This is a genomic window from Pseudomonas sp. NBRC 111130 (assembly GCF_001320485.1).
Taxonomy (GTDB): Bacteria; Pseudomonadota; Gammaproteobacteria; order Pseudomonadales; family Pseudomonadaceae; genus Aquipseudomonas; species Aquipseudomonas vlassakiae.
The window spans coordinates 1-56,487 of the sequence record NZ_BCBG01000006.1 but is presented as its reverse complement, the minus strand read 5'-3'; the positions used below and the strand labels follow the sequence as shown (position 1 = coordinate 56,487).

The following is a 56,487-nucleotide window of genomic DNA, read 5'->3' as shown; positions in this document are numbered from 1 at the left end:
GAAGCCATGCAGCAGGCCCTCGAAGTGCATCCCGAGATCCAGGCCGGGGTGAATGCGCGCGTGGCCGCCGACTACCAGTTGCGCGCCGCCAAGGGCGGCTATTTGCCGCAGGTCAACGTCACCGCCGGTTACGGCCGTGAAGGCAGTGACAGCCCGAGCACCGGTAACCGCTGGGAAACTTTGAACCGCGGCGAATCGGCCATCCGCCTGCGGCAGATGGTGTTCGACGGCTTCGCCACCTCCAGCGAAGTTGGCCGCCAGCAGGCTACCGTCAACGCCCGTGCCTACGCGCTGATGGACACCTCCGAACGCACTGGCCTGGACGTGGCCAAGGTCTACCTGGATGTGCTGTCGCGCCGCGAGATGGTGCGCCTGGCCCAGGAGAACCTGCAGAACCATGAACGCATCCTCGACCAGATCAAGCTGCGCACCAGCCGTGGCGTTGGCCGTCTGGCCGACCTCGACCAGGCTGAAGCGCGCCTGGCCCAGGCCCAGAACAACCTGATCACCGAGCAGACCAACCTGGCCGACGCCAACACCAACTTCCTCAGCGTGGTGGGGCAGATGCCGGATGAGCTGAGCGCCCCGGCGCCATTCATCGACCTGCTGCCAGCCAGCCTGGAAGAGGCCCGCGCGCAGATGGTAGAAAGCAGCCCGGTGCTGCGCTCGGCCGAGTCAGACATCGCCGCGGCGGAAAAACAGTACGACGCCGCCAAGTCCAGCTTCTACCCGCGCTTCGATGCCGAACTCGGTCGCACCGCCGACAACAACATCGACGGTGTCGCCGGTCACAACAACGATTGGGAAGCCATGGTGCGAATGAACTTCAACCTGTACGCTGGCGGCAGCAACAAGGCCGAGCTGGAAGCCAAGTCGCACCTGGCCGGCCAGGCCCTGGACATTCGCAACAATGCCCTGCGCCAGCTGAACGAAGAACTGGGCCTGGCCTGGAACGCGCAGGAAAACGCCAACGCCCAGGTGCCGATCGCCCAGCAGTACGTCGACCACAGCAAGCGCGTGCGCAGCGCCTACCAGCAGCAGTTCAGCCTCGGTGAGCGGACCTTGCTCGACCTGCTCGACAGCGAGAACGAAACCTTCACCGCCCAGCGCCGCTTGGTAGAAGTGAAGAATATTCAGTTGTTTACTCAGTACCGAATCAAGGCGACCATTGGCCAGCTGCTCAAGAGCCAGGGCGTTGTCGCGCCGATGGCCACCGTTGTGCAGAACGATTTGAAACCCAGGGTGAACCTGCCAGGCTTGAACTGAGGCGCACCCATCCACCTACCCGCCAGGTTGAAGAGAGCACCGCGTGGAATCCGAAGTCAGTCGAGTCCAACTCAACCACGATCCACGCAGTCAGCATGACGATCCGCTCCTGGATAGCCTGCTGACGCTGTGCGTCCTGCATCAAAAGCCTGCCAGCCGGGCGATGCTCACCACCGGGCTGCCATTGCCGTCCCAGCGCCTGAACGCCGAGTTGCTGCCCCGCGCCGCCGCCCGCGCCGGCCTGCAGGGGCGCCTGTTGCAGCGCAAGCTGGAGCAGATCCCGAGCATCGCCATGCCGGCCATGCTGCTGCTCAAGGACGGCCGCGCCGCGGTGTTGCTGGGCTGGGAGAATGATGACACTGCGCGCCTGCTGCTCAGCGAGAGCGATGGCGGCGAGGTGCTGGTCAGCCGCGAAGCCCTGATCGGGGATTACAGCGGCAAGGTGTTCTTCGCCCAGCCGCAGCACAAGTACGACGTCAACCACGGCAACCTGATTCCGCGCGCCAAGTCCTGGTTCCGCGACACCTTGCTGCGCAGCAAGTGGCTGTACATCGACGCCATCGCCGCCAGCCTGGTGATCAACCTTATCGCCCTGGCTGCGCCGCTGTTCGTGATGAACGTCTACGACCGCGTGGTGCCCAACCAGGCCACCTCGACCCTCTGGGTGCTGGCCGTCGGTATCACCGGCGCGTATGTGTTCGACCTGATTCTCAAAGGGCTGCGCGGCCTGTGCCTGGACCTGGCCGGCAAGAAGACCGACCTGATCATTTCGGCCACCCTGTTCGAACGCATCGTCGGCATGTCGATGAAGTACCGCCCGGCGCGGGTCGGCAGCTTTGCCCAGAACATCCACGAGTTCCAGGGGCTGCGCGACTTCCTCGCCTCGCTGACCCTGACCAGCCTGATCGACCTGCCGTTCACCCTGATCATCCTGCTGGTGATCGCCATCATCGGCGGGCACCTGGTGTGGATCCCGATCCTCGCCTTCCCGTTGGCCCTGGGCATCGGCTACGCCCTGCAGCGGCCGCTGATGGCAACCATGGAGCGAACCATGGCACTGGCCTCCGAGCGCCAGTCGAGCCTGATCGAGACTCTGGCCGGCCTGGACGCGGTGAAGGTCAACAATGCCGAAAGCGAACGCCAGTACATGTGGGAACAGACCCTCGGCACCCTCAGCCGCCTTGAGCTGCGGGTGAAGGTGCTGTCGAGCCTGGCGATGAACATCACCCTGCTGATCCAGCAACTGGCTGGCGTGGCGATGATCTGCGTTGGCGTGTACCTGATCATCGACGGCAACCTGAGCATGGGCGGCCTGGTGGCTTGCTACATGCTCAGTGGCCGTGCCCTGGGCCCGTTGAGTTCGCTCAACGGCCTGCTGGCCCGCTACCAGCAGGCCAAGGTGACCATGGTCTCGACCAACCAGATGATGGAACTGCCGCAAGAGCGCAACTTCGAGGAACGCCCGCTGAGCCGTAAGGTGCTGCAGGGTGGCATCGAGTTCCGCGGCGTCGACTTCACCTACCCGAACCAGCAGAACCAGGCGCTAAAGGGCATCAACCTGCTAATCCGCCCCGGCGAGAAAGTCGGCATCATCGGCCGCAGCGGCTCGGGCAAGAGTTCGCTGGCCAAGCTGATCGTCGGCCTGTACGAAACCGACAATGGCTCGCTGCTGGTAGACGGCGTGGACATTCGGCAGATCGACGTCAGCGAGCTGCGCCACAACGTCGGCTACGTGCCGCAGGATATCCAGCTGCTGGCCGGTACCTTGCGCGACAATCTGGTCAGCGGTGCCCGCTACATCGAGGACGAGCTGATCCTGCAAGCCGCCGAGCTGGCTGGCGTGCATGAGTTCGCCCGGCTGCACCCGGACGGTTACGAGTTGCAGGTTGGCGAGCGCGGGCAAAACCTCTCCGGCGGCCAGCGGCAGAACGTCGCCCTGGGCCGTGCGCTGTTGCTCAACCCGCAGATCCTGCTGCTCGACGAGCCAACTGCGGCCATGGACAACACCGGCGAAGAGCGCCTCAAGCAGCGCCTGCAGGCGGTGATCGAGAACAAGACTGTGCTGCTGGTGACCCACCGGGCCTCGCTGCTGACCCTGGTCGACCGGCTGATCGTCATCGACCGTGGGCAGATTGTCGCCGATGGCCCGAAAGCTTCGGTCATGGATGCGCTGAAGAAGGGGCAGATCAATGTTGCATAAGCTCGATTTCGGCGTGTTCAAGGCCGGCCTGCGCCGTTATTTCAAAGGCTCCGACTCGCTGCACGGGCAGCCGCTGCCCGAGGTCAACAAAGCGCTCATCGAAGACGCCCCGCGCGTCGTGCGCCTGACCATCTGGGGCGTGATCGCGTTTTTCCTGTTCCTGATCGTCTGGGCCAGCTTCGCGCCCATCGACGAAGTCACCCGTGGCGAGGGCAAGGCCATTCCCTCGTCCAAGGTGCAGAAGGTGCAGAACCTCGAAGGCGGCATCGTCGCCGAGATCTTCGCCAAGGAAGGGCAGGTGGTCGAGGTCGGCCAGCCGCTGCTGCGCCTGGACGAGACCCGTTTTGCCTCCAATGTCGGTGAAACCGAAGCCGACCGCCTGGCCATGGCCCTGCGTGTCGAGCGTCTGAGTGCCGAGGTTGAGGACCGCCCGCTGAAAATAGACGAAGAACTGCGCAAGGCCGCGCCCAGCCAGGCGGCGGACGAGCAGTCGCTGTACCAGAGCCGCCGCCAGCAGTTGCAGGACGAACTCGCTGGCCTGCAACAGCAGCTGGTGCAGAAGCAACAGGAGCTGCGGGAGTTCACTTCCAAGCGCGCCCAGTACGCCAACAGTTTGCAGTTGCTGCGCCAGGAGATCGGCATGTCCGAGCCGCTGGTGGCCCAGGGCGCGGTCTCCCAGGTAGAGGTGCTGCGCCTGCGCCGCTCCGAGGTGGAAACTCGTGGCCAGATGGAGTCCACGGCGCTGGCTATCCCGCGTGCGGAAGCGGCCATCAAGGAAGTCGAGAGCAAGATCGAAGAGACCCGCGGCAAGTTCCGCAGCGAGGCCCTGACCAAGCTTAACGAGGCGCGCACCGAGCTGAACAAGGCCACCGCTACCAGCAAGGCACTGGACGACCGCGTCAACCGTACCCTGGTCACTTCGCCGGTGCGCGGCATCGTCAAGCAGCTGTTGGTCAACACCATTGGTGGCGTGATCCAGCCGGGCAGCGACATCATCGAGATCGTGCCGTTGGACGATACGCTGGTGATCGAGGCCAAGATCCTGCCCAAGGACATCGCCTTCCTTCACCCGGGGCAGGAAGCGACCATCAAATTCAGCGCCTATGACTACACCATCTACGGTGGGTTGAAGGCCAAGCTTGAACAGATCGGCGCCGACACCATCACCGACGAAGACAAGAAGACCACCTACTACCTGATCAGGCTGCGCACCGACAAGAGCCACCTGGGCACCGACCAGAAGCCGCTGCTGATCATCCCCGGGATGGTCGCCACGGTAGACATCATGACCGGCAAGAAGACCATCATGAGCTACCTGCTCAAGCCGATCATGAAGGCCCGCGACGAGGCTCTGCGCGAGCGGTAAGCCCGACGCAGGCGCGCGCCCCTGTAGGAGCGGCCTTGTGTCGCGAAAGGGCCGCAACGTGGCCCCAGGGGTATCAGCACAGAGGCAGAGATTGCTGGGGCCGCGTTGCGGCCCTTTCGCGACACAAGGCCGCTCCTACAAGGGCAGTGCATGGTTCGAGCACCAAAATCAGGCACCACAACCCTTCATATCTTTATTCTTTAAAGATATTTAAATTATTTTTCTTATGCATTTATAGTCACTGCCACTGCGTACCCGTCGACCAATCGATGCGCCGCACGACTTGAACCCACACGGGTAATCCCCGTGCGTTTCTGATCGTTGCGCGCCATTGAAGTCGCGCACTGCGTGGGAGTGACACATGCCAGCCGCCTCGAACGCCTTGTCGACCATCGACAGCGCCCAGCCGCAAACCTTCGAAATCCGCCCGTTCTCCGGTGCCGTCGGCGCCGAGCTCATTGGCCTGGACCTGGCCAGGCCGGTCAGCGCCGAGGATTTCGCCCGTATTCATCGCGCCCACCTCGACCACCATGTGCTGGTGTTCCGTGACCAGCGCATCAGCCCGGAACAACAGATCGCCTTCAGCCGCCGCTTTGGCGAGTTGCAGATCCATGTGCTCAAGCAGTTTCTGCTTGCCGGCCACCCGGAAATCCTGATCGTCTCCAACATCATCGAGAATGGCGAGAATATCGGCCTTGGCGATGCCGGCAAGTTCTGGCACTCGGACCTGTCGTACAAGGAGCTGCCGAGCCTCGGCTCCATGCTGCATGCCCAGGAGCTTCCCAGCGAAGGCGGCGACACCCTGTTCGCCGACATGCATAAAGCCTGGGATGCGGTACCCGAAGCCCTGCGCAAAGTGGTCGAGGGCCGCAGTGCCGCTCACTCCTACACCGCCCGTTACGCCGAAACCAAATTCGAAGGCAACTGGCGCCCGACCTTGACCGCCGAGCAGCTCGCGCAGGTGAAGGAAGTCATCCACCCGGTGGTGCGTACCCACCCGGAAAACGGCCGCAAGGCGCTGTTCGTCAGCGAAGGCTTCACTACCCGCATCGTCGGCCTGCCGGATGACGAAAGCCGCGACGTGCTGCAACAGCTGTACGCGCTGAGCGTGCTCGAACAGAACATCTACCGCCACCAGTGGCAACCCCATGACCTGGTGTTCTGGGACAACCGTTCACTGATTCACCTGGCCACCGGTTGCCCGGCGCACCTGCGCCGCAAACTGTTCCGCACCACCATCCAGGGCGATGCCCCGTTCTGACGACTGAGGAATTCATCATGCGCAAATCCATCAGCCGCCTGGCGGCAAGCATCGGCCTGGGCGCCAGCCTGGTCGTCGGCAGCCTGGCGGCCCCCGCCGTGGCACATGCCGAAGGCAAGATCCGCATCGCCGAGCAGTTCGGCATCGTCTACCTGCTGCTCAACGTGGTGCGTGACCAGCACCTGATCGAGAAGCACGGCAAGCAGCAGGGCATCGACATCGAGGTCGACTGGGCCCAGCTGTCTGGCGGCTCGGCGATCAATGACGCGCTGCTGTCCGGTTCGGTGGACATCGCCGGGGCCGGGGTTGGCCCGCTGCTGACCGTGTGGGACCGTACCAAGGACCGGCAGAACGTCAAGGCCGTAGCCTCATTGGGCAACTTCCCGTACTACCTGGTCAGCAGCAACCCGAACGTGAAGACCATCGCCGACCTTTCTGACAAGGACCGCATTGCGGTGCCTGCGGTAGGTGTTTCGGTGCAGTCTCGCTTCCTGCAATACGCCGCCGCCCAGCAGTGGGGCGACAAGGAATACAACCGCCTCGACAAGTACACCCTGGCCGTGCCGCACCCGGATGCCACCGCCGCGCTGCTGGCCGGCGGTACCGAACTGAACGGGCACTTCTCCAACCCGCCGTTCCAGGACCAGGCGCTGGCCAACAAGAACGTGCATGTGGTGCTCAACAGCTATGACCTGCTCGGCCCCAACTCGCCGACCCTGCTGTTCGCCACCGAGAAATTCCGCAACGACAACCCCAAGACCTACAAGGCCTTTGTCGACGCACTGGCCGAGGCGGCGGACTTCGCCCAGAACGACAAGGCCGCCGCAGCGGATACCTACATCCGCGTGACCAAGGCCAAGATCGACCGCGACGCGCTGATCAAGCTGATCGACAACCCGCAGTACGAATTCACCGTCACGCCGAAGAACACCTACAAGCTGGCCGAGTTCCTGTATCGGGTTGGCGCCATCAAGCACAAGCCGGCATCGTGGAAGGACTACTTCTTCCAGGATGAACGCCCGCTGCAGGGGAGCTGACCGACCATGACCGCCCCTTTGCCAGGCCACACGGCCAGCAACCTGAGCCGTATCGCTACACCGCCGTTGCTCAAGGTGGACAGCCTGAGCCTCGAATACCGCACCGCGCAACGCGTGGTGCGGGCCACCCACCAGGTCAGCTTCGAAGTCGATCGCGCTGACCGCTTTGTCCTGCTGGGCCCATCAGGCTGCGGCAAGTCGACCTTGCTCAAGGCCGTGGCCGGTTTCATCGCCCCCCAGGAAGGGCAGATCCTGCTGCAGGGCCAGCCGGTCAACGGCCCCGGCCCTGACCGCATCGTGGTGTTCCAGGAGTTCGACCAGCTACCGCCCTGGAAGACGGTGAAAGAGAACGTCATGTTCCCACTGCTGGTGTCCGGCCAGCTCAAGCGCGCCGAGGCCGAGGAGCGGGCCTTGCATTACCTGGACAAGGTCGGCCTGGCCGCCTTTGCCGATGTCTACCCACACATGCTGTCGGGCGGGATGAAGGCACGCGTGGCGATCGCCCGGGCGCTGGCGACCCAGCCGAAGATCCTGCTGATGGACGAGCCGTTCGCCGCGCTCGATGCGCTGACCCGGCGCAAGATGCAGGAAGAACTGCTGCTGTTGTGGGAGGAAGTGCGCTTCACCTTGCTGTTCGTCACCCATTCCATCGAGGAGGCGCTGGTGGTCGGCAACCGTATCCTGTTGTTGTCGCCCCACCCAGGCCGGGTACGTGCCGAGGTGCACAGCCACCAGTACGACCTCGGCAGCCTCGGCGCTGCCGACTTCCAGGCCAGTGCGCGGCGCATCCATCGCTTGCTGTTCGACGAGGCCGAAGCCCCTGAGCCGGCCGATGACCTGGGCTTCAACGACATTCGCATCGCCTACTGAGGAGCTTCAGCCATGACCCCTACACCTGTACGCCAGGAATACGAGGTGCAGCTGGAGCCCTTGCTCAGTGTGCCTGTGGAACGCAATCTACCCTTGGCCCAACGCCTGTGGCAGCACGGCTGGCTGCGCAAGGCGGTGATCCTGGTGGTGATCGCCGCCTTGTGGGAAGCGATCGCCCGCTACCAGGGCAACGACCTGCTGCTGCCGACCGTCCTGCAGACGGCTGCGGCACTGTGGGACGGACTGCTCAGTGGTGAACTGCCGGCCAAGGTCGGCGTGTCGCTGGTGATCCTGCTCAAGGGTTACCTGCTGGGCATCGTGCTGGCCTTCGGCCTGACCAGCCTGGCAGTGTCGACCCAGCTCGGTCGCGACCTGCTGGGGACGCTGACCTCGATGTTCAACCCGTTGCCGGCGATTGCCCTGCTGCCGTTGGCGCTGTTGTGGTTCGGGCTGGGTGACAACAGCCTGATTTTCGTGTTGGTGCATTCGGTGCTGTGGGCGCTGGCGCTGAATACCTATGCGGGCTTTCTCGGGGTATCGGAAACCTTGCGCATGGCCGGGCGCAATTACGGCCTGAAAGGGCTGCGGCTGGTCCTGTACATCCTGGTGCCGGCAGCGTTGCCGTCGATCCTCTCGGGGCTGAAGATCGGCTGGGCGTTCGCCTAGCGCACCCTGATTGCCGCCGAACTGGTGTTCGGTGCCAGCAGCGGCAAGGGCGGGCTGGGCTGGTACATCTTCCAGAACCGCAACGAGCTGTATACCGACAAGGTGTTTGCCGGGTTGGCGGTGGTGATCCTGATCGGCTTGCTGGTCGAGGGGCTGGTGTTCAATACCCTGGAGCGGTTGACTGTTCGGCGGTGGGGCATGCAGCGGTAGTTTTCCTGTGCCGGCCTCTTCGCGGGCACGCCCGCTCCCACAGGTACTTCACAGTGTTCAGGACCTGCGCGATCCCTGTGGGAGCGGGCTTGCCCGCGAAGAGGCCAGCACAGGCGACTAATTCATGTACTGTGCAGCCGCATTGCTCAAGGTCCTGGCGATCTCTTCGCGCAGTGCCTGCGGCTCTTCGACCACCACGCCGTCGCCCTGGCTCAGCACCCACCAGCGCAATGGCCCGCCATCTTCCACCGTGGCCCGCAGCCGATGCCCGTGGTCCAGCGCCGTCAATTGCATGTCCATGCTCAACGGCGCTTCACGCAACTGCTTGGCCAATGGATCGCTGACCCAAGCTTGCATCTCGATTCCTGCACCTTGCCCAGGCTGAAGCGAATCACCACGCAAAAATCCCTGCAAATCGAAATTACCCCGCAGCTCGCCAGCAGAGTTCGCCGACCAGTGCCAGCCAAACGGAATGCTCTTGTCATTGCGGTCCAGCGGAAAGATCAGCGACAGTTCGTTGAGGTCCCGTTCCACCGTACGTTTGCTGACATTGAAGCCCACATCGCGCAGGCGCCATACCAGTTCGGCACTGGTGATACCTGGAGAACGGCTGGGTAACTGGCGCAGCAGCGCCCATTGACGGCTGAGGGTGGCGCGGGTGGTGGCGAACGGCAAAAGGTAACGTCCTTGTCTAGGCTTGCCGCAACAGGATGGCGGCTCGAACGGGTCATGGCAATTAGCCATAACTCGTTCAGATCAAGGAATGCGCAATTGGTTGCCTTGCCTTGAATCGTCCGCGACAGGTTTTGACGTGACGTCGCGCAGAATCACGCCTCATCACAGCCGCGGTCGGGCCTGTGGGTCGTTCAATGAGGATGAACATGTCTGCTGTCAGCAATATCCATTCGCTGCTCGCCCGTCTTCTGCCTGAGCAGGTCATTTGCCCACCGACACCCGCCGGCAGGCGACAGCGGCTGTTTGCCGGGGTAGGGCAGCCCAGCCAGCGTGCGTTGCTGGTCAACCGACTGGACGAAGCGCACGACCTGCAGGCGGTATACCTGGACCTGCGCCAGCAGGCGCTGGCCGGCAATGTCGCAGCACTCAATGACCTGGGCTGGATCTGGCTCAACGGCAAGTACTGGCGCGCCGACACCGCGCTGGCCGGGCACCTGCTGCGCATGGCGGCGCTGCAGGGCAATGCGGCGGCCTGGTTCAACCTCGGGCAGCAGCATTACTTCGGCAAGGGCGTTGCAACTTCCTATGTCCAGGCCGAGGAATGTTATCGCCAAGCGTTTGAGCGCGGCATGCTGCATGCCGCTGCCGCGCTGGGCGACCTGTATGAAGAAGAGGTCTGCGATGCCGCGCTGGGCTGGCAGGTGGACCTGGTCCAGGCCTATCAATGGTTTCAGCGCGGCGCCGAACGCGGCGAGGCGCGCTGCCGATTCGAGGTGGGCTACCGCTTGCTGCATGGTCTGCATGTGGACGCTGACGTCAAGGCCGCGTTGTATTGGCTGGAACTGGCGGCTGCAGCCGGAGTCATGCAGGCTGCCGAAGAGTTGGCGGTACATTTCAGCAGCCGCGATGAAGCGCGCTATCTGGATTGGCGTGATCGCGCGGTGCAGATGGGCAGCACATTGGCACTGACCATGAAGCTGGAAGACCAGGTTCAGCCCTGAATGAACATGAATTCATGAGGTCCTCCGTCGCACACGGTTGACGACAGGGGGAGGCACAGGCGTATATTGATAGTTAGCAAACTATGAATATCCTTGGTTCCCCACATGTCCATTGACTCCTTGCGCCTGCAGGTCAGCAGCGGCATGGTGGTTGCCGCTCGCCATTGGCGGCGCATCTGCCACAACGCGTTGATCGGCTACGGTATCTCCGAGGCCTGCGCCGCACCGTTGCTGATGATCGTGCGCTTGGGCGATGGCGTGCATCAGGTGGCCGTGGCCCAGGCTGCCGGCCTGGAAAGCCCGTCGCTGGTGCGCCTGCTCGACCAACTGTGCAAGGCTGGCCTGGTCTGCCGCAGCGAGGACCCGCTGGACCGCCGCGCCAAGGGCCTGAGCCTGACTGCCGAAGGCCGTCGCCTGGCCGAAGCGATCGAAGCCGAACTGGTGCGCGTGCGCCATGACGTGCTGCAGGGGATCGACGAGGCGGACCTGCTGGCCGCATTGCGCGTGCTGCGTGCCTTCGAGGCTGCTGGCCTGGGCATTGCGGGCGGGGCGGCATGAACGGTTTCTTCAGCTCGGTGCCACCGGCCCGCGACTGGTTCTACGGCGTACGTACCTTCGCCGCGTCGATGATCGCCCTGTACATTGCCCTGCTGCTGCAGTTGCCGCGTCCATATTGGGCGATGGCCACCGTCTACATTGTCTCCAGCCCGTTCGTCGGCCCAACCAGCTCCAAGGCGCTGTATCGTGCCGTGGGGACGCTGCTCGGTGCTGCCGGGGCGATCTTCTTCGTGCCGCCGCTGGTGCAGTCACCGCTGTTGCTGAGCATCGCCATCGCCCTGTGGACCGGCACCCTGCTGTTCCTCTCGCTGAACGTGCGCACGGCCAACAATTACGTGCTGATGCTGGCCGGCTACACCTTGCCGATGATTGCCCTGGCGGTGGTCGACAACCCGCTGGCGGTGTTCGACGTGGCGTCCTCCCGGGCCCAGGAGATCTGCCTGGGGATCGTCTGCGCGGCGGTGGTCGGTGCGATTTTCTGGCCGCGCCGGCTGGCCCCGGTGGTGGTGGGTGCCACCGGCAACTGGTTCACCGAAGCGATCCGCTACAGCGACATTTACCTCGCCCGTGAAGCCAGCGCCGACAAGGTCGCAGGCATGCGTGCAGCGATGGTCACCACGTTCAACTCGCTGGAGCTGATGATCGGCCAGCTCGGCCACGAAGGTGCCGGCCCGCACACCCTGAAGAATGCCCGCGAGCTGCGCGGGCGGATGATCCATCTGCTGCCGGTGATTGATGCCCTTGACGACGCTCTGATCGCCCTCGAAGGCCGCGCCCCGCTCCATTACGCGCAGCTCCAGCCAGTGCTGGATGCCGCCCGCGAATGGCTCAAGGGCACCGCCGACAGCGCGTCTGTCTCGCGCTGGACGGCTTTGCACGAGCAGATCGACCGCTTGCAGCCCGGCGCCGCCGCGCTCGATCAGCGTGCCGAGCTGCTGCTGTCCAACGCACTTTACCGCCTGACGGAATGGGCCGACCTGTGGCAGGACTGTTGCTCCCTGCAGCATGCCCTGCGCAGCGACGACCCCAAACCCTGGCGCGCGGTCTACCGCCACTGGCGGCTGGGCCGCCTGACCGCATTCTTCGACCGCGGCCTGATGCTCTACTCGGTGGTCTCCACGGTGCTGGCGATTGTCGTCGCCTGCGGGCTGTGGATCGGCCTGGGCTGGAACGACGGCGCCAGTGCGGTGATCCTCGCCGCGGTGTCGTGCAGCTTCTTCGCCGCCATGGACGACCCGGCGCCGCAGATCTACCGGTTCTTCTTCTGGACCTTGATGTCGGTGATCTTCTCCAGCTTGTACCTGTTCCTGGTGCTGCCCAACCTGCACGACTTCCCGATGCTGGTGCTGGCCTTCGCGATCCCGTTCATCTGTGTCGGCACCCTCACCGTGCAGCCGCGCTTCTATCTCGGCACCTTGCTGACCATTGTCAACACCTCGACCTTCATCAGCATCCAGGGTGCTTATGACGCCGACTTCCTGACCTTCCTCAACTCCAACCTGGCGGGCCCGGCCGGCCTGCTGTTCGCATTCATCTGGACCCTGGTGATGCGCCCGTTCGGCGTGGAGCTGGCGGCCAAGCGCATGACCCGCTTTGCCTGGCGCGACATCGTCGAAATGACCGAGCCGGCGACCCTGGCCGAGCACCGCCAACTCGGCGTGCAGATGCTCGACCGCTTGATGCAGCACCTGCCCCGCCTGTCGCAGACCGGCCAGGACAGCGGGGTGGCACTGCGCGACCTGCGCGTCGGGCTTAACCTTCTCGACCTGCTGGCCTACCTGCCGCGGGCCGGTCAGCAGGCCCGCGAACGCCTGGGCACGGTGATCGAGGAGGTCGGCGCGCACTACGCCGCCTGCCTGCGGGCCGGTGAACGTCTGCACGCGCCAGCCGCACTGCTGCGCAACATGGAGCGGGCACGCCTGTCGCTGAACCTGGATGAACTGTACGAACGCGGCGATGCCCGCACCCACTTGCTGCATGCCCTGGCAGGCCTGCGCCTGGCGCTGCTGCCGGGTGTCGAGGTGATGCTCGAGCCTGCCGAACAACCGCAACTGCCCCCCGGCCTGGACGGAGCGCCCCTGTGATCGGTGAACTGGATATCAGCGGGGTATTCCTGCCCACGCTGCTGGTGATGATGTTTGGCACCTACCTGCTGTTCCTGGGGGTGCACGCGGTGCTGGTGCGCCTGCATTTCTACCGCCTGGTCTGGCACCGGGCGCTGTTCAACGTTGCCCTGTACGCCGTGCTGCTGGGCGCGGTCGACCACTTTTGCCGAAGCCTGATGCTGCCATGAAAAAACCTTTGCTGACCCTGGGCCGTGTGGTCCTGACCTTGCTGGTAGTGACCTTCGCCGCCGTGCTCGTGTGGCAGATGGTGGTGTACTACATGTTCGCCCCCTGGACCCGCGACGGGCACATCCGCGCCGACGTGATCCAGATCGCCCCGGACGTGTCCGGCCTGATCCAGAAGGTCGAGGTGCGCGACAACCAGACCGTCAAGCGCGGCGACGTGCTGTTCACCATCGACCAGGACCGCTTCACCCTGGCCCTGCGCCAGGCCAAGGCGACGCTCGGCGAGCGCCAGGAAACCCTGGCCCAGGCGTCCCGCGAAGCGCAGCGTAACCGCAAGCTCGGCAACCTGGTGGCGGCCGAGCAGCTGGAAGAGAGCCAGTCCCGCGAGGCCCGCGCCCGCTCGGCGGTCAGCGAGGCCCAGGTGGCGGTCGACACTGCCCAGCTCAACCTGGATCGCTCGGTGGTGCGCAGCCCGGTGGATGGTTATCTCAACGACCGCGCACCGCGTGACCACGAGTTCGTCAGCGCGGGTCGCCCTGTGCTGTCGGTGGTCGACAGCGCCTCGTACCACGTCGATGGCTACTTCGAGGAAACCAAGCTGGGTGGCATCCACATCGGCGACGCAGTGGACATCCGCGTGATGGGCGACAACACCCGTCTGCGCGGCCACGTGCAGAGCTTCGCTGCCGGCATCGAAGACCGTGACCGCAGCAGCGGTGCCAACCTGCTGCCCAACGTCAACCCGGCGTTCAGCTGGGTGCGCCTGGCCCAGCGTATTCCGGTGCGCATCGCCTTCGACGAAGTGCCGGAAGACTTCCGCATGATCGCTGGGCGCACTGCCACGGTGTCGATCCTCGAGGGCCAGCGGCCATGAAACAGCTGATCCTCGCGGGGCTCTGCCTGTCCCTGGGGGCCTGCATGATGGTCGGCCCCGATTACCAAGTACCGAAGGACGCGGCGGTGCAACGCAGCGACCTCAACGGCCCGCTGCGCCAGGATGCCGACAGCGTGGTGTCGGCGCCGGTGCCCGAGGACTGGTGGCAGCTGTATCAGGATCAGCGCCTCAACGAACTGGTGCGCCAGGCGCTGAGCGCCAACACAGAGCTGCGCGTCGCTGCGGCGAACATCGCCAAGGCCCGTGCACAGGTCGAAGTGGCTGAGTCCCAGGGCGGCTTCAACGGCGGCATCAAGGCCGGCGCCCAGCGCCTGCAGGAGTCCGGCCAGGCCTTCCTGCTGCCTGAAAAGGTGCCGGTGGCCAACATCGGCGAGGCGATCATCAGTGCCTCGTACCAGTTCGACCTGTGGGGCACCTTCAAGCGCGGCACCGAGGCCGCCAAGGCCAACGCCGACGCGGTGCAGGCCGCCGCCGACACCGCGCGCATTACCTTGGTGGCCGACGTGGTCAAGGCCTACACCCAGGTGTGCTCGGCCAACGAGGAATACCACATCGCCCGCGAGTCGCTCGACCTGCAGGAGCAGAGCGTGAAGCTCAACCAGCGCCTGCGTGACGCGGGCCGTGGCGACGAAACCCAAGTCACCCGCTCGCAGACCCAGTTCAAATCCTTGCGTGCCGAACTGCCGCGCTTCAAGGCCGAGCGCGAGACTGGCCTGTATACCCTGGCAGCGCTGCTGGCCAAGCCTGTGGATAAATTACCTGCCGGCACCGCTGACTGCGCCGAGCTGCCACAGCTGAACCAGCTGGTGCCGGTTGGCGACGGTGCGGCGCTGCTCAAGCGCCGCCCCGACGTGCGCCAGGCCGAACGCCAGCTGGCGGCGGCCACCGCCGAGATCGGTGTGGCGACCGGTGCGCTGTATCCGGATATCAGCATCGGGGCTCAGGTCGGCACCATCGGTATCCTCGAGGACCTCGGTGATCCGTCGACAAACCGCTGGGGCTTTGGCCCGCAGATCAGCTGGAGCATCCCGACCAACGGCACCCGCGCCCGCATTCGCATGGCCGAAGCCTCGACCCAGGCGGCGCTGGCGCATTTTGATGGGGTGGTGTTGAACGCCATTCGCGAAACCCAGACCCGTTTGGCGCAGTACAGCGCCTTGCTTGACCGGCGTGATGCGCTGGCCGAGGCGGAGAAGTCGGCGAAGGAAGCGGCGGACCAGACGCACCGGTATTACCAGGCAGGGCGTGAGTCGTTCCTGGCGGATTTGCAGGCGACGCGGACTTACACCGACATGCGCTCGCAGCTGGCGGCGGCTAACAGCCAGGTGGCGTTGGGGCAGATTGGCGTGTTCCTGGCGTTGGGTGGGGGGTGGAAGGAAACTGCCAAGCACTGAGATTGCGGTCGTTGTGGGAGCGGTTCTACAGGCTCCCACAAGTATGCCTCGAGCACTTGAGGGGTATCACTTTTTTGGACCTGAATCAAATCCCTCAGTCTTGATCTCCCTCCGAACTATCCTACAGGGCCTGTCGGAAACAGCTGTCTTGGCTGAAAAGTCTTCCCGGAATAATGTCCTCGGGTCTCCTTTCCAAAGGCATTGACCCTTTCGCAATTCATTCCTTCTGTTTACTTCCTGCGCCGCACGCATTGGTCCGGGTGCAGTTCCCTGGCTTGAATTTATATCGATATGGATATATTTTTTGATCTGCAGCTTCCTGCATGTTCAGCCAAGCCTTGTGAGACGGACGGATGGAGCAGTGTGATTCAGTGCCTTGGAAAGGGCGAGTCATGAATTGCACATCAAGCGTCTGGATCGACGGAATAGGGGGATCTGCATGCGGGTCGATGAGAAACCCATCGAGTGGGTGGGCAGCAGTAAAGAGGACGTACGCAGTTTTCCGCTGGTAGCTAGACAGCGAGCTGGGTACCAACTGGATTTGATTCAGGCAGGCGAGGAGCCTGCGGACTGGAAGCCTGTGGAAACGGTAGGACAAGGCGTACGGGAGATTCGCATCAAATGCAAAGACGGCGCTTTTCGCGTTTTTTATGTCATTAGCCGCCCTGAAGCCATCTATGTCCTGCATGCGTTTCGCAAGACTACTGAGAAGACTGAAAGACGCGACATCGACTTGGCAAGAGCCCGGTTCAAGTCGCTGAGTTAAAACGGAGAGATTCAACAATGGCAAACGAGCGATCTACCTCGGTTTGGGACGTGTTGGTTGATTCGCCTGAAGAGGCCGAGAACCTCCGGCTGCGTTCGAAGCTGATGCGCGAATTGACCAAGGCTGTGCGAGCCTGGGATCTTCCGCAGAAAGATGCAGCAAAGCGGTTGCGAGTGACTCAACCGCGCTTGAGCGAGTTGCTCAATGGCAAGATTGATAAATTTTCACTGGATGCCCTGGTAAACCTGCTGGCCAATGCTGATCTGGAAGTAGATTTCACGGTGAAAGGGAAGGCAGCATAGTTCGGGCAAGTGATTCGCTTCGGGTTGGCCTTGCGCTGGCCAGCATTGTTAGCGCTGGCCAGTCTACCTGCGCTGTCAGATATTTCCGAACCTGAAACCAAATGCTTCAATTCGGGTTCCATGTCGAATTATCCTACGGCACCTGTCGGAAGGTGCTGTCTTGGCTGGGAAGTGCTCCCGGACTACTGTCCCTGGGTCGCCTCGCAAGGCGATCGGGCGTGAGACACCCGGTTTACATTCGGTAGCACCGCTTCATGGCGGTCGTGTGCGGACAGGCTTTGGCCTGGCCGGGGTTACCGTATGTCCCGGGTCTCACACCGTGCACGACTGCCACCCAATTCCGTGAGACGAAGAGGAGAGCAGTTCCATCTCTCATACGGAGTTCCGACATGAAAAAGCTCGTACCCGACCCACCTTCATCCTCTATGCCTCAACTCGACATCCCTGGCTTCTCGTTCATCACCCCGCCCAGCACCGAACAATGCGACTCGCTGGTCCATGCTTTGACCCTTACCGTGCAGCAAACCTACAGCGTCCTGCTGGACAGCGAACCAGGCCCACAACGCGATGCCATGGCCATGAACATCCGTCTGCTATGCCGAATGGTTTCTGCCTTGGCCGACCATTCGGACCTCCCCATCTAAAGCAAGGAGCGACAGGATGAGCACTTATCCACAAGATGCAGTAACAGCAGGCATTGAGACCTTCGATCTGTTCAGCCTCAAGCCCAACGTGCCCTTTGACCATGCGTTCTCGCAGCTTTCGGTGTTGCTCGGCTGCATCCGCCACCTGACCACCGAAGCGGAAATGGAGAATGACCGCGTGGCTGGAAGTGCGGCGCGGATTCTCAGCGAGATGGCCAAGGCCCTGATTGATGATATGGAACGCGGGCTGAACAAGGTACATCAATAGGCTTCACAACCTTTTGCATCGCTACAGGGATTGGGCTTGCCCGCGTAGACCGCGTCGACTTCTTCGCGGGTAAACCCGCTCCCACAGGGATCGCGCTTCTTTGAAGAGAATTGAACGCATTGCCCGGCTGTCATCCCTTTCCCCACTTCATCTGATTAGTCTCAAGATATTTCATGAAATCCACCCCCAGCCCTTGAGCGAAGCAAAGTGGAAGTGAACAATGTTCTCTTTCGCATTCCCTCCGAGACTGGCCATGAAAACCCGTTCCCGTCTGCTCGCCTGGTTGCCAGCTGTACTGCTCGGCCCGCTGCTGGCGCTGTGCAGTTCCCTGGCGCAGGCCGAAGCGCCCGCTGAGGCCGCCAAGGCCCTGCATTTACTGGACTACATTGGTGCCGACTATCCGCCAACCGTGGAAAACGGCACGGTCATCGACGACGGCGAATACCGCGAGCAGCAGGAATTCAGCACGGTTCTGGCCGACCTGGTCAAAGGCCTGCCGGCCAACGCCGAACAAGCCGGGCTTCAGCAGGGCGTGCAAGCGCTGCGCCAGGCCATCGACCAGCGCCAGGACGGCGCTGCGGTAGCCAAGCAGGCCCGCCAGTTGGGTGCGCGCCTGGCGGTGGCCTACGAGGTCAGCCAGGCCCCGGTAATCACCCCGGACCCCGCCCGAGGTGCGTCGCTGTATGCACAGAACTGCTCGATCTGCCACGGTGATACCGGCGCCGGTGATGGCCCGGCAGGTGTGGGCCTGGAACCCGCACCGGCCAACCTGCGGGACACCGCACGCCTCGACCAGTTGAGCCTGTTCGACCTTTACAACACCCTGGCGCTGGGGATCGACGGCACAGAAATGCCGTCCTTCGCCGATCAGCTGGATGAGCGCCAGCGCTGGGACGTGGCCGCCTACGTCGCCAGTTTTACGGCCAAGCCGGAAGCCGCCAAGGGCGACAAGACCTGGAACATCGCTGATCTGGCCCGCCAGACCCCGGCCGAAGTCGCCGCCAACGAAGGCGCTGCGTCGGTCGAGGCGTTCCGCGCTCAGCGTGCCCAGCCGCCGCAGGTCAAGCGCGGCCCGTCGCAGTTGCTCGCTTACACTGCCAGCACGCTGGACAAGAGCTTGGCGGCTTACCGTGCAGGCGATCGTGATCAGGCCTACGACCTGTCGGTAGCGGCTTATCTGGAAGGCTTCGAACTGGTTGAAAGCTCGCTGGACAACATCGATACCGTAGCGCGCAAGAGCACTGAAAAGACGCTGATGGCTTACCGTCAGTCGCTGCAGGATGGCCTGTCAGTCGCCCAGGCTGAACAGCGTCTGGCCGAAGCGAAAACCAAGCTCGACCAGGCCGCCAAGCTGCTGGGCAGCGATGGCCTGAGCTGGTCGCTGAGCTACATCTCCGGCCTGCTCATCCTGCTGCGCGAAGGTCTTGAAGCCATTCTGGTTCTGGCGGCGATCCTGGCCTTCCTGCGCAACACCGGCCAGCAATCGGCCATGCGCAGCGTCAACATCGGCTGGGGCCTGGCGCTTGTCGCAGGCTTTGCCACCTGGGCCGTGGCGGCCTATGTGATCGACGTCGGCGGTGCCCAGCGTGAGCTGCTGGAAGGCAGTACGGCCTTGTTTGCCAGCGTGATGGTGCTGTGGTTGGGCGTGTGGATGCACGACCGACGTCATGCGGCTGCCTGGCAGGACTACATCAAGAGCAGCCTGGTCAGTGGCGGCGGGCGCTTCGGCTTTGCCGTGCTGGCGTTCTTCTCGGTGTACCGTGAGCTGTTCGAAGTGATCCTGTTCTACGAAACCCTGTGGCTGCAGGCTGGCCCGGCGGGTCACCAGGCGGTGCTCGCCGGAGGGGCCACTGCGCTGGTGCTGCTGGTGGGCCTGGCTTGGGTGATCCTGCGCGGGTCGGCCAAGCTGCCACTGTCGCTGTTCTTCAGCATCAACGCCGGGCTGCTGTGTGCCCTGTCGGTCGTGTTCGCCGGGCATGGCGTGAAGGCGCTGCAGGAGGCGGGTGTGCTGGGTACGCGGCCGATGGCGTTCTTCGAGTTCGACTGGCTGGGGATTCACCCCGATGTGTATTCGCTGAGTGCGCAGGCGGTGGCGCTGCTGGCGATTCTGGTGTTGTATGGGCGTAGTCGCCTGGCCGACAAGCGCCGGGCTGCCGTTTAAGGTTGATGCTGCTGGCCTCTTCGCGGGCAAGCCCGCTCCCACAGGCCTCGTGCTGCCCCTGTGGGAGCGGGCGTGCCCGCGAAGAGGCCAGTGCAGGAAAATAGAGATTTAGCTCAATGCGCATCTGGATCGACGCCGACGCCTGCCCCAAGGCAGCCAAGGACCTGATCGTCAAATTCGCCCTCAAGCGCCAGCTCGAGGTGGTCATGGTGGCTGGCCAGGCCGTTGCCAAACCGGCGTTCTCGATCGTCCGCCTGATCGTGGTGCCCAGCGGCATGGACGCGGCCGACGATTACCTGGTCGAGCACGCTGTGCCTGGCGAGCTGGTGATCTGCAGCGACGTACCGCTGGCCGACCGCCTGATCAAGAAGGGCGTGGCCGCGCTGGATCCGCGTGGCCGTGAGTTCGACGAACGCAACATGGGTGAGCGCCTGGCGGTGCGCAACCTGTTCACCGAGCTGCGTGAACAGGGCCAGGTCGGAGGCGGGCAGGCGCCCTATGGCGACCGCGAGAAGCAGGCGTTCGCCAATGCTCTGGACCGTATCCTCACCCGCCTGGGCAAGGGCTGATCACTCCCCTTCGTGTGTCAGCTCCAGCACCCGGTCCACCAGTTTGTAGATGCCACTGGCGGCTTCACTGATCGACTTGGCCACCATGTAGGCCGGGGTGGTCACCAGCTTGCGCTGGGTGTCTTCGACGATGTCATGCACATCACACACTTCGTGCTTGCCGCCCATCTTTTCCACCGCCGCCGCGGTACCTGCGTCATTGCCGATGGTGCAGACCACGCCCGGGCCATAGATCTTCGCCGCCAGCGCCGGCGAGATGCAGATCAGGCCGATCGGCTTGCAGGCTTCGGCAAAGGCTTCGGCCAGGCTCAGCACGTCCGGGTTTACCGTGCATTCGGTGCCTTCCACGGCAAAGTTGGACAGGTTCTTCGCCGCGCCGAAACCACCGGGCACGATCAACGCATCGAAATCCTCGGCCTTTGCCTCACGGAGGTCCTTCACTTCGCCACGGGCGATTCGCGCCGACTCGGTCAGCACATTGCGTGACTCGGGCATTTCCTGACCGGTCAGGTGGTCGATCACGTGCATCTGCGCAATGTTCGGCGCAAAGCACTGCACCTGTGCGCCGCGCTGGTCCAGGCGCAGCAGGGTGATCACGCTTTCGTGGATTTCCGCGCCGTCGTACACACCACAGCCGGAAAGAATCACCGCTACTTTCTTGGTCATGCTCATTACTCCATTTTCGAGGCGCTAAATGACTCCATTTTCGAGGCGCTAAATGTCGTCTAGTTTGGCAGATGTGGCCATAGGGATTACGCCGGGCGCATCCTAATCTCTGTGGATAACCCTATCGAGCGTTGCCCATGGACCTGATTCTGCTGGCCGTGCCGTTCTTCTTCGTGCTGATCGCTGTGGAGCTGATTGCCGACCGCGTGCGCGGCCAACGCAACTTCACCCTTGCCGATTCGATCAACAGCCTGAGCACCGGCGCGCTGTCCACCAGCACCGGCCTGTTGACCAAAGGGGTCGGGCTGCTGAGCTATGCGCTGGCCTGGGAGCACCTTGCGCTGCTGCGTCTGCCGTCGAATGCCATGTGGGTCTGGCTGCTTGCTTTCGTGCTGTACGACCTGTGCTACTACTGGCTGCACCGTCTGGGGCACGAGCGCAACGTCCTGTGGGCGGCGCACTCGGTTCATCACCAGAGTGAGGAATACAACCTCACCACCGCCCTGCGCCAGACCAGCAGCGGCTTCATCTTCTCGTGGATCTTCTACTTGCCGCTGGCGCTGATCGGCGTGCCGCCCGTGGTGTTCATCACCGTGGCGTCGCTGAACCTGCTGTATCAGTTCTGGGTACATACCCGGCATATCCCCAAGCTTGGCTGGCTCGAGTGGGTGTTGATCACGCCCTCCAACCATCGCGTCCACCATGCGCAGAATCCTGTTTACTTGGATCGCAACTACGGCGGCGTGTTCATTGTCTGGGACCGTCTGTTCGGCACTTTCAGGGAGGAAGACCCGGCCGAGCCGGTGGTGTTCGGTGTGACCACGCCCTTGGCCAGCTGGAATCCGCTGTGGGCCAACCTGCAGTTCTACGCCCAGCTTTACAGCGATGCCCGCCGCACGCGCAGCTGGAAGGACAAGCTGCGCATCTGGTTCATGCCCACTGGCTGGCGCCCGGCCGATGTCGCGGCAGCTTATCCACAGGCGAAGCAGAACCTGGCGTTGTTCCGCAAATTCGAGATTGCCCTGGGCCGGGCGTGGCAGGTGTACGTGGCGGTGCAGTTCGCGGTCTACATCGCGTTGGGCAGTTATCTGATGGACGTGGCCGAACGTGTGCCAAGCGCCGCGCTGGTGCTGGGTTGGTCGCTGATGGCGTTTGGCTTGTTCGTGCTGGGTGCGGCCCTGGAAAACCGGCCGTGGGCGGTGCGCCTGGAACTGGCGCGCCTGCTGACGCTGGTGCCGGCGCTGTACCTGGCCGGCACGCTCGGCTTAGCGGTGGTCGTGCCCGTGTTCTGGCTGCTTCTCGGTGTTTACCTGCTGTTCAGCGTTGGCGGGCTGTTCTTCTGCCGCCGCGCGGCGTTCGGCACGCAGGGTACGAAAACGCCGGCGCAGCCAGAGCAGGCCACCCAGCAGCAACAGGCCGCCGAGCACCCATAGCTCGTACTTCTTGATGCTGCCCAGCATGCCTTCGAGGATAGCGCCGAAGTGATAGGCCGCCAGGCCCAATACCAGGGCCCAGACGGCGGCGCCGATGCCGTTGAGCAGCAGGTAGCGACGCGGCGAGTAGCCAGACAGGCCGATGGCGATCGGCATCACCGTGCGCAAGCCGTAGACGAAGCGGAAGCTCAGCACCCAGATGTCGGGGTGGCGGCGGATATGCTCCAGCGCGCGGTCACCCATGGCCTGCCAGCGCGGCTTGCGCGCAAGGATCTTGCGCCCGTGGCGTCGGCCCATGAAGTACCACAGCTGGTCGCCAGCGTAGCTGCCACAGAAGGCCACCAGAACCACCAGCTTGATGTCCATGTATTCGCGGAACGCAAGGAATCCCGCAAGTACCAGAATGGTCTCGCCTTCGAAGAAGGTGCCTAGAAAAAGGGCAAAGTAGCCGAAATCCTGCAGGAATTGTTGGAGCATTTTCTGAGGTGCTGGCGAAATGAACGCGCAGCCTACCCCTTCGCGCGCATTCGTGAAAGTGTCCAAATGTGTCTCGACGTGAACAATTCCTACACGGACAATACCGGCAGCCTTAAGTCGCGGCTTGCGCGAAGCGGTAACACAGCCGTCATAATGGGCGCTTATCTTGCCGCTCAATTGATCATAGGGCGTTAACGTCCTCAGGAACGTCAGATGAATAATGAAGTGCTAACCCCTGTCGCGATCAAGGACGCCCAGGCAGTCCCCGAACAGATGGTACAGACCCCGCCAGACCTGCCCGAGGTCGTCGAGCCGGTGGTCGAAGTCGCCGCTCCGGCCCCTGCGCCGACGCCGGCCATTGCCGTCCCGAGCCTGGACGACAGCAGCCTGTACATTCATCGCGAACTTTCCCAGCTGCAATTCAACATCCGTGTGCTGGAGCAGGCGCTGGACGAATCGTACCCGCTGCTCGAGCGCCTCAAATTCCTGCTGATCTTTTCCAGCAACCTCGACGAGTTCTTCGAGATTCGCGTCGCCGGCCTGAAGAAACAGATCAACTTCGCCCGCGAACTGGCCGGCGCCGATGGGCTGCAGCCGCATCAGGCGCTGGCACGCATCAGTGAGCTGGTGCACATCGAGGTGGAGCGCCAGTACGCGATCCTCAACGATGTGCTGCTGCCGGAGCTGGAAAAGCACGCCATCCGCTTCATTCGTCGCCGCTACTGGACACCCAAGCTCAAGTCCTGGGTGCGCCGTTACTTCCGCGACGAGATCGCGCCGATCATCACCCCGATCGGCCTTGACCCGACCCACCCGTTCCCGCTGCTGGTGAACAAGAGCCTGAACTTCATCGTCGAGCTCGAAGGGGTCGACGCCTTCGGCCGCGATTCCGGCCTGGCGATCATCCCGGCGCCACGCCTGCTGCCGCGCGTGATTCGTGTGCCGGAGGAGGTTGGCGGCCCAGGCGATAACTATGTCTTCCTGTCGTCGATGATCCATGCCCACGCCGATGACCTGTTCCAGGGCATGAAGGTGAAGGGTTGCTACCAGTTCCGCCTGACCCGCAACGCCGACCTGGCGCTGGACTCCGAAGAGGTCGACGACCTTGCCCGTGCGCTGCGCGGTGAGCTGTTCTCGCGCCGCTACGGCGATGCCGTGCGACTGGAAGTTGCCGACACTTGCCCTAAACACCTGTCGGACTACCTGCTCAAGCAATTCAGCCTGAGCGAGAGCGAGCTCTACCAGGTCAACGGCCCGGTCAACCTGACCCGCCTGTTCAGCATCACCGGCCTCGACAGCCACCCGGAGCTGCAGTACACGCCATTCACCCCGGCGATCCCCAAGCTGCTGCAGAACGCGGACAACATCTTCAGCGTGATCGGCAAGCAGGACATCCTGCTGATGCACCCGTTCGAGTCCTTCACCCCGGTGATCGACCTGCTGCGCCAGGCCGCCAAGGACCCGCACGTGCTCGCCGTGCGCCAGACCCTGTACCGTTCAGGGGCCAACTCGGAAATCGTCGACGCCTTGGTGGATGCGGCGCGTAACGGCAAGGAGGTCACTGCGGTGATCGAATTGCGCGCGCGCTTCGACGAAGAGTCCAACCTGCAGATGGCCAGCCGCCTGCAGGCTGCCGGTGCGGTGGTGATCTACGGTGTGGTCGGGTTCAAGACCCACGCCAAGATGATGCTGATCCTGCGCCGCGAGCAGGGCGAGATCGTGCGCTATGCGCACCTCGGTACCGGCAACTACCACGCCGGTAACGCCCGCCTGTACACCGACTACAGCCTGCTGACCTCCGACGACGCCCTCACCGAGGACGTCGGCAAGCTGTTCAGCCAGCTGATCGGCATGGGCAAGACCCTGCGCATGAAGAAGCTGCTGCACGCGCCATTCACCCTGAAGAAGGGCATGCTCGACATGATCGCCCGGGAGACTCAGTTCGCCCTGGAAGGCAAGCCCGCGCACATCATCGCCAAGTTCAACTCGCTGACCGACGCCAAGGTCATCAAGGCGCTGTACAAGGCCAGCCAGTCGGGCGTGAAGATCGACCTGGTGGTGCGCGGCATGTGCTGCCTGCGTCCAGGCATTCCGGGGGTTTCGCACAACATTCAGGTGCGCTCGATCATCGGCCGCTTCCTCGAGCACACGCGGGTGTTCTACTTCCTCAATGGCGGCGAAGAGCAGATCTACCTGTCCAGTGCCGACTGGATGGAACGCAACCTCGACAAGCGCGTCGAGACGTGCTTCCCGGTCGAGGGCAAGAAGTTGTTGCTGCGGGTGAAAAAGGAGCTGGAAGGCTACCTGACCGACAACACCCACGCCTGGACCTTGCAGCCTGACGGGCGCTACGTGCGCAGCACCCCGACCGGCAACCAGAACCCACGCAGTGCCCAGGCGACCCTGCTGGAGCGCCTGAGCAACCCGGTCCTCAACGTACGCTGAGGACGAAGCCGACCCGGGCCAGCCACTCCGCCTCATTGGCGAAGTCGGCCTGGGTCAGCTGGTTCTGTTCCAGCCAGCCTTCAGGGAACACCACTTCAAGGCTGTCTTCGCCGGCCTGCAGCTCTACCTTGGGCATCTGCTGGTTGCCACGGATATGGTGGAACAAGATGGCGAAGCGCAGCAGCACGCACAGGCGGATCAGCTGCACGGCTTCGTCGCCGAATTCCGAAAACTTGTCCTTGGGGATGTTGCGCCGATGGCCGCGCACCAGCAGCGCCATCATCTGCTGCTCGTCGCGAGAAAACCCCGCCAGGTCGGAGTGCTCGATCAGGTAGGCGCCATGCTTGTGATAATGGTAATGGGCGATATCCAGGCCGATTTCATGGATTTTCGCCGCCCAGCCCAGCAGGTCGCGCCAGTTGCCTTCTTCAAGCTTCCAGGCCTTGGCCACCTGGTCGAAGGCGTGCAGTGCCTTGCGTTCGACGCGTGCCGCCTGGCCCTGATCGACGTGATAACGCTCCATCAGCGAATTGAGGGTGCGCTCGCGTACATCCTCGTGGTGGTGGCGGCCGAGCAGGTCGAACAGCACGCCTTCACGCAAGGCGCCGTCGCAGTGGTCCATGCGCTGCAGCTCCAGGGCGTCGAAAATGGCTTCGAGAATCGCCAGGCCGGCCGGGAAGATGGCCCGCCGGTCGGGTTTGATGCCTTCGAAATCGATCTTGTCGGCCTCGCCGAGCTTGAACAGCTTGCGCTTGACCCAGGCCAGGCCCTCGGCATTCACCTCGCCGTTGCCCAGGCCGCCGGCCTTGATTGCGGCGCCGATGGCGCGGATGGTGCCGGACGAGCCGATGGCCTCGTCCCAGGTCAGGCGATGCAGGGCGTTTTCGATGCTCATCAGTTCCAGGCGTGCGGCGGTGTAGGCCTGGGCGTAGCGCGCCGGGGTGATCTTGCCGTCGCGGAAGTAGCGCTGGGTGAAGCTCACGCAGCCCATTTGCAGGCTTTCGCGCAGCAGCGGTTCGAAGCGCTGGCCGATGATGAACTCGGTACTGCCGCCGCCAATGTCGGCGACCAGGCGCTTGCCGGGCGTGTCGGCCAGGGTGTGCGACACGCCGAGGTAGATCAGGCGTGCCTCTTCACGGCCGGAGATGACTTCGACCGGGTGGCCGAGAATGGCTTCGGCGCGCTGGATGAATTCGTTGCGGTTGCGCGCTTCGCGCAAGGCATTGGTGCCGACGATGCGCACGGAGCCTGCCGGCATGCCGTTGATCAGTTGGGCAAAACGCTTGAGGCATTCCAGGCCTCGCTCCATGGCTTCTTCGCTGAGCTTGCGCTCATCGTCGATGCCGGCGGCCAGCTGAACCTTCTCGCCGAGCCGCTCGAGAATGCGGATTTCGGTATGGTGAGCCTTGGCCACGACCATGTGGAAGCTGTTGGAGCCCAGGTCGATGGCGGCGATCAGGGACAGGTTCTTCGCGGAGGTATGCGGCATTCTGTGTGTTCTCGGTCGGTAACCCGGCAATCGTGCCACGATCCTTGGCTGACGCCAACGCGCACCGCACCGGGCCTTGATGCAAGGCAATGTGCCATTCCATGCTATGACACTTGTGTGACAGTTTGGATTCGTGGTGTCTTGCACAACTATAGTTACACTCAATCGTCCGTGACTTCCTGTAGGGCCTGGGTGCCGCTATCATGGGCCACGTTTTTTTGCTTACGACCCTGGAGATATCCATGAGCAGCGATCTGATCAAACACGTCACCGACGCCACCTTCGATGCCGAAGTCCTGCAGGCTCAAGGCCCGGTGCTGGTCGACTACTGGGCTGAATGGTGCGGTCCATGCAAGATGATCGCTCCGGTTCTGGACGACATCGCCTCCTCCTATGAGGGCAAACTGACCGTCGCCAAGCTGAACATCGACGAAAACCAGGAAACCCCGGCCAAGCACGGCGTGCGTGGCATCCCGACCCTGATGCTGTTCAAGAACGGCAACGTCGAAGCCACCAAGGTCGGCGCTTTGTCCAAATCGCAGCTGGCCGCGTTCCTCGACGCCCACCTGTGATGTGAAGAAAAAACCCCGCAAATGCGGGGTTTTTTCTTTTTCAGAGCACTGGACGCAGAAAAAAGCAAGTGTTACATTCGGCCTCGCACTGCTTCTTCAGTGCCCTCTGCACGCCGTCGCCGAAGCATCCCTAATTCGAATCAGTACGCGATCCTGTCGCCATCAAGCGGCGCGGCCTCATTAAGCCAAAGCTTAATTCTCCCTTCTTACATGATTACGTCATTCCCCTTATGAACCTGACTGAACTCAAGCAAAAGCCGATTACCGATCTTTTGGAAATGGCCGAACAGATGGGCATCGAAAACATGGCCCGTTCGCGCAAACAGGACGTGATTTTCGCCCTGCTGAAAAAGCACGCGAAAAGCGGCGAAGAGATCTCGGGTGACGGCGTGCTGGAGATTCTCCAGGATGGTTTCGGTTTCCTGCGTTCGGCTGATGCGTCCTACCTGGCCGGCCCTGACGACATCTACGTCTCGCCAAGCCAGATCCGCCGTTTCAACCTGCGTACCGGCGACACCATCGTCGGCAAGATCCGCCCACCGAAGGAAGGGGAGCGTTACTTCGCCCTGCTGAAGGTCGACACCATCAATTTCGACCGCCCGGAAAACGCGAAGAACAAGATCCTCTTCGAAAACCTGACGCCGCTGTTCCCGAACAAGCGCCTGAAGATGGAAGCCGGCAACGGCTCCACCGAAGACTTGACCGGTCGCGTCATCGACCTGTGCGCCCCGATCGGCAAAGGCCAGCGTGGCCTGATCGTCGCTCCGCCGAAAGCCGGTAAGACCATCATGCTGCAGAACATCGCGGCGAACATCACCCGTAACAACCCAGAGTGCCACCTGATCGTCCTGCTGATCGACGAGCGCCCTGAAGAAGTGACCGAAATGCAGCGCACCGTGCGCGGCGAAGTGGTCGCTTCGACCTTCGACGAGCCGCCAACCCGCCACGTGCAAGTTGCCGAGATGGTGATCGAGAAGGCCAAGCGCCTGGTCGAGCACAAGAAGGACGTGGTCATCCTGCTGGACTCCATTACCCGTCTGGCCCGTGCCTACAACACCGTGATCCCGAGCTCCGGCAAGGTACTGACCGGTGGTGTCGACGCCCATGCACTGGAGAAGCCGAAGCGTTTCTTCGGCGCCGCGCGTAACATCGAGGAAGGCGGCTCGCTGACCATCATCGCCACCGCGCTGGTCGAAACCGGCTCGAAGATGGACGAAGTGATCTACGAAGAGTTCAAGGGTACCGGCAACATGGAACTGCCCCTGGACCGTCGTATCGCCGAGAAGCGTGTGTTCCCGGCCATCAACATCAACCGTTCCGGTACCCGCCGCGAAGAGTTGCTGACCGCCGACGACGAACTGCAGCGCATGTGGATCCTGCGCAAGCTGCTGCACCCGATGGACGAGATCGCCGCCATCGAGTTCCTGGTCGACAAGCTCAAGCAGACCAAGACCAACGACGAGTTCTTCTTGTCGATGAAGCGCAAGTAAGATCGTCGTACCACACGAAAAGCCGGGGAAACCCGGCTTTTTGCTATCTGTACTTTGGCTATTGCTGCCCTATCGGCGCTACACTCAGCACCCCGACCGATACGGCCAATACGAGGCTCATGCATGCAGTATCGCGATTTGCGCGACTTCATCCGTGGCCTGGAGCAGCGCGGTGAACTCAAGCGCATCCAGGTTCCGATTTCCCCAGTCCTGGAAATGACCGAGGTCTGCGACCGCACCCTGCGCGCCAAGGGCCCGGCTTTGTTGTTCGAAAAGCCCACCGGCTTCGATATGCCGGTGCTTGGCAACCTGTTCGGCACGCCAGAGCGCGTGGCCATGGGCATGGGTGCCGAGTCGGTCGACGAACTGCGCGAGATCGGCAAACTGCTGGCTTTCCTCAAGGAGCCCGAGCCGCCGAAAGGCCTGAAAGATGCCTGGTCCAAGCTGCCGATCTTCAAAAAGGTCGTGTCGATGGCACCCAAGGTGGTCAAGGATGCGGTGTGCCAGGAAGTGGTCGTCGAGGGTGACGATGTCGACCTCGGCCAGTTGCCGATCCAGCACTGCTGGCCGGGCGACGTGGCGCCGCTCATCACCTGGGGCCTGACTGTGACGCGTGGTCCGAACAAGGACCGCCAGAACCTGGGCATCTACCGCCAGCAGGTGATCGGCCGCAACAAGGTGATCATGCGCTGGCTGAGCCACCGAGGCGGCGCGCTGGACTACCGTGAGTGGTGCGAAAAGAACCCGGGCCAGCCGTTCCCGGTCGCCGTGGCCCTGGGCGCTGACCCGGCTACCATCCTTGGCGCCGTGACGCCAGTACCGGACACTCTCTCCGAATACGCCTTTGCCGGCCTGCTGCGTGGCAATCGTACTGAGCTGGTCAAGTGCCGTGGCAGCAACCTGCAGGTACCCGCCACCGCTGAGATCATCCTCGAAGGCGTGATACACCCGGGCGAAATGGCCCCGGAAGGCCCTTATGGCGATCACACCGGCTATTACAACGAGGTGGACAGCTTCCCGGTGTTCACCGTCGAGCGCATCACCCACCGGCAAAACCCGATCTACCACAGCACCTACACGGGCCGGCCGCCGGATGAGCCGGCGATTCTGGGGGTGGCACTGAACGAAGTGTTCGTGCCGATCCTGCAGAAGCAGTTCCCGGAAATCGTCGATTTCTACCTGCCGCCTGAAGGCTGCTCGTACCGCATGGCTGTGGTGACCATGAAAAAGCAATACCCAGGCCACGCCAAGCGCGTGATGCTGGGTGTGTGGTCGTTCCTGCGACAGTTCATGTACACCAAGTTCGTTATCGTCACCGACGACGACATCAACGCTCGCGACTGGAACGACGTGATCTGGGCCATTACCACGCGCATGGACCCCAAGCGTGATACGGTGATGATCGACAACACCCCGATCGATTACCTCGACTTCGCGTCGCCGGTATCCGGGCTGGGGTCGAAGATGGGCCTGGACGCCACGCACAAGTGGTCGGGCGAGACTACACGCGAATGGGGCCGGGTTATCGTCAAGGACGAGGCCGTCACCCGCCGTATCGATGAGCTGTGGGATCAGTTGGGAATAGATTGATGCAGGTAACGTTGCAGCCGTCCGGGGCGGTGCTGGCGCTTGAACCCGGGGAACGGATCCTGGATGGAGCGCGGCGGCTGGGCTATGACTGCCCGAATAGCTGCCGCAATGGCAATTGCCATGTCTGCGCCGCGTTGTTGGTCGAAGGAAGCGTGCGTCAGGACGGTGAAGTCCGTGACCATGGCGAGTTGTTTACCTGTATTGCCGAGCCGCTGGAGGACTGTGTGTTGCTCTGGGATGGTGTGCTGGCCCCGGGCGAGCTGCCCGTGCGCAAACTGGCGTGCAGCCTGAGCGAATGCGTCGAGGTCGGTGGCGACGTCTGGCGCGTGCGCTTGCTGGCGCCAGCCGGCAAGCCGCCGCGTTACCATGCTGGGCAGTACCTGATGATCGAGCGCGAGGGCGGCAAGCCGGCAGCCTTTTCGCTGGCTTCTGCGCCACATTCCGGGCGCGAGCTCGAGCTGCATGTGCTGGGCCGCGAGGCTAGCGCGCTGCAGTTGCTGGCGCAGTTGCAGCGTGACCGCATGGCGCGTATCGAAATGCCATTCGGCGATACCCACCTCGCCGAGCTGCCTGACGGGCCGCTGGTGCTGATTGCCGCTGGCACCGGCATGGGCCAGATGCACAGCTTGGTCGAACATTGCCGCGCCCAGGGCTTCAAGCACCCGGTGCACCTGTACTGGGGCGTGCGCCGCCCGGAAGACTTCTACAGCATCGAGCATTGGGCTGAATGGGAGCGCTTGCCCAACCTGTTCTTGCACAAAGTGGTCAGTGACCTTTGTGGCTGGGAAGGGCGTTGCGGCATGCTGCACGACGCGGTGCGTGAAGATGTGAAAGACCTCAATACCGTGCATGTGTATGCCAGTGGTTCGCCGAACATGGTCTACGCCACCCTCGACGCCTTGGTCGAGGCTGGCATGGATGCGCATCGCATGCGCGCCGATGTGTTTGCCTACGCACCACGCGCTTAATAACCGAAGTTTGAAATAGTGGGTATAAGGCGGTCATTGTTACCGCCTTGGCCATTAACTTTCGCGGCCATCGAAACAATACTTCCCAGTCGTCGGAACTGCGCATGAAACTCTGTTCATGGGACTTGAGTATTGGCGTATTTCTATCCTATGGTTACTGCAAGCGCCGCTGGCGCGGCCGCACAGGCCACGTCATCAGCGCCTCCCGCTTTATGCGTAGTAAACAGGGAATAATGGCGGCAGCTTATGTCGGCACTTGAAAGTTTGTCCTGGGAAGTTGCCTATCCTCCGGCGCTCGACTTCGGTCAGCAACTCACCCGTGAGCAATTGCTCACTTCCATGCAAATGACCATGTCTCGCCACGAAGGTGGCCCTGTCTGGTTGTTTGCCTATGGCTCGTTGATCTGGCGCCCGGAATGCAATTCGGTGGAGCGCCAACGGGCGCGAGTGCATGGTTATCACCGTGGGTTGTACCTGTGGTCGCATGAGCACCGCGGTACGCCGGAAACGCCAGGCCTGGTGTTCGGCCTTGATCGCGGCGGCTCCTGCAGCGGTTTTGCCTACCGACTTGAAGACAGCAACCTCGATGATTCGCTGATGGCCCTGTGGCAGCGGGAAATGCCTTATCCGGCGTATCGGCCGCACTGGCTTAGCTGCCGACTGGATGATGGCAGCAAGGTACAGGCCTTGGGCTTCGTACTGGAGCGGCACTTGCCGTGTTATGCAGGCAACTTGCCCGATACGTTGCTTAGCCAGATTCTGGCCAGTGCCAAGGGGCGCTACGGCACCACGCGGGATTATGTCGAGCAGACACTGAATGCGCTGCGCAGCCATCAGATGCCGGATCGCAACCTCGAGGCACGGTTCCGGCGCTGCCATAACCTGCACGGCCCTCTTCGCGGCGGTTCGACGCCTCGATAAACCCGTTCCCACAGGCACTGCGCAATCTTTCTATATTACGCGGTCTCTGTGGCAGCGGGTTCACCCGCGAAGAGGCCAGACCTACACTTACTGGGCCAATACCACCAACTTACCCACAGCCCGCCGTTGCCCAAGTTCTTCAATGGCCGCCCCGGCTTCAGCCAGTGGATAAGTCTTCGACACCAACGGTTTCAACTTGCCCTCGGCATGCCAGGCAAACAGCTGCCGGAAGTTCGCCGCATTGTCCTCGGGCTGGCGCTGGGCAAAGGCCCCCCAGAACACCCCAAGCACCGCGGCCCCCTTGAGCAGCACCAGGTTTGCCGCCATCTGCGGAATCGTCCCGCTGGCAAACCCCACCACCAGCAGTCGGCCCTGCCACGCCAGTCCGCGCACGGCCTGGTCGAACAGCTCACCGCCTACCGGATCGTAGATCACATCCACGCCCTGGCCGCCGGTCAGGCGTTTGATCTCTTCCTTGAGGCTGGCCTGGCTGTAGTCGATCGTTTCGTCAGCCCCTGCGGCCTTGGCAACGGCAAGTTTCTCGGCGCTGCTGGCTGCGGCGATCACTCTTGCGCCCATGGCTTTGCCAATTTCTACCGCTGCCAAGCCAACACCACCGGAGGCACCGAGCACCAGCAGGGTTTCGCCGGGCTGCAGCTGGCCGCGCTGCTTCAATGCATGCATCGAGGTGCCATAGGTCATGCCGAACGCGGCGGCGGTGGCAAAATCCATGCGCTCGGGAATTGGCATCACGTTGTAGAACGGCACTGCCACCTGCTCGGCAAATGCTCCCCAGCCGGTCAGGGCCATCACCCGGTCGCCGACTTTGAAGGCCCCAGCCCGTTCGCCGACCGCTGCGATCACCCCAGCGGCTTCGCCACCCGGTGAAAAAGGCAGGGGTGGCTGGAACTGGTATTTGCCTTCGATGATCAGCGTGTCGGGGAAATTGACCCCGGCGGCCTGCACATCGAGCAGGATCTCGTTCTTCTTCGGTACCGGACTGGCCACGTCCTCCAGCACCAGGTCACGAGCTGGGCCCAGGGTTTTGCACAACACAGCTTTCATCGGGCTATTCCTTTGCGTGTAGTGGCCGATAAGTGTAGGAGGGTCGTCTGCCGGGTCAACGAGCATGGCCCGCCCTGATGTGCTGGCATAAGCCTGGGCTTGGGTTTGAACGGCATGCTGGGTAAGCTGGCGCCAATTGTTTTGAGGAGCGAATTCGTGAAAGCGTGGATCTTGATGGTACTGGCGCTGATGCTGCCAGCGGCGGCCATGGCCGAGGAAGCCAAGGAAGGGGAGCCGAAGGTTTCCTATATCACCCTGAGCCCGCCCTTCGTCGGCAACTACGCCCTCGATGGCAGCCCCAAGCTGCGTGTGTACAAGGCCGATGTGGCCCTGCGCGTAACGGGCGACGCCGCAGCGGCTGCGGTCAAGCACCAGGAGCCGCTGATCCGCAACCAGCTGGTGGCACTGTTCACCCAGCAGACGGTGGACAGCATGAGCAACGTCGACGCCAAGGAGAAGCTGCGCCAGGAAGCGTTGAAGCAGGTGCAGCAGGTGATGGAGTCGGAAGAGGGCAAGCCGATTGTCGAGGATCTGCTGTTCAATAACCTGATTGTTCAATAACGCAACATGCTCAAGTTGAAGCCTGCAGGAGCGGCCTTGTGTCGCGAATGGGCTGCCTAGCAGCCCCGGCATTCTAAGCGGCGAAGCTGAAATCCTGGGGCTGCTGCGCAGCCCTTTCGCGACACAAGGCCGCTCCTGCAGTTGGTCGCGATTGCTCGTGCTCAGCGCGCCAGCGCAATGATCGCCGCCCACTGCTCTTCAGTTACCGGCATCACCGACAACCGAGTGCCTTTCTGCACTAGCGGCAACTCTGCCAGCGCACTCTGCTGCTTCAGCAAACCCAGCCCCAGCACCTGACGGAAAGTTTTCACGTGGGCCACATCTACCGCGCTCCACGGGTTCTTCTCGGCATTGGCCCTGGCGTCGAAGTAGTGGCTTTGCGGGTCCAGTGCCGTCGGGTCCGGGTAGGCCGCCGTGGTGATACGGGCGATACCGGCAATGCCCGGCTGCGGGCAGCTGGAGTGGTAGAAGAAAAACTCGTCGCCTACGCTCATGGCCCGTATGAAATTGCGCGCCTGGTAGTTGCGTACGCCATCCCAGCGCGCCTCGCCCAGCCGGCCAAGGTCTTCGATCGAGAGCTCCTCGGGCTCGGATTTCATCAGCCAATAGGCCATGGATACTGCTCCTGAAAAGGTTTGAAATAACCTGTTGCACGAAACCGACAGCCGGTTGGCGTCAACGTTTGCGTTGACGACTCAGGTTGTCGGAAAATGCGCCGATTTTAAAGCTAGACGCTCCGGCGGCACCTAGAAGGTCGCCGAGCCTGAACGTATGCCTAGGGGGGCATTCTTCGATGAACCAACGCAAACCGGATCTACTGTGGATCCTGGTCTTCATCTTTGGCCTGGGTGTGGTCACCACCGGTTATGCCCAGGGTATCTGGGAGCGCAAGCTGGATACCGCCTATCAGACACCGGTCGACGCCACCCTGCAGAAACGCTGAACTACCCGCTAACGCCGCTCAGGTCGGCGCCAGGTACCAGCTGCGGTCGCTGACCGTCCCTTGCAGCGGTACGTCCCAACTGGCTTGCGCCAGTCGCTCGACCTTCTGGCACTCATGCGCCAGCCCCAGCAGCAATGGTTTCTTCCAGGTCTTGCGACGTGCCTGGTAGGCCAGGCTGCGGTCATAGAACCCCCCGCCCATGCCCAGTCTCCCGCCGACCTCATCGAAGCCGACCAGTGGCAACAGGATCAGATCCAGCGACCAGATCGGGCGCTGGCGCCGACGGTCGGTCAATGGCTCAGGAATACGGAAGCGGTTGCGCTTGAGTTTTTCGCCCTGCTCGAAACGCTGGAACACCATGCGCGTTCGCGGCCAGGCATGCAGTACCGGCAGGTAAGTGCGCTTGCCGCGGCGCTGAGCCTCGCGCAGCAGCAGGCGCGGGTCGATTTCACCGTCGTTGGGCAGGTACAGGGCGATATGCCGGGCGCGGCGAAACAAGGGGTGCTGCGCCAATTGGCGGTACAGGCCGCGTGAGGCCTGGTGCTGCTGTGCGGGTGTCAGGGCGCGGCGGGCATTGCGAAGCAGGCGACGAAGCTGGGGGCGGGAAAGCGACGCAGTTTCGGTCATGGCACTGGTTATCCCAGGTGTCGGATTGCCCAGCTGAGCGCTCGGCAGGAGGAATCAGGCTCCCCGATAAGACCGCTATCGGTGTAGCCCTTGAACCCGAAAGTTCAAGGTGGAGATTGCAGGGGGCGTTAAGGCTTTCCGTCGGGCGGACATGCACACCTGCCCCAGCGTGCAACCCCCGTGGTTGTGCGTATCGGCTCAGGGACATAACCGACTGGCGCATCCCCCAGGGAGTGGCGCCAGTATACCAATCTCAGCCGTTTTTGGTACCCGCATCGTCGGACAACGCCTGATCGACCCTTTCCAGCAGGTCCCGCACCTGTTCACGGCTGGTGCCACTCACTGGGGCATCGGCGCGATCCTCCTGGCGGTGCAGCATCTCGTGAGTGATATTCAACGCCGCCATGACCGCAATGCGGTCTGCACCGATCACCTTGCCGCTGCTGCGGATCTCGCGCATCTTGCCGTCCAGGTAGCGCGCGGCGCTGACCAGGTTGTTGCGCTCTTCCGGCGGGCAGATGATCGAATACTCCTTGTCGAGGATCTGCACGGTGACGCTATTGCTTGAACTCATGAGTCTTGCTCCAGGGCCTTCAGGCGTAAAATCATCGACTCGACCTTGCGCTTGGCGATCTCGTTCTTTTCGATGAGGTGGGCGCGCTCTTCGCGCCAGGATTTTTCCTGAGCTACTAGGAGTGCATTTTGCCGTTTTAGTTGCTCGATGCGTTCAATCAGCAACTCGAATCGGCTCATCAGCGCTTGCAGGTCGTTCTCTTGCGTGGGTTGCACTCGATTCGCTCCGTCGTTGAATCACCCTGCGAGGATGCCTCTCCCGGCGCAGCGGCGGCCAGTGCCGATGGTCTTGGCGCGCCTGCCGGTGCTAGGATACAAGGTCTTCATTCTAGTCAAATGCGCCGTCTGGCGCCTAGCCGACCATGCCTAATACTCAATCGCCTTACGTTGCCTTCGCCATGCTCCTTTCCAGCAATGGCCACCCTGTAACCCCTGCCGAACTGCACGGCCTGTTGATCGGCCGCAGTTGTGCCGGCGCAGGCTTCGATGCCGAGGCCTGGCTGGCTGATGCCGCCCAACTGCTGGAAACCGAACCCGGTGACGCCGTGCGCAATGCCCTGATCGGCCTGCAGGAGATGGTCAAGGGCGAGCTGAGCAGCGAAGACATGGCCATTGTCCTGCTGCTGCCGAGCGACGATGCGGCACTTGCCGACCGCGCAGAAGCGCTGGGCCTGTGGTGCCAGGGTTTCATCACCGGCTTCGGCCTGAACGCCGGGGGGCAGGACCTGTCTACCGAAGCCAAGGAAGTGCTGCAGGACCTGGTGGCCATTTCGCAGGTCCAGGAAGCCCTCGAGGAATCCGAAGACGGCGAAAGCGACTACATGGAAGTCATGGAATACCTGCGCGTCGCACCGCTGCTGCTGTACACGGAGCTGGCCGCGCCTGCCGCACCCGCACCAAAACCTTCGCTGCACTGATCAACCGGGGGTAGTTCTGCCCATGAGCCACATACCCAAGGCCGAGTATGCCCGTCGGCGCAAGGCGCTGATGGCGCAGATGGTCCCCAACAGCATCGCCATTCTGCCCGCCGCCGCAGTCGCCATCCGCAACCGCGACGTCGAGCACGTGTACCGCCAGGACAGCGATTTCCAGTACCTCAGCGGCTTCCCCGAGCCTGAGGCGGTGATTGCACTGATCCCTGGCCGCGAGCATGGCGAGTACGTGCTGTTCTGCCGCGAGCGCAACCCGGAGCGTGAGCAGTGGGACGGGCTGCGTGCCGGCCAGGAAGGCGCAATCCGTGACTTTGGCGCGGACGATGCCTTCCCGATCACCGATATCGACGAGATCCTGCCGGGCCTGATCGAAGGCCGCGAGCGGGTCTATAGCGCCATGGGCAGCAACGCTGAGTTCGACCGCCGGTTGATGGACTGGATCAACGTGATCCGTTCCAAGGCACGCCTCGGCGCCCAGCCGCCAAACGAATTCGTTGCGCTGGATCATCTGCTGCACGATATGCGCCTGTATAAATCGGCTGCGGAAGTGAAGGTGATGCGTGCCGCCGCGGAGATCTCTGTGCGCGCCCATGTGCGCGCCATGCAGGCCTGCCGGGCCGGGTTGCACGAGTACAGCCTGGAAGCCGAGCTGGACTACGAATTCCGCAAGGGTGGGGCGAAAATGCCGGCTTACGGCTCGATCGTCGCCGCCGGGCGCAATGGCTGCATCCTGCACTATCAGCAGAATGATGCGCCGCTCAAGGATGGCGACCTGGTGCTGATCGATGCTGGTTGCGAGATCGATTGCTATGCCAGCGACATCACCCGGACCTTTCCGGTCAGCGGGCGTTTTTCGCCGGAGCAGAAGGCGATCTATGAGCTGGTGCTCAAGGCACAGGCTGCCGCCTTTGCCGAGATCGCCCCGGGCAAGCACTGGAACCACGCCCATGAGGCGACCGTGCGGGTGATCACGGAGGGCCTGGTGGAGCTCGGTTTGCTCAAGGGTGAGGTGCAGGCGCTGATCGACAGCGAGGCTTACCGGGCTTTCTACATGCACCGCGCCGGGCACTGGCTGGGCATGGACGTGCACGATGTCGGCGAATACAAGGTCGGTGGCGAATGGCGCGTGCTGGAGCCCGGCATGGCCCTGACTGTCGAGCCAGGCATTTACATCGCCGCCGACAACCAGGAGGTCGCGAAGAAATGGCGCGGCATCGGTATCAGGATCGAGGACGACGTGGTAGTGACCAAGCAAGGTTGTGAAATTCTGACCTCGGGTGTGCCCCGCACGGTTGCCGAGATCGAGGCGCTGATGCAGGCTGCGCGCAAGGACGCGGCATGAGTCGGGTCAACCTGGCGATCATTGGTGGCGGGCTGGTGGGCGCAAGCCTGGCTTTGGCCCTGCAGGCAGGCGCCAAGGCGCGCGGCTGGAAGATCCTGCTGATCGAGCCGTTCGCCCCCGGCGACAGCTTCCAGCCCAGCTACGATGCGCGCTCTTCGGCATTGTCTTTCGGAACTCGGCAGATCTACCAGCACCTCGGCCTCTGGCAAACCATCAGCCCGCGCGCCGAGCCGATCCGGCAGATCCAGGTTTCCGACCGTGGCCGTTTCGGCGCCACCCGCCTGGACGCCATGGAAGAAGGCGTGCCGGCCCTGGGATACGTGGTGGAGAACGCCTGGCTCGGGCAGTGCCTGTGGCAAGGGCTGGACAGCGAGGTGGTGAGCTGGCGCTGCCCGGCCGAAGTGAAGGCGATGCAAGCCATCGAGGGTGGCTACCGCCTGCTGCTGGACGACGACACCAGCCTGGAATGTGACCTGGCGGTGCTGGCTGACGGTGGCCGCTCCGGCCTGCGTGAGCAGTTGGGAATCCACGTGCGCCGTACGCCCTATGAGCAAAGCGCCCTGATCGCCAACATCACACCCGGCGAGGCCCACTGCGGCCAAGCCTTTGAGCGTTTCACCGAGCAAGGTCCTATGGCCTTGCTGCCACTGCCGGAAAACCGCTGCGCGCTGGTCTGGACGCGCCAGGGGATGGATGCCAAGCGTCTGGCCGAGATCGACGAGCGCAGTTTCCTGCGCGAGTTGCAGGGTGCCTTCGGTTATCGGCTCGGCGGCTTGCGCCAGGTCGGTGCCAGGCATCTCTACCCGCTGGCGCTGATCGAAGCCCAGGAGCAGGTCCGTCCACACCTGGTGGTGCTGGGCAACGCCGCGCACAGCCTGCACCCGATTGCCGGCCAGGGTTTCAACCTGTCGCTGCGTGATGTGCAGGCGCTGGCCGACGCGCTGCTGCTCGGCCCACAGCATCCGGGCGACCTCGCCACTCTGCAGGCCTATCACCAGCGCCAGCGTCTCGACCAGGCCCTGACCATCGGCTTCTCCGACCAGGTCACCCGCCTGTTCGGCAGCAACCAGCCACTGCTGGCGGCCGGGCGCAATATCGGCCTGCTCGGGCTTGACCTGTTGCCACCGGCAAAAAGCTGGTTCGCTCGCCAGGCCATGGGCCTCGGTACCCGCCCCGATCCGCGGGGCCAGGCATGAGCAACCCGCGCAGGCTGGCGCGCCGGGCGCGCATGTTGCGCTGGCTGCTGAATTTCTACCCGCCGTACCTCGGCGCAGGCATCCACATCCAGCACATCAGCCCGGACATGCGCAGCGTCAAGGTACGCATGAAGCTGACCCGCTGGAATCGCAACTACGTCGGCACCCAGTTCGGCGGCAGCCTGTATTCGATGGTCGACCCGTTCTACATGTTGCTGCTGATCGAGCAGTTGGGCCGCGAATACATTGTCTGGGACAAGGCTGCCAGCATCGATTTCGTTGCGCCGGGCAAGGGCACGGTGTACGCCGAATTCCACGTCGATGACGCGCTGCTGGACGACATTCGCCAGCAGACTGCCACCGGCAAGAAGTACCTGCCGCGTGTGCAGGTCGATATCCGTGACGAAGCCGGCGAGCTGGTGGCACGGGTCGATAAAACCCTATACGTGCGGCTCAAGCCGCAAGCGAGGCAGGCGTAAGGCATGGAAATGCGCGCAGATCTGTTGATTGTCGGTGCCGGTATGGTCGGCAGCGCCCTGGCCCTGGCGCTTCGCCACAGCGGCCTGGAAATTCTCCTGCTCGACGGCGGCTCGCTGTCGGTCAAACCGTTCGACGCCGATGCACCGTTCGAGCCGCGGGTCAGTGCACTGTCGGCGGCCAGCCAGCGCATCCTCGAACGCCTGGGGGCCTGGGACGGCATCGCCGGGCGGCGCGTGTCGCCGTATTCCGACATGCATGTGTGGGACGGCAGCGGTACCGGTCAGATACATTTCTCGGCAGCCAGTGTGCACGCCCAGGTCCTCGGCCATATCGTCGAGAACCGGGTGGTGCAGGACGGTCTGCTGGAGCGCCTGCACGATAGCGATATCGGCCTGTTGCCCAATGCCCGCCTGGAGCAGCTGCGCCGCTCCGGTGACGAATGGCTGCTGACCCTGGCCGATGGCCGTCAGTTGCGTACGCCGCTGGTGGTGGCCGCCGACGGCGCCAACTCGGCGGTGCGCCGCCTGGCTGGCTGCGAGACGCGAGAGTGGGATTACCTGCACCACGCGATCGTCACCAGCGTGCGCTGCAGCGCCGCGCACCAGGCTACCGCCTGGCAGCGCTTCACCGACGAGGGGCCGCTGGCCTTCTTGCCGCTGTCGCGTGACGGCAAGCAGGATTGGTGCTCGATTGTCTGGTCGACGACTCCAGAGCAGGCCGAGCAGATCATGGCTCTGGATGAACCGGCCTTCCTCAAGGCGTTGGAGCGGGCCTTCGAGGGGCGACTGGATGAGGTGCTGGAGGCCGACCCGCGCGTCTGCGTGCCGTTGCGCCAGCGTCACGCCAAGCGCTACGTGGACGAAGGGCTGGTGTTGATTGGCGATGCCGCACACACCATTCACCCGTTGGCCGGGCAAGGCGTCAACCTGGGCTTTCTCGATGCTGCGGTGCTGGCCGAGGTGCTGGAGCATGCCAGCGAGCGCGGCGAGCGGTTGGCGGATGTGAAAGTGCTCAGCCGTTATGAGCGCCGGCGGATGCCGCACAACCTTGCGTTGATGGCGGCAATGGAAGGTTTCGAGCGGTTGTTCCAGGCCAATCCGTTGCCGTTGCGCTGGTTGCGTAACAGCGGGTTGAAGCTGGTGGAGCAGATGCCGGAGGCCAAGGCGCTGTTCGTGCGCCAGGCGTTGGGGCTGACCGGGGACCTGCCGGAACTGGCCAAGGCCTGAAGTCACCGCTTTTTTGTGGGAGCGGCCTTGTGTCGCGAAAGGGTCGCGTAGCGGCCCCAGATTTCAGCTTCCCAGCAGATATCGCCGGGGCCGCTCTGCGGCCCTTTCGCGACACAAGGCCGCTCCCACAGGGTGCGCTTGCGCTCGTTTTGCAACATCCGGTAACTGCTCTGATGATGAGCTGGAAAATGGGATTCACTACCATTTGCGCCTCTCATACGATCCGAGGAGTGCTTTCCATGTTGCCACGCAAGCCCCTACTGGCCGCCCTGGCCCTGACCCTGTTCGGCGGCACCGCTCAGGCGGCGGACGAAGTGGTGGTGTACTCCTCGCGCATCGACGAGCTGATCAAGCCGGTATTCGACGCCTACACCGCCGAGACGGGGGTCAAGGTCAAGTTCATCACCGACAAGGAAGCCCCGCTGATGCAGCGCATCAAGGCCGAGGGCGAGAACGGTGTGGCCGACTTGCTGCTCACCGTCGATGCCGGCAACCTGTGGCAGGCCGAGCAAATGGGCATCCTGCAGCCGATCAAGTCCGACATCATCGACCAGAACATTCCCCCGCAGTACCGCGCTTCGTCCCATGACTGGACCGGCCTGAGCCTGCGTGCACGGACGATCGTCTACTCCACCGAGCGGGTCAAACCGGCCGAGCTGACCACCTATGAAGCCCTTGCCGACAAGCACTGGGATGGCCGCCTGTGCCTGCGCACTGCGAAGAAGGTGTACAACCAGTCGCTGACTGCCACGCTGATCGAAAACCACGGCGAGGCCAAGACCGAGCAGATCGTCAAAGGCTGGGTCGGCAACCTGGCCACCGATGTGTTCTCCGACGATAACTCGGTGATCCAGGCCATCGAAGCCGGCCAGTGCGATGTGGGCGTGGTCAACACTTACTACTACGGCCGCCTGCATGCCCAGAACCCGAAACTGCCGGTCAAGATCTTCTGGCCCAACCAGGGTGACCGTGGCGTGCACGTCAACCTGTCGGGCATCGGCCTGACCAAACATGCACCGCACCCGGAAGCCGCCAGGAAGCTGGTCGAGTGGATGACCGGCGAGGAAGCGCAGAAGCTGTTCGCCGACATCAACCAGGAGTTCCCGGCCAACCCGAAGGTCAAGCCGTCGGATGAGGTGGCGGCTTGGGGCAGCTTCAAAGCTGACAGCATTCCAGTGGAAGTGGCCGGCAAGCGTCAGGCCGAGGCCATTCGCCTGATGGATCGGGCTGGCTGGAACTAAGCACCCGGCCTTAAGCTTCCGGGGCCTTCACGGGCCTCTTCGCGGGCATGCCCGCTCCCACAGGAATACTCGATCCCTGTGGGAGCGGGCATGCCCGCGAACGACCGCAAAGCGGTCGCAATCAGCCACAGAGACATTCACTTGCCCCATACCGCCCAACGCCGCTGGTACCTCCCGGTCACCCTGACAGCCGCCCTGGTCCTCCTGCCCCTGAGCGTGCTGCTGCTGTCCTGGCAGTCGGTCGACCTGCAGATCTGGTCGCACCTGCTCGACACCCAGATGGGACGCCTGCTGGGCAATACCGTGACCTTGGTGGTCGGCGTTGGTATCGGGGTGACCCTGCTCGGCGTCAGCCTGGCCTGGCTGACCAGCCTCTGCGAGTTCCCCGGCCGGCGCTGGCTCGACTGGGCGCTGATGCTGCCGTTCGCCATCCCGGCCTATGTGTTGGCCTTTGTCTTCGTCGGCCTGCTGGACTTTGCCGGCCCCGTGCAGAGCGCCTTGCGCGAGGTGTTCGGGCCCATACGCCTGCCACGGGTCCGCTCCACCGGTGGGGTGATCGTCGTCCTGGTGCTGGTGTTCTACCCCTACGTCTACCTGTTGGCGCGCTCGGCGTTCCTGGCCCAGGGCAAGGGTTTGATGGAGGCCGCCCGGGTACTTGGCCTGTCGCCCGTGCAGGCCTTCTGGCGGGTGGCTTTGCCAATGGCGCGGCCTGCCATTGGCGCGGGCATCGCCCTGGCGCTGATGGAAACCCTGGCCGATTTCGGTGCAGTGGCGGTGTTCAACTTCGATACCTTCACCACGGCCATCTACAAGACCTGGTACGGCTTCTTCAGCCTGTCCAGCGCGGCCCAGCTGGCCAGTCTGCTTTTGCTCGCGGTAATGCTGGTGCTGTACGGCGAGCGCCGCGCCCGTGGCGCAACCCGCAGCGGCAACGAACGCCCGCGCGGGCATGCGCTCTATCACTTGCGCGGGGCCAAGGCGCTGCTCGCCAGCGGCTGGTGCCTGCTGGTGTTCGCCTGCGCATTCGTCATTCCACTGCTGCAGTTGCTGGTGTGGTGCTGGCAGCGCGGTCGGCATGACCTGGACGAGCGATATGTCGGCCTGGTGCTGCACACGCTGTACCTGGGCGGCATGGCCGCTCTGATTACCGTTTGCGTGGCATTGCTGCTGGCTTTCGCCCGCCGTCAGGCGCCGACGGCCGGCATTCGCGCTGGCGTTGGCCTGGCCAACCTGGGCTATGCCTTGCCTGGCTCGGTACTGGCGGTCTCTATCATGCTGGCGTTCAGTTACCTGGACAATCAGCTGGTCATTCCGCTGTCCACCTGGTTGCGAGGTGCAGGCAAGCCGCTGCTGTTGGGCAGTCTGGCGGCCTTGCTGCTGGCTTACCTGGTGCGCTTCATCGCCGTGGCCCATGGCCCGTTGGAGAGCAGCCTGGAACGTATCCGCCCCTCCTTGCCGGAAGCCTCGCGTAGCCTTGGCGTCGGTGGCGTGCGGTTGTTTTTCAAGGTGTATCTGCCGCTGCTGGTGCCAGGGGTCTTGAGCGCCGCGTTGCTGGTGTTCGTCGATGTGCTCAAGGAAATGCCCGCCACCTTGCTGATGCGCCCGTTCGGCTGGGACACCCTGGCAGTCAGAGTATTCGAGATGACCAGCGAAGGCGAATGGGCGCGTGCCTCGCTGCCGGCGTTGACTTTGGTGCTGGTAGGGCTGTTGCCGGTCATCGGGTTGATCCGCCGTTCAGCGCGTCGTCCGGGTCACAGTCACTAAGGATGCCAGCTTGCGCCCTTGCGGCTACAATGCGCGGCATTCGCGCGGCGGGTCCTACAAGAAGAGCTGACGATCAAACGTCATCGACCGCCGCCGCTTCGCCACGCCCGGAAGGAGAAACCCATGGGACAGCGCACGCTTTTGTACGACTTGCACCTGGCGCTCGGCGCCAAGACGGTCGATTTCGGCGGCTGGGACATGCCGCTGCACTATGGCTCGCAGGTCGAGGAGCACCATCAGGTGCGCAGCGACTGCGGTGTCTTCGATGTATCCCACATGACGGTCATCGACATCGCCGGTGAAGATGCCACTCCCTGGCTGCAGCGTTTGCTGGCCAACGACGTGGCCCGTCTCGACAGCACTGGCAAGGCCCTGTACAGCCCATTGCTCAACGAAGACGGCCGGGTCATCGACGATCTGATCGTTTACCGTACCCAGAGCGGTTACCGCCTGGTCACCAACGCGGCCACCCGGGCCAAGGTCATCGAGTGGTTGCAGCGGCAGAGCGCCGGTTTCAGCGTATCGTTCGACGTTCGCCCCGACCTGGCCATCCTCGCCATCCAGGGGCCGAATGCCCGAGAGAAAGTCGCCGCGCTGCTGAGCCCTGCCCGTGCCGCGTTGATCCGTGAACTGCGCCCGTTCGAAGGTGTTGCCGAAGGCGACTGGTTCATCGCCCGTACCGGCTACACCGGTGAAGACGGCCTGGAGATCATCCTGCCGGGCGATCAGGCCGTCGCCTTCTTCAACGACCTGGTCGGCGCCGGCATTGCGCCGAGCGGCTTGGGCGCGCGCGATACCCTGCGCCTGGAAGCCGGCATGAACCTGTACGGCCAGGACATCGACGAAAGCCACACCCCGTTGACCTCGAACCTCGGCTGGTCCATTGCCTGGGAGCCGGCAGAGCGCAACTTTGTCGGCCGTACCAGCCTGCTGGCGGAAATCGAGCGTGGCGTGCAGGAAAAACTGGTTGGCCTGGTGCTGGAAGAGCGCGGTGTTCTGCGGGCTCACCAGGTGGTTCGTGTAGCCGGGATTGGCGAAGGAGAGATCACCAGTGGTAGTTTCTCTCCTACGCTGAGCAAGTCCATCGCCCTGGCGCGCGTGCCCATGGCCACCGGTGACCGCGCCGAGGTCGAGATCCGCGGCAAATGGTACCCGGTGCGGGTGGTCAAGCCGACCTTCGTGCGCCACGGCAAGATTTTGATCTGAACATTCAACGGCGGGCCGAACCGCTGACCCAAACGAGGAATTCAAGACATGAGCAATATCCCCGCCGATCTGCGTTTCGCCGAAAGCCACGAGTGGGCGCGCCTGGAAGCCGATGGCACTGTCACCGTCGGCATCAGCGACCACGCCCAGCAGGCGCTGGGTGACGTGGTGTTCGTCGAGCTGGCCGAAGTCGGCAAGGTGTTCGCTGCTGGCGACGCTGCTGGCGTGGTCGAATCGGTCAAGGCCGCTTCCGATATCTATGCCCCGGTTGCCGGCGAAGTGATCGCGGTCAACGAGGAGCTGGCCGACAGCCCGGAACTGCTCAACGAAGAACCTTACGCGTCGTGGATCTTCAAGCTCAAGCCAAGCAACCCGGCTGATCTGGACAAGCTGCTGGATGCCGCTGGCTACAAAGCCGCTATCGGCGAGTAAGACCGCGTCGCCTGCTTCGCGGGCGCGCCCGCTCCCACAGGGATAGCGTATGCCTCAGGGCTTCTCGTTAACCTGTGGGAGCGGGCATGCCCGCGAAGAGAGCGGTACAGCCAGAGCAAGATTCCCCGCAGAATCGGCAATCCTTCCTAGACTTATAAGTCTCCATGAGACCTGGTCTAGGAAGAGAGCGTCGACATGTCCCAGTCGCCATCCCTGCATCAACTGCAAGAGCTCAACCCTTTCCTGCGCCGCCATCTGGGGCCCGACGCCTCGGAGCAGCAAGCAATGCTCAGCACCCTTGGCCTCAACAGCCGCAGTGAGCTGATCGAGCAGACCGTGCCGCCTGGCATCCGCTTCAACCGCGCCCTTGACCTGCCACCGGCCCTCGATGAACAGGCTGCGTTGGCCAGGCTCGCCGGCTTCGCCGGGCAGAACCAAGTGTGGACCAGCCTCATCGGCATGGGCTACCACGGCACCGTCACGCCTACGGTAATCCTGCGCAATGTGCTGGAAAACCCCGGCTGGTACACAGCGTACACGCCCTATCAGCCCGAAATCGCCCAAGGCCGCCTGGAGGCGCTGCTCAACTTCCAGCAGATGGTCATCGACCTCACTGGCCTGGCGCTGGCCAACGCGTCATTGCTCGACGAGGCCACGGCAGCTGCCGAAGCCATGGCCCTGGCCAAGCGAGTGGCGCGCAACAAGAGCAACGCGTTCTTTGCCGATGAGCATTGCCATCCACAGACCTTGTCGGTGCTGAAAACCCGCGCCGAAGGGTTTGGTTTCCAATTGATCATCGACGCTGTGGATAACCTGGCCAGGCACCAGGTATTCGGTGCCTTGCTGCAATACCCGGATACCCACGGCGAGGTGCGCGACCTGCGCCCGTTGATCGACCAGTTGCACAGCCAGCAGGCCTTGGCCTGCGTAGCTGCCGACCTGCTCAGCCTGGTGGTGCTGACACCGCCCGGCGAGCTCGGTGCCGATGTGGTGCTGGGGTCGACCCAGCGCTTTGGCGTACCGATGGGCTACGGTGGCCCGCACGCGGCCTACTTCGCCTGCCGGGACGAGTACAAGCGGGCGATGCCCGGGCGCATCATCGGCGTATCCCGCGATGCCCGTGGCAACACTGCACTGCGCATGGCCCTGCAGACGCGTGAGCAGCATATCCGCCGCGAAAAGGCCAACTCCAACATCTGCACCGCTCAGGTGCTGCTGGCCAACATCGCCAGTTTCTACGCGGTGTATCACGGCCCGGAAGGCCTGCAGCGCATTGCCCAGCGGGTGCACCGGTTGACCTTTGTGCTGGCCGCAGGCCTTGAGGCCAAAGGCATCAAGCGCCTCAACCAGCACTTTTTCGACACCCTGACCCTCGATGTCGGTGGCGCCCAGGCAGCGATCATTGAAAGCGCCGAGGCTGCGCGCATCAACCTGCGCATCCTGGGCCGCGGCCATCTGGGTGTGAGCCTGGACGAAACCTGCAACGAAGCCACAGTGCAGCGGCTGCTCGACATCTTCCTGGGCGTCGATCACGGCCTGGATATCGCCGCGCTCGACCAGCAGGCGCTGCCCGAAGGCATCCCCGCTGCGCTGGTGCGACGCACGCCGTTCCTCAGCCACCCGGTGTTCAACCTGCATCACAGCGAAACCGAGATGCTGCGCTACCTCAAGCAGTTGGAAAGCAAGGACCTGGCGCTGAACCAGTCGATGATCCCGCTAGGCTCCTGCACCATGAAGCTCAATGCCACCAGCGAGATGATTCCCATCACCTGGCCAGCCTTCGCCCAGCTGCACCCCTTTGCCCCCGCCGCGCAGGCCATGGGCTACAAGGCGATGATCGATGAGCTGGAAAGCTGGTTGTGCGCGATTACCGGCTTCGACGCCATCTGCATGCAACCCAACTCCGGTGCCCAAGGTGAATACGCCGGGCTCATGGCCATCACCCGTTATCACCGCAGCCGCCATGAGCCTCAGCGCACGCTTTGCCTGATTCCGTCGTCAGCCCACGGCACCAATCCGGCCTCGGCGCAGATGGCTGGCATGGAGGTGGTGATCGTCGATTGTGACGATGCTGGCAACGTCGACCTAGAAGACCTCAAGGCCAAGGCTCATGCCGCCGGGGCCAGGCTGTCGTGCCTGATGATCACCTATCCCTCGACCCATGGTGTGTATGAAGAGGGCATCCGCGAAATCTGCGAAGTGGTTCACCAGCATGGTGGCCAGGTGTACATGGATGGCGCCAACCTCAACGCTCAGGTCGGTCTGGCGCGGCCGGCGGACATTGGCGCCGATGTTTCGCACATGAACCTGCACAAGACGTTCTGCATCCCTCATGGCGGTGGTGGCCCAGGCATGGGGCCGATTGGCATTCGTGCTCATCTGAAGCCGTTCGTCGCCAGCCATCCGGTCGTCCCGGTGCCGGGGCTGGACCCGAACAACACTGCAGTCAGCGCCGCGCCCTGGGGCAGTGCGAGCATCCTGCCGATCAGTTGGATGTATATCGCCATGATGGGCCCACAGCTTGCCGATGCCAGCGAGGTGGCGATCCTCTCGGCCAACTACCTGGCCAGCCAGCTCGGTGGCGCGTTCCCGGTGCTGTATCGCGGGCGCAATCAGCGCGTGGCCCATGAGTGCATCCTCGACCTGCGGCCGCTCAAGGCGCAGACCGGCATCACCGAGGAGGACGTCGCCAAACGCCTGATGGACTATGGCTTCCATGCCCCGACCATGTCGTTCCCGGTGCCGGGAACCTTGATGGTTGAGCCCACGGAAAGCGAGTCGAAGGCCGAGCTGGACCGGTTTGTCGACGCGATGTTGGCGATTCGGGCAGAGATCGCCGAGGTGCAGGAGGGTAACTGGCCGGCAGAGGACAATCCGCTCAAGCATGCGCCACACACCCTGGCCGATGTATTGGCACCCTGGAACCGGCCCTACAGCCTGGAGCAGGCGATTGCGCCCAGTGCCCACGTGCGCTTGCACAAGTACTGGCCAGCGGTGAATCGGGTCGACAATGTGTATGGGGACAGGAATCTGTTCTGTGCTTGCGTGCCGGTGGAGGCTTACCGGTAAGGTAGGATCGGCGTAGGCCTCTTCGCGGGTAAAGACGCTCCCACAGGGACCGCACCGCTCTCAAGTGATGCGCAATACCTGTGGGAGCAGGCTTGCCCGCGAAGCAGGCGGCGCGGTTATTTGGCTACCGCGTTCTTGGCCAGGATGGCGTTGGCCAGATCCATGTCAGAGGCTTCGAGGCCTGGGTTTTCAGCGCGCACCTGCTGCAGCGCCTGTTCCAGGAACGGCCCACGAATTGCGCCCTCGCTGGCGACGAAGCTACCGGCGTCATCCTGCGCCGCGAGTACCAGCTTGTGATCGTGCGAAGTGATATAGCTCGACGCGGTGGTCGCGCCGGAGGTCATTACGTTACGCCAGAAGGTATCGGCCATGGCAGAGCCAACAGGCAGCGAAAGCAGGGCAGCCGCTGCAATGGCGGTTTTGAGACGCATGATGAAACACCTCGAAGGGTGAGGGTTGGAGATGGCCGCTTTGATCCAGTAAAACGGGCGCAAGTTCCTTGAATACATGGGTTTTTTGCTCAAGAGCAGACCCGCAATACCTCCTCGGGGCGGGTCAGCCCACGGGCCGCTTTTGCCTCCCCGCAGCTGCGTAAATCCTGTAACCCGTCGGTTAGAGCCTGGCGCTGCAGTTCTGCCAGGTCGGTGCTGGCGCTTATTCGTGCACGCAGGCTCTCGCTCGGGATCAGCAATTCGAACAAGCCTGTGCGACCACGGTAGCCGGTACCCCGACAGACCTGGCAAGTATCGCTCGATGGGAGGCCCTGGCACGTGTCGCACAACAAACGCACCAGGCGTTGGGCCATGACCCCGCCCAGGGTCGCGCGGATCAGGTAGTCGGCCACGCCCAGCTCCAGCAGGCGGGTAATGGCGCTACAGGTGTCAGTGGTGTGCAGGGTCGAAAGCACCAGATGACCGGTGAGCGCAGCCTGAACTGCCACCAGTGCAGTCTCGCGGTCGCGAATTTCGCCGATCATGATGATGTCCGGGTCCTGGCGCAGCAGGGCGCGCACGCCATCGGCAAAACCCAGGCCCAGGGCAGGCTGCACCTGCAACTGGTTGAACGCCGGCTCCAGTCGTTCGATCGGGTCTTCGATGGTACATAGATTGACCTGTGGCGTAGCCAGTTGCTTGAGGCTGGCGTAGAGCGTGCTGGTTTTGCCGGAGCCGGTAGGCCCGGTGACCAGCAGGATGCCCTGGCGGCGCTGCAGCAGTGTTTGCCACTGGACCAATTGTTCGCCCTCCAGGCCCAACTGGTCGAAGTTTTCCTGCAATTGCCGGGGGTCGAACAAGCGCAGCACCAGCTTTTCACCAAAGGGTGTAGGCAGTGTCGAAAGGCGCAGCTCCACCTCGCTGCCGCCTGGCAGGCTGCTCTTTACCCGGCCATCCTGCGGCCGGCGCTTTTCCGCAACATCCATGCGGCCCAGGTGTTTCAGGCGGCTGACCACGGCGAGCATGACGTTGGCCGGAAAGGTGTAGACCCTGTGCAGCAGCCCGTCGATGCGGTAGCGCAGGTGGCCTTGTTCGCGTCGCGGCTCCAGATGGATATCGCTGGCGCGTTGCTCGATGGCGTACTGCAGCAGCCAGTCGACGATATGCACGATGTGCGCGTCGTCTGCCGTGGCCTCCGCCTGACGCTTGCCGAGTTCAAGCAAGTGTTCCAGCTCGCCCAGGCTGGCGGCTTGCTGGTGCTGCGCACCTTGTACCGAGTGGGCCAGGCGAAACAGCGACTGGCCCAGTTGGCGGATTTGCAGCGGGCTGGCCAGTACGCGGCGGATTGGCTTGCCCAGGCTGCGAGCCAGGTCGGCCTGCCACAGCTGTTGACAGGGCTCGGCGCTGGCCACGGTGATGGCGTTGGCGTCGTTGGCCACGATCAGGATGCCGTGGCGTTGCGCGAAGGCGGGTGAGATCAGGCCATTGACCTGGGCCAGGTCGAGTTGCATGGGGTCGATACGCAGGTAAGGCTGGCCGACCTTTCCCGCCAACCACTGGCAGAGGGTGTCCAGATTCAGCCATTGACCGGGCTGACTGCGGTCTTCCAGGCCCGCGGCCGCGATGGTTTCAAGCGGGTGGTGAGCACTGTAGCGAGACGCCTGTTCGCGGACATGGCAGCAATCGTTGGCGTTCAGGTGCTGGTCGGCTTGCAAGGCATCCAGCAGGCTTTTGAGGTCGAGGGGTTGTTCGTTGGGGAGGAACATAACGGCGTCCGTGCCTTCGGGGGATCCTGATGCAAGGCTAGCCGCGCCAGGCTGGGCGAGGCGCGGCAAAGGTTGTCAGGATTTTGCGCCAGCGCAGGTCAGACCACCGCCAGCTCCAGGCGCGCCAGGTTTTCCAGGCTCACGTCCGCGACGCACACCAGGTTGCGCAGTTTTTGTGCAATCACCTCCGCCCGATGCCAGCTCAGCCCGCCGATAGCGACTTCGATATCGAGCCAGTCATCCTGCTGGCGGACATGCACCCTGTGCGGCGTGAGGAACTGCAAGGCAAACAAGTTGAGCACCCGGCACAGGGTATCCGGCTCGGCTTCGGCCTGCAGGCGATAGCTTACGTTGCTGTGGCTGGCGCTGGCGGCCCAGGCATCGCTGCGGGGCAGTGGGCGTTCGAGTGCGTTCATGCTGGTCTCCGCAAAATATGGGAGAAATTTTTGCACGTCCGGGCCGGTATGTTTTCGCTATGATTCCATCAAAGTGCGGGTGCTGCCGATCATTCAATTCGAATAAGTGTGGTTTGGAGAATTATTCATGCAAGACGAACTGGATGCCTATGACCGACGCATTCTCGAACTCCTGCAAGAGGACGCATCGCTGTCCAGTGCGCAGATCGCCGATCGGGTAGGGCTGTCACAGTCCCCCTGCTGGCGCAGGATTCAACGCTTGAAAGAGGAGGGTGTGATCCGAGGGCAGGTGACCCTGCTGGATCGCAAGAAGGTCGGCCTTAATACGCAGATCTTCGCCGAGGTGAAACTGAACGCCCACGGCCGTTCCAACTTCGCCGAGTTCACCGAGGCGATCCGCGGCTTTCCGGAAGTGCTGGAGTGCTATGTGCTGATGGGGGCCGTGGACTTTTTGCTGCGTATCGTTACTTCGGATATCGAGGCCTATGAACGCTTCTTCTTCGAAAAGCTATCGAACGTGCCGGGTATTCAGGAAGTGAACTCGATCGTGGCGCTGTCGGAGATCAAGTCCACTACCAGCTTGCCACTATCGCGGTGAGGCCTTCGCGGGCTCGCCCGCTCCCACAGGATGTCTACTGCCGCGAGGGCGGCGCAGTACCCGTGGGAGCGGGCAAGCCCGCGAAGAAGCAGATGCGGTATCAGGCCTTGAGCAAGTGCTTCCAGCCCCGGCTCTGATCCACGGCCCGAGCCTGCTCGATCCGTGCTTCCAGCACTTCGTCGCTGATCGGCAGTTCCGCCAGTTCATGCAGTTTTTTCATGTCGCCATACAGGCGGTCCATTTGCGGCGCTTCGAGCACCTGGCGGGCATGGTGCAGCCAGGCCAGCAGCTGTTCGATACGCGGCAGCTGTTCGGCGAGGTCTTCCGGGCGCTGGGTGTACAGCGGCAGCTTCAGCGAGCGGCCTTCTTCGCCCAGCAGGTGCGCCAGCCAGCTGGCCAGCTGCGCCTTGCCCTGGCGCTCGCCACGGCCCTTGCGCTCCACGGTCCAGGCACGGGCCAGCAGCCAGCGCGAGGTTTCCAGGGAGAACTGGCCCCAGCGTACGTCTTCGAGTTCTTCGATGAACTGCTCGGGCGCGGCACGGCGGATGTCTTCGTCGTCGTTCCCGGCCTGCACCAGCGGGCGCCAGTCTTCCAGCAGCGCGTCGAGGCTGGCGCGCAGCTCGCGGGTGGTCGCGCGTGGTGCGGCCTGGCCCAGGCTGGCAACCAATGCACGCAGTTCGGCCAGGCACTGTACCCAGTCCTGCAGCAGGCGCCAGTGGCCATTGTGGCGGTACTGCTCGGCCAGCCGCTGGCTGCTGCCCAGCAGCTGCCAGGCGAGCGCGGTGAACGCGTCGTCCACAGCCATTTCGGCGTCCAGTTCGGTGGAAGGCAGGCCCAGCTCGTAGCTGTCCGGCTCCAGCAGGCGGTAGCCGCGCTCGGCCTTGCTGATGTCGCACGGCATCAGTGGCAGGCTCGCGGCCAGCTCGGTGGCCAGCTCCAGCAGCGCTTCAGGGGCGCCTTCGCGCAGTTCCAGTTCCAGCTCGCTGATCTCTTCCTTGCGCTTGCCGGCAATCACGAAGCCCTGGTCCAGCGCGGCCTCGATCACGACCTTGCTCTTGCCGCGGCCCCAGCTGATCTCGGCGTATTCGCGGGTGAAATCGGTTGTGAACAGCGGCTTTATGGTTTTCTTGTCCAGCTCGGCCAGTTGCTCGGGCCAGCAGGTGGCGTCGAGCTTTTTCAGGTCGAGCTTGACCTTGTCCAGGTGCCATTCGTATTCGTTGCGCTCGGACAGACCGGCGACGCTCTGGCCGCGGCATTTCAGGGTCTGGATGACTTCTTCGCCGTCACGGCGCAGACGCAGGGCGACACGGGCGGCGGAGAGGTCGCGCTCGGGGGTGTCGAAGTACTGGTTGAGCAGCTCGCGAGTCTGCCAGCCGGACTTGTTGCGCTTTTTCAGCAGAGGGTGTTCACGCAGTGCGGCCAGGGTATCGCGGCTGGCGCGGAGCTTGAGTTCGGTTTCTTTGTGCATCACAGGCTCGAAGGAGGGGCGTCGTTGCAGGGCAGTCTACAGGAGTCGGCCGCCAACGGTTTATTCCAGACGGCGGATAGTCCTATGATGGGCAACGCTTCCGAGGAGTATGCGCATGCCGTTGCCGACGCTGAAAGACCAGTTTGCCGCCTTGATCGCCGCGCCCTCGGTCAGTTGCACCCAAGCCACCCTGGACCAGTCCAACCGCCAGGTCATCGACCTGCTGGCCGGTTGGCTGGGTGATCTGGGCTTCCGTTGTGACATCCAGCAGGTCAGCCCTGGCAAGTTCAACCTGTTGGCTAGCCGCGGTAGCGGCCCCGGTGGCCTGGTGCTGGCCGGTCACAGTGACACGGTGCCCTACGATGAACAGCTGTGGTCCAGCGACCCGCTCAAGCTCACTGAGGTTGATGGCCGCTGGGTGGGCCTGGGCAGCTGCGACATGAAAGGCTTTTTCGCCTTGGTCATCGAGGCGGTGATCCCGCTGCTGGAGCACGACTTCAAGCAGCCGCTGCTGATCCTCGCCACCTGTGATGAAGAAAGCTCCATGTCTGGCGCTCGCGCTCTGGCTACCGCTGGCCAGCCACTCGGCCGCGCGGCGGTGATCGGCGAGCCCACGGGCTTGCGGCCGATCCGCATGCACAAGGGCATCCTCATGGACCGCATTGACATTCTCGGGCGCAGCGGCCATTCGTCCGACCCGAGCCTGGGCCATAGCGCGATGGAGGCCATGCATGAGGTGATGGGTGAGTTGATGGGGCTGCGCCGGCAGTGGCAGGCGACCTTCAGCAACCCGCAGTTCACCGTACCCACGCCAACCATGAACTTCGGCTGCATCCATGGCGGTGACAACCCCAACCGCATTTGCGGCCAGTGCGCCCTGGAGTTCGACCTGCGCCCCCTGCCAGGCATGGATGTCGAACAGCTGCGCGCCGCCATCCGTGGCAAGTTGCAGCCGGTGGCCGAGCGTCATGAGGTGCGTATCGACTACGCTCCGCTGTTCCCTGAGGTGCCACCGTTCGAGCAGGCCGCCGATGCCGAACTGGTACAAGTGGCCGAGCGCCTCACCGGCCACCGCGCCGAAGCGGTAGCATTCGGTACCGAAGCGCCTTATCTTCAGCAGCTTGGTTGCCAGACCATCGTACTGGGCCCTGGCGACATTGCCTGCGCCCACCAGCCTGGCGAATACCTTGAAATGTCACGAATCGAGCCTACCGTGCGTCTATTGCGTGACCTGATCCGGCATTATTGCCTGAGCTAAACGTCCACCCTGTTGATTCGTTCTTGCCTAGAGGAGACCGCGCGTGACCGCAAGCCTGTTCCGACGATGATCCTGAACGCCGTGTCATTCACCGTTCTCCGTCCACTTTATCCACAGGCCCTGTCATGCCCGAATACGTCAACTGGCTGCGTCATGCCTCCCCCTACATCAATGCCCATCGCGATTGCACGTTCGTGGTCATGCTTCCCGGCGATGGGGTTGAACACCCGAATTTCGGCAATATCGTCCACGACCTGGTGCTGCTGCACAGCCTGGGTGTGCGCCTGGTGCTGGTGCATGGTTCGCGCCCGCAGATCGAAAGCCGCCTCGCGGATCGGGGCCTGACCCCGCATTACCACCGGGGCATGCGCATTACCGATGCCGCCACCCTGGACTGCGTGATCGACGCTGTCGGCGCCCTGCGCCTGGCCATCGAGGCGCGCCTGTCGATGGACATCGCTGCCTCACCGATGCAGGGTTCACGCCTGCGCGTGGCCTCCGGCAACCTGGTCACGGCGCGGCCGATCGGTGTGCTCGAGGGGGTGGACTACCACCACACCGGCGAAGTGCGCCGGGTCGACCGCAAGGGCATCAGCCGCCTGCTCGACGAGCGCTCCATCGTGCTGCTGTCGCCACTGGGCTATTCGCCGACCGGAGAAATCTTCAACCTGGCCTGTGAAGACGTTGCCACTCGCGCAGCCATCGAACTGGGCGCCGACAAGCTGCTGCTGTTCGGCGCCGAGCCCGGGCTGCTGGACGAAAACGGCAAGTTGGTGCGTGAGCTGCGCCCGCAGCAGATCGCTCCTCACCTGGCGCGCCTGGGCAGCGATTACCAGGGCGAACTGCTGGATGCAGCCGCCGAGGCGTGCAAAGGTGGCGTGGCGCGTAGCCACATTGTCAGTTATGCCGAGGATGGTGCGCTGCTGACCGAGCTGTTCACCCGTGAGGGTGGCGGTACGCTGGTGTCGCAGGAGCAGTTCGAAGTGGTGCGCGAGGCGACCATCGACGATGTCGGTGGCTTGCTGGAGTTGATCAGCCCGCTGGAAGAGCAGGGCATTCTGGTGCGTCGTTCGCGTGAGGTGCTGGAGCGTGAGATCGAACAATTCAGCGTGGTCGAGCGTGAGGGCATGATCATCGCCTGTGCGGCGCTGTATCCGATTGCCGAGTCGCAGGCGGGTGAACTGGCGTGCCTGGCGGTGAACCCGGAGTACCGCCATGGCGGGCGCGGGGATGAGCTGCTTGAGCGCATCGAGGGGCGGGCGCGGCAGATGGGGTTGAATACCCTGTTCGTGCTTACCACGCGCACGGCACACTGGTTCCGTGAACGCGGGTTTGCGCCTAGCGGCGTGGAGCGCCTGCCGGCGGCGCGGGCTTCGCTGTACAACTACCAGCGCAATTCGAAGATTTTCGAGAAATCCCTATAAGCCTGTGCCGCAGCCTCT

At 63.2% G+C, this 56,487-nt stretch carries 52 protein-coding genes, 1 other RNA gene and 2 pseudogenes (1 of these 55 only partly in view); 41 read left to right on the top strand and 14 right to left on the bottom strand.

The window, feature by feature from the left end; translation table 11 throughout:
* The 7 genes and pseudogenes from APH33_RS04115 to APH33_RS04085 all read left to right on the top strand — a co-directional run.
* On the top strand, positions 1-1,266 hold the 3' portion of the coding sequence (locus APH33_RS04115) for a TolC family outer membrane protein (protein ID WP_054883927.1). It extends 72 nt beyond the left edge of the window; 1,266 of the gene's 1,338 nt are visible here — the last part of the coding sequence; its start codon lies off the left edge, out of view; the stop codon is at positions 1,264-1,266.
* A gap of 43 nt (positions 1,267-1,309) precedes the next feature.
* A complete protein-coding gene (locus APH33_RS04110) occupies positions 1,310-3,466 on the top strand; it encodes a type I secretion system permease/ATPase (RefSeq protein WP_054883926.1) in 2,157 nt (718 codons plus the stop codon).
* Entirely contained in the window at positions 3,456-4,832 is a 1,377-nt protein-coding gene (locus APH33_RS04105; RefSeq protein WP_054883925.1) for an HlyD family type I secretion periplasmic adaptor subunit, read from the top strand. Before APH33_RS04110 ends, APH33_RS04105 begins: the two co-directional genes overlap by 11 nt.
* Before the next feature lie 361 nt (positions 4,833-5,193).
* Positions 5,194-6,093, top strand: coding sequence for a TauD/TfdA family dioxygenase (locus APH33_RS04100; RefSeq protein ID WP_054883924.1), 900 nt, complete (start codon positions 5,194-5,196; stop codon positions 6,091-6,093).
* 17 nt (positions 6,094-6,110) lie between these two features.
* On the top strand, positions 6,111-7,130 hold the full coding sequence (locus APH33_RS04095; protein WP_054883923.1) for an ABC transporter substrate-binding protein: 1,020 nt from the start codon (positions 6,111-6,113) through the stop codon (positions 7,128-7,130).
* Between the two features lie 6 nt (positions 7,131-7,136).
* Positions 7,137-8,000, top strand: coding sequence for an ABC transporter ATP-binding protein (locus tag APH33_RS04090; RefSeq protein WP_054883922.1), 864 nt, complete (start codon positions 7,137-7,139; stop codon positions 7,998-8,000).
* A 12-nt stretch (positions 8,001-8,012) separates the two neighbouring features.
* Positions 8,013-8,876 (top strand): annotated as a pseudogene (locus APH33_RS04085) (ABC transporter permease).
* Between the two features lie 117 nt (positions 8,877-8,993).
* On the opposite strand, the gene APH33_RS04080 reads toward APH33_RS04085, so the two are convergent.
* On the bottom strand, positions 8,994-9,551 hold the full coding sequence (locus APH33_RS04080) for a WYL domain-containing protein (RefSeq protein WP_054883921.1): 558 nt from the start codon (positions 9,549-9,551) through the stop codon (positions 8,994-8,996).
* Positions 9,552-9,757: 206 nt separating this feature from the next.
* Between APH33_RS04080 and APH33_RS04075 the strand changes: the two genes are divergently transcribed.
* The 12 genes from APH33_RS04075 (at position 9,758) to APH33_RS04020 (ending at position 20,400) form a co-directional block, all read left to right on the top strand.
* Positions 9,758-10,552 carry a tetratricopeptide repeat protein gene (locus APH33_RS04075; RefSeq protein ID WP_054883920.1) on the top strand — a complete coding sequence of 265 codons (795 nt, stop codon included), beginning with the start codon at positions 9,758-9,760 and terminating at the stop codon, positions 10,550-10,552.
* Positions 10,553-10,657: 105 nt separating this feature from the next.
* Positions 10,658-11,110, top strand: a complete 453-nt coding sequence (locus tag APH33_RS04070; RefSeq protein ID WP_054883919.1) for a MarR family winged helix-turn-helix transcriptional regulator — start codon at positions 10,658-10,660, stop codon at positions 11,108-11,110.
* Entirely contained in the window at positions 11,107-13,194 is a 2,088-nt protein-coding gene (locus tag APH33_RS04065; RefSeq protein ID WP_054883918.1) for an FUSC family protein, read from the top strand. The genes APH33_RS04070 and APH33_RS04065 overlap by 4 nt, the downstream gene beginning before the upstream one ends.
* The gene (locus tag APH33_RS04060; RefSeq protein ID WP_016392395.1) at positions 13,191-13,403 is read left to right on the top strand and encodes a DUF1656 domain-containing protein; all 213 of its coding nucleotides are present in this window, start codon (positions 13,191-13,193) and stop codon (positions 13,401-13,403) included. Before APH33_RS04065 ends, APH33_RS04060 begins: the two co-directional genes overlap by 4 nt.
* Positions 13,400-14,275: an HlyD family secretion protein gene (locus APH33_RS04055; RefSeq protein WP_054883917.1), complete on the top strand. Its 876-nt coding sequence runs from the start codon at positions 13,400-13,402 to the stop codon at positions 14,273-14,275. The genes APH33_RS04060 and APH33_RS04055 overlap by 4 nt, the downstream gene beginning before the upstream one ends.
* Positions 14,272-15,690 (top strand): efflux transporter outer membrane subunit, encoded by a 1,419-nt coding sequence (locus APH33_RS04050; protein WP_054883916.1) that lies wholly within the window; start codon positions 14,272-14,274, stop codon positions 15,688-15,690. Before APH33_RS04055 ends, APH33_RS04050 begins: the two co-directional genes overlap by 4 nt.
* Positions 15,691-16,129: 439 nt before the next feature.
* On the top strand, positions 16,130-16,456 hold the full coding sequence (locus tag APH33_RS04045) for a type II toxin-antitoxin system RelE/ParE family toxin (protein WP_054883915.1): 327 nt from the start codon (positions 16,130-16,132) through the stop codon (positions 16,454-16,456).
* Positions 16,457-16,473: 17 nt separating this feature from the next.
* The gene (locus tag APH33_RS04040; RefSeq protein ID WP_054883914.1) at positions 16,474-16,758 is read left to right on the top strand and encodes a helix-turn-helix domain-containing protein; all 285 of its coding nucleotides are present in this window, start codon (positions 16,474-16,476) and stop codon (positions 16,756-16,758) included.
* A 389-nt stretch (positions 16,759-17,147) separates the two neighbouring features.
* Entirely contained in the window at positions 17,148-17,402 is a 255-nt protein-coding gene (locus tag APH33_RS04035) for a hypothetical protein (RefSeq protein ID WP_054883913.1), read from the top strand.
* Positions 17,403-17,418: 16 nt separating this feature from the next.
* Positions 17,419-17,670, top strand: coding sequence for a DUF3077 domain-containing protein (locus APH33_RS04030; RefSeq protein ID WP_054883912.1), 252 nt, complete (start codon positions 17,419-17,421; stop codon positions 17,668-17,670).
* 220 nt (positions 17,671-17,890) lie between these two features.
* Positions 17,891-19,831 (top strand): FTR1 family protein, encoded by a 1,941-nt coding sequence (locus tag APH33_RS04025; RefSeq protein ID WP_054883911.1) that lies wholly within the window; start codon positions 17,891-17,893, stop codon positions 19,829-19,831.
* Between the two features lie 116 nt (positions 19,832-19,947).
* Positions 19,948-20,400, top strand: a complete 453-nt coding sequence (locus APH33_RS04020) for a YaiI/YqxD family protein (protein WP_054883910.1) — start codon at positions 19,948-19,950, stop codon at positions 20,398-20,400.
* Here the strand turns inward: APH33_RS04020 and elbB are convergent, their stop codons facing one another.
* Entirely contained in the window at positions 20,401-21,066 is a 666-nt protein-coding gene (gene elbB / locus APH33_RS04015) for an isoprenoid biosynthesis glyoxalase ElbB (protein ID WP_054883909.1), read from the bottom strand. It abuts the gene before it with no gap.
* A gap of 137 nt (positions 21,067-21,203) precedes the next feature.
* Between elbB and APH33_RS27895 the strand changes: the two are divergent.
* A pseudogene (locus tag APH33_RS27895) lies at positions 21,204-21,830 on the top strand (sterol desaturase family protein); the annotation flags it as partial.
* Between the two features lie 501 nt (positions 21,831-22,331).
* Here APH33_RS27895 and APH33_RS26310 read toward each other — a convergent pair.
* Positions 22,332-22,976: a DedA family protein gene (locus tag APH33_RS26310; protein WP_177332348.1), complete on the bottom strand. Its 645-nt coding sequence runs from the start codon at positions 22,974-22,976 to the stop codon at positions 22,332-22,334.
* A 213-nt stretch (positions 22,977-23,189) separates the two neighbouring features.
* Between APH33_RS26310 and ppk1 the strand changes: the two genes are divergently transcribed.
* Entirely contained in the window at positions 23,190-25,421 is a 2,232-nt protein-coding gene (gene ppk1, locus APH33_RS04000) for a polyphosphate kinase 1 (protein ID WP_054883906.1), read from the top strand.
* Here ppk1 and ppx read toward each other — a convergent pair.
* Complete coding sequence (ppx, locus tag APH33_RS03995) at positions 25,408-26,910, bottom strand: exopolyphosphatase (RefSeq protein WP_054883905.1); 1,503 nt, start codon at positions 26,908-26,910, stop codon at positions 25,408-25,410. The genes ppk1 and ppx overlap by 14 nt on opposite strands.
* A gap of 242 nt (positions 26,911-27,152) precedes the next feature.
* Here ppx and trxA point away from each other — a divergent pair, with 242 nt between their 5' ends.
* The 5 genes from trxA (at position 27,153) to APH33_RS03970 (ending at position 32,451) form a co-directional block, all read left to right on the top strand.
* Positions 27,153-27,482: a thioredoxin TrxA gene (trxA, locus tag APH33_RS03990; protein WP_054883904.1), complete on the top strand. Its 330-nt coding sequence runs from the start codon at positions 27,153-27,155 to the stop codon at positions 27,480-27,482.
* Positions 27,483-27,712: 230 nt separating this feature from the next.
* Positions 27,713-28,972, top strand: coding sequence for a transcription termination factor Rho (gene rho / locus APH33_RS03985; RefSeq protein WP_003253661.1), 1,260 nt, complete (start codon positions 27,713-27,715; stop codon positions 28,970-28,972).
* A gap of 123 nt (positions 28,973-29,095) precedes the next feature.
* Complete coding sequence (gene ubiD / locus APH33_RS03980; RefSeq protein ID WP_054883903.1) at positions 29,096-30,562, top strand: 4-hydroxy-3-polyprenylbenzoate decarboxylase; 1,467 nt, start codon at positions 29,096-29,098, stop codon at positions 30,560-30,562.
* The gene (locus tag APH33_RS03975; protein ID WP_054883902.1) at positions 30,562-31,530 is read left to right on the top strand and encodes a CDP-6-deoxy-delta-3,4-glucoseen reductase; all 969 of its coding nucleotides are present in this window, start codon (positions 30,562-30,564) and stop codon (positions 31,528-31,530) included. The genes ubiD and APH33_RS03975 overlap by 1 nt, the downstream gene beginning before the upstream one ends.
* A gap of 246 nt (positions 31,531-31,776) precedes the next feature.
* Complete coding sequence (locus APH33_RS03970; RefSeq protein WP_054883901.1) at positions 31,777-32,451, top strand: gamma-glutamylcyclotransferase; 675 nt, start codon at positions 31,777-31,779, stop codon at positions 32,449-32,451.
* 87 nt (positions 32,452-32,538) lie between these two features.
* Here APH33_RS03970 and APH33_RS03965 read toward each other — a convergent pair whose 3' ends face one another.
* On the bottom strand, positions 32,539-33,516 hold the full coding sequence (locus APH33_RS03965; RefSeq protein ID WP_054883900.1) for an NADPH:quinone oxidoreductase family protein: 978 nt from the start codon (positions 33,514-33,516) through the stop codon (positions 32,539-32,541).
* Positions 33,517-33,672: 156 nt separating this feature from the next.
* On the opposite strand from APH33_RS03965, the gene APH33_RS03960 reads away from it, so the two are divergent.
* Positions 33,673-34,077 (top strand): flagellar basal body-associated protein FliL, encoded by a 405-nt coding sequence (locus APH33_RS03960; RefSeq protein WP_027920870.1) that lies wholly within the window; start codon positions 33,673-33,675, stop codon positions 34,075-34,077.
* Positions 34,078-34,238: 161 nt separating this feature from the next.
* Here APH33_RS03960 and APH33_RS03955 read toward each other — a convergent pair whose 3' ends face one another.
* Positions 34,239-34,691 carry an EVE domain-containing protein gene (locus APH33_RS03955; protein WP_054883899.1) on the bottom strand — a complete coding sequence of 151 codons (453 nt, stop codon included), beginning with the start codon at positions 34,689-34,691 and terminating at the stop codon, positions 34,239-34,241.
* Between the two features lie 179 nt (positions 34,692-34,870).
* On the opposite strand from APH33_RS03955, the gene APH33_RS27365 reads away from it, so the two are divergent.
* On the top strand, positions 34,871-35,020 hold the full coding sequence (locus tag APH33_RS27365; RefSeq protein ID WP_176507540.1) for a hypothetical protein: 150 nt from the start codon (positions 34,871-34,873) through the stop codon (positions 35,018-35,020).
* Positions 35,021-35,038: 18 nt separating this feature from the next.
* Here the strand turns inward: APH33_RS27365 and APH33_RS03950 are convergent, their stop codons facing one another.
* The 4 genes from APH33_RS03950 to APH33_RS03940 form a co-directional block, all read right to left on the bottom strand.
* Positions 35,039-35,647 carry a 5-formyltetrahydrofolate cyclo-ligase gene (locus APH33_RS03950; RefSeq protein ID WP_054883898.1) on the bottom strand — a complete coding sequence of 203 codons (609 nt, stop codon included), beginning with the start codon at positions 35,645-35,647 and terminating at the stop codon, positions 35,039-35,041.
* A gap of 56 nt (positions 35,648-35,703) precedes the next feature.
* A non-coding RNA gene (gene ssrS, locus APH33_RS26305) (6S RNA) lies at positions 35,704-35,883 on the bottom strand.
* Positions 35,884-35,900: 17 nt separating this feature from the next.
* On the bottom strand, positions 35,901-36,221 hold the full coding sequence (locus tag APH33_RS03945) for a cell division protein ZapA (protein WP_054883897.1): 321 nt from the start codon (positions 36,219-36,221) through the stop codon (positions 35,901-35,903).
* Positions 36,218-36,400: a TIGR02449 family protein gene (locus APH33_RS03940; protein WP_031322377.1), complete on the bottom strand. Its 183-nt coding sequence runs from the start codon at positions 36,398-36,400 to the stop codon at positions 36,218-36,220. The genes APH33_RS03945 and APH33_RS03940 overlap by 4 nt, the downstream gene beginning before the upstream one ends.
* Before the next feature lie 182 nt (positions 36,401-36,582).
* On the opposite strand from APH33_RS03940, the gene APH33_RS03935 reads away from it, so the two are divergent.
* The 10 genes from APH33_RS03935 (at position 36,583) to gcvP (ending at position 49,108) form a co-directional block, all read left to right on the top strand.
* The gene (locus APH33_RS03935) at positions 36,583-37,137 is read left to right on the top strand and encodes a YecA family protein (RefSeq protein WP_054883896.1); all 555 of its coding nucleotides are present in this window, start codon (positions 36,583-36,585) and stop codon (positions 37,135-37,137) included.
* A gap of 22 nt (positions 37,138-37,159) precedes the next feature.
* A complete protein-coding gene (gene pepP / locus APH33_RS03930; protein WP_054883895.1) occupies positions 37,160-38,494 on the top strand; it encodes a Xaa-Pro aminopeptidase in 1,335 nt (444 codons plus the stop codon).
* Entirely contained in the window at positions 38,491-39,690 is a 1,200-nt protein-coding gene (gene ubiH, locus APH33_RS03925) for a 2-octaprenyl-6-methoxyphenyl hydroxylase (protein WP_054883894.1), read from the top strand. Before pepP ends, ubiH begins: the two co-directional genes overlap by 4 nt.
* Positions 39,687-40,169: a DUF4442 domain-containing protein gene (locus APH33_RS03920; protein WP_054883893.1), complete on the top strand. Its 483-nt coding sequence runs from the start codon at positions 39,687-39,689 to the stop codon at positions 40,167-40,169. Before ubiH ends, APH33_RS03920 begins: the two co-directional genes overlap by 4 nt.
* 9 nt (positions 40,170-40,178) lie before the next feature.
* Complete coding sequence (locus APH33_RS03915) at positions 40,179-41,396, top strand: 2-octaprenyl-3-methyl-6-methoxy-1,4-benzoquinol hydroxylase (protein WP_177332349.1); 1,218 nt, start codon at positions 40,179-40,181, stop codon at positions 41,394-41,396.
* Positions 41,397-41,635: 239 nt separating this feature from the next.
* Positions 41,636-42,637 carry an extracellular solute-binding protein gene (locus APH33_RS03910; protein ID WP_054883891.1) on the top strand — a complete coding sequence of 334 codons (1,002 nt, stop codon included), beginning with the start codon at positions 41,636-41,638 and terminating at the stop codon, positions 42,635-42,637.
* Between the two features lie 141 nt (positions 42,638-42,778).
* Complete coding sequence (locus APH33_RS03905; protein ID WP_054883929.1) at positions 42,779-44,401, top strand: iron ABC transporter permease; 1,623 nt, start codon at positions 42,779-42,781, stop codon at positions 44,399-44,401.
* 123 nt (positions 44,402-44,524) lie between these two features.
* The gene (gene gcvT / locus APH33_RS03900; protein WP_054883890.1) at positions 44,525-45,607 is read left to right on the top strand and encodes a glycine cleavage system aminomethyltransferase GcvT; all 1,083 of its coding nucleotides are present in this window, start codon (positions 44,525-44,527) and stop codon (positions 45,605-45,607) included.
* Between the two features lie 48 nt (positions 45,608-45,655).
* Entirely contained in the window at positions 45,656-46,039 is a 384-nt protein-coding gene (gcvH, locus tag APH33_RS03895; protein WP_054883889.1) for a glycine cleavage system protein GcvH, read from the top strand.
* A gap of 195 nt (positions 46,040-46,234) precedes the next feature.
* Positions 46,235-49,108 (top strand): aminomethyl-transferring glycine dehydrogenase, encoded by a 2,874-nt coding sequence (gene gcvP, locus APH33_RS03890; RefSeq protein WP_054883888.1) that lies wholly within the window; start codon positions 46,235-46,237, stop codon positions 49,106-49,108.
* Positions 49,109-49,224: 116 nt separating this feature from the next.
* On the opposite strand, the gene APH33_RS03885 is transcribed toward gcvP, so the two are convergent.
* From APH33_RS03885 to APH33_RS03875, 3 genes are all read right to left on the bottom strand, one after another.
* A complete protein-coding gene (locus APH33_RS03885; protein ID WP_054883887.1) occupies positions 49,225-49,539 on the bottom strand; it encodes a DUF2388 domain-containing protein in 315 nt (104 codons plus the stop codon).
* Between the two features lie 89 nt (positions 49,540-49,628).
* The gene (locus APH33_RS03880; protein WP_054883886.1) at positions 49,629-51,305 is read right to left on the bottom strand and encodes a GspE/PulE family protein; all 1,677 of its coding nucleotides are present in this window, start codon (positions 51,303-51,305) and stop codon (positions 49,629-49,631) included.
* 98 nt (positions 51,306-51,403) lie between these two features.
* Complete coding sequence (locus tag APH33_RS03875; RefSeq protein ID WP_054883885.1) at positions 51,404-51,721, bottom strand: hypothetical protein; 318 nt, start codon at positions 51,719-51,721, stop codon at positions 51,404-51,406.
* Positions 51,722-51,848: 127 nt separating this feature from the next.
* Here APH33_RS03875 and APH33_RS03870 point away from each other — a divergent pair, with 127 nt between their 5' ends.
* Entirely contained in the window at positions 51,849-52,319 is a 471-nt protein-coding gene (locus APH33_RS03870; protein ID WP_054883884.1) for an Lrp/AsnC family transcriptional regulator, read from the top strand.
* Positions 52,320-52,419: 100 nt separating this feature from the next.
* Here APH33_RS03870 and APH33_RS03865 read toward each other — a convergent pair whose 3' ends face one another.
* Positions 52,420-53,787, bottom strand: coding sequence for a CYTH domain-containing protein (locus APH33_RS03865; protein ID WP_054883883.1), 1,368 nt, complete (start codon positions 53,785-53,787; stop codon positions 52,420-52,422).
* A 115-nt stretch (positions 53,788-53,902) separates the two neighbouring features.
* Between APH33_RS03865 and argE the strand changes: the two genes are divergently transcribed.
* Positions 53,903-55,045, top strand: a complete 1,143-nt coding sequence (argE, locus tag APH33_RS03860) for an acetylornithine deacetylase (protein ID WP_054883882.1) — start codon at positions 53,903-53,905, stop codon at positions 55,043-55,045.
* Positions 55,046-55,170: 125 nt separating this feature from the next.
* Positions 55,171-56,469 carry an amino-acid N-acetyltransferase gene (argA, locus tag APH33_RS03855; protein WP_054883881.1) on the top strand — a complete coding sequence of 433 codons (1,299 nt, stop codon included), beginning with the start codon at positions 55,171-55,173 and terminating at the stop codon, positions 56,467-56,469.
* Positions 56,470-56,487: the final 18 nt, after the last annotated feature.

Bases quoted from the DNA above. Each gene is read 5' to 3' on its own strand.
- APH33_RS04035 (WP_054883913.1), top strand. From the start codon at position 17,148: ATGAAAAAGCTCGTACCCGACCCACCTTCATCCTCTATGCCTCAACTC.
- APH33_RS04105 (WP_054883925.1), top strand. From the start codon at position 3,456: ATGTTGCATAAGCTCGATTTCGGCGTGTTCAAGGCCGGCCTGCGCCGT.
- APH33_RS04020 (WP_054883910.1), top strand. From the start codon at position 19,948: ATGCGCATCTGGATCGACGCCGACGCCTGCCCCAAGGCAGCCAAGGAC.
- APH33_RS04075 (WP_054883920.1), top strand. From the start codon at position 9,758: ATGTCTGCTGTCAGCAATATCCATTCGCTGCTCGCCCGTCTTCTGCCT.
- APH33_RS04030 (WP_054883912.1), top strand. From the start codon at position 17,419: ATGAGCACTTATCCACAAGATGCAGTAACAGCAGGCATTGAGACCTTC.
- APH33_RS03975 (WP_054883902.1), top strand. From the start codon at position 30,562: ATGCAGGTAACGTTGCAGCCGTCCGGGGCGGTGCTGGCGCTTGAACCC.
- trxA (WP_054883904.1), top strand. From the start codon at position 27,153: ATGAGCAGCGATCTGATCAAACACGTCACCGACGCCACCTTCGATGCC.
- APH33_RS04100 (WP_054883924.1), top strand. From the start codon at position 5,194: ATGCCAGCCGCCTCGAACGCCTTGTCGACCATCGACAGCGCCCAGCCG.
- APH33_RS03880 (WP_054883886.1), bottom strand. From the start codon at position 51,305: ATGTTCCTCCCCAACGAACAACCCCTCGACCTCAAAAGCCTGCTGGAT.
- APH33_RS03955 (WP_054883899.1), bottom strand. From the start codon at position 34,691: ATGGCCTATTGGCTGATGAAATCCGAGCCCGAGGAGCTCTCGATCGAA.
- APH33_RS03870 (WP_054883884.1), top strand. From the start codon at position 51,849: ATGCAAGACGAACTGGATGCCTATGACCGACGCATTCTCGAACTCCTG.
- APH33_RS03915 (WP_177332349.1), top strand. From the start codon at position 40,179: ATGCGCGCAGATCTGTTGATTGTCGGTGCCGGTATGGTCGGCAGCGCC.
- APH33_RS04040 (WP_054883914.1), top strand. From the start codon at position 16,474: ATGGCAAACGAGCGATCTACCTCGGTTTGGGACGTGTTGGTTGATTCG.
- gcvH (WP_054883889.1), top strand. From the start codon at position 45,656: ATGAGCAATATCCCCGCCGATCTGCGTTTCGCCGAAAGCCACGAGTGG.
- APH33_RS27365 (WP_176507540.1), top strand. From the start codon at position 34,871: ATGAACCAACGCAAACCGGATCTACTGTGGATCCTGGTCTTCATCTTT.
- ppx (WP_054883905.1), bottom strand. From the start codon at position 26,910: ATGCCGCATACCTCCGCGAAGAACCTGTCCCTGATCGCCGCCATCGAC.
- APH33_RS04065 (WP_054883918.1), top strand. From the start codon at position 11,107: ATGAACGGTTTCTTCAGCTCGGTGCCACCGGCCCGCGACTGGTTCTAC.
- argE (WP_054883882.1), top strand. From the start codon at position 53,903: ATGCCGTTGCCGACGCTGAAAGACCAGTTTGCCGCCTTGATCGCCGCG.
- APH33_RS03965 (WP_054883900.1), bottom strand. From the start codon at position 33,516: ATGAAAGCTGTGTTGTGCAAAACCCTGGGCCCAGCTCGTGACCTGGTG.
- APH33_RS04055 (WP_054883917.1), top strand. From the start codon at position 13,400: ATGAAAAAACCTTTGCTGACCCTGGGCCGTGTGGTCCTGACCTTGCTG.
- argA (WP_054883881.1), top strand. From the start codon at position 55,171: ATGCCCGAATACGTCAACTGGCTGCGTCATGCCTCCCCCTACATCAAT.
- ppk1 (WP_054883906.1), top strand. From the start codon at position 23,190: ATGAATAATGAAGTGCTAACCCCTGTCGCGATCAAGGACGCCCAGGCA.
- pepP (WP_054883895.1), top strand. From the start codon at position 37,160: ATGAGCCACATACCCAAGGCCGAGTATGCCCGTCGGCGCAAGGCGCTG.
- APH33_RS03970 (WP_054883901.1), top strand. From the start codon at position 31,777: ATGTCGGCACTTGAAAGTTTGTCCTGGGAAGTTGCCTATCCTCCGGCG.
- APH33_RS04070 (WP_054883919.1), top strand. From the start codon at position 10,658: ATGTCCATTGACTCCTTGCGCCTGCAGGTCAGCAGCGGCATGGTGGTT.
- gcvT (WP_054883890.1), top strand. From the start codon at position 44,525: ATGGGACAGCGCACGCTTTTGTACGACTTGCACCTGGCGCTCGGCGCC.
- APH33_RS03940 (WP_031322377.1), bottom strand. From the start codon at position 36,400: ATGAGCCGATTCGAGTTGCTGATTGAACGCATCGAGCAACTAAAACGG.
- APH33_RS03865 (WP_054883883.1), bottom strand. From the start codon at position 53,787: ATGCACAAAGAAACCGAACTCAAGCTCCGCGCCAGCCGCGATACCCTG.
- elbB (WP_054883909.1), bottom strand. From the start codon at position 21,066: ATGACCAAGAAAGTAGCGGTGATTCTTTCCGGCTGTGGTGTGTACGAC.
- APH33_RS26310 (WP_177332348.1), bottom strand. From the start codon at position 22,976: ATGCTCCAACAATTCCTGCAGGATTTCGGCTACTTTGCCCTTTTTCTA.
- rho (WP_003253661.1), top strand. From the start codon at position 27,713: ATGAACCTGACTGAACTCAAGCAAAAGCCGATTACCGATCTTTTGGAA.
- APH33_RS03920 (WP_054883893.1), top strand. From the start codon at position 39,687: ATGAGCAACCCGCGCAGGCTGGCGCGCCGGGCGCGCATGTTGCGCTGG.
- ubiD (WP_054883903.1), top strand. From the start codon at position 29,096: ATGCAGTATCGCGATTTGCGCGACTTCATCCGTGGCCTGGAGCAGCGC.
- APH33_RS03935 (WP_054883896.1), top strand. From the start codon at position 36,583: ATGCCTAATACTCAATCGCCTTACGTTGCCTTCGCCATGCTCCTTTCC.
- APH33_RS03885 (WP_054883887.1), bottom strand. From the start codon at position 49,539: ATGCGTCTCAAAACCGCCATTGCAGCGGCTGCCCTGCTTTCGCTGCCT.
- APH33_RS03950 (WP_054883898.1), bottom strand. From the start codon at position 35,647: ATGACCGAAACTGCGTCGCTTTCCCGCCCCCAGCTTCGTCGCCTGCTT.
- APH33_RS04045 (WP_054883915.1), top strand. From the start codon at position 16,130: ATGCGGGTCGATGAGAAACCCATCGAGTGGGTGGGCAGCAGTAAAGAG.
- APH33_RS04050 (WP_054883916.1), top strand. From the start codon at position 14,272: ATGAAACAGCTGATCCTCGCGGGGCTCTGCCTGTCCCTGGGGGCCTGC.
- APH33_RS03910 (WP_054883891.1), top strand. From the start codon at position 41,636: ATGTTGCCACGCAAGCCCCTACTGGCCGCCCTGGCCCTGACCCTGTTC.
- APH33_RS04025 (WP_054883911.1), top strand. From the start codon at position 17,891: ATGTTCTCTTTCGCATTCCCTCCGAGACTGGCCATGAAAACCCGTTCC.
- gcvP (WP_054883888.1), top strand. From the start codon at position 46,235: ATGTCCCAGTCGCCATCCCTGCATCAACTGCAAGAGCTCAACCCTTTC.
- APH33_RS03945 (WP_054883897.1), bottom strand. From the start codon at position 36,221: ATGAGTTCAAGCAATAGCGTCACCGTGCAGATCCTCGACAAGGAGTAT.
- APH33_RS04095 (WP_054883923.1), top strand. From the start codon at position 6,111: ATGCGCAAATCCATCAGCCGCCTGGCGGCAAGCATCGGCCTGGGCGCC.
- APH33_RS03875 (WP_054883885.1), bottom strand. From the start codon at position 51,721: ATGAACGCACTCGAACGCCCACTGCCCCGCAGCGATGCCTGGGCCGCC.
- APH33_RS04090 (WP_054883922.1), top strand. From the start codon at position 7,137: ATGACCGCCCCTTTGCCAGGCCACACGGCCAGCAACCTGAGCCGTATC.
- ubiH (WP_054883894.1), top strand. From the start codon at position 38,491: ATGAGTCGGGTCAACCTGGCGATCATTGGTGGCGGGCTGGTGGGCGCA.